The 56,736-nt window shown below is 72.6% G+C and carries 49 protein-coding genes, 1 tRNA gene and 1 riboswitch (1 of these 51 cut by a window edge); of the genes, 29 read left to right on the top strand and 21 right to left on the bottom strand.

Translation table 11 applies throughout. From position 1 onward, the window contains the following. Positions 1-16 precede the first annotated feature (16 nt). Complete coding sequence (gene mfd, locus ABT354_RS15855; RefSeq protein WP_351493883.1) at positions 17-3,562, top strand: transcription-repair coupling factor; 3,546 nt, start codon at positions 17-19, stop codon at positions 3,560-3,562. Between the two features lie 157 nt (positions 3,563-3,719). Here the strand turns inward: mfd and ABT354_RS15850 are convergent, their stop codons facing one another. Beyond that, positions 3,720-4,601: a DUF4352 domain-containing protein gene (locus ABT354_RS15850; RefSeq protein ID WP_351493881.1), complete on the bottom strand. Its 882-nt coding sequence runs from the start codon at positions 4,599-4,601 to the stop codon at positions 3,720-3,722. Between the two features lie 231 nt (positions 4,602-4,832). On the opposite strand from ABT354_RS15850, the gene ABT354_RS15845 reads away from it, so the two are divergent. From ABT354_RS15845 to ABT354_RS15835, 3 genes are all read left to right on the top strand, one after another. Further along, the gene (locus tag ABT354_RS15845) at positions 4,833-6,914 is read left to right on the top strand and encodes an N-6 DNA methylase (protein ID WP_351494101.1); all 2,082 of its coding nucleotides are present in this window, start codon (positions 4,833-4,835) and stop codon (positions 6,912-6,914) included. Between the two features lie 395 nt (positions 6,915-7,309). Next, positions 7,310-7,900 (top strand): hypothetical protein, encoded by a 591-nt coding sequence (locus ABT354_RS15840; protein ID WP_351493879.1) that lies wholly within the window; start codon positions 7,310-7,312, stop codon positions 7,898-7,900. Beyond that, positions 7,897-9,474 (top strand): serine/threonine-protein kinase, encoded by a 1,578-nt coding sequence (locus ABT354_RS15835; protein ID WP_351493877.1) that lies wholly within the window; start codon positions 7,897-7,899, stop codon positions 9,472-9,474. The genes ABT354_RS15840 and ABT354_RS15835 overlap by 4 nt, the downstream gene beginning before the upstream one ends. 51 nt (positions 9,475-9,525) lie before the next feature. Here ABT354_RS15835 and ABT354_RS15830 read toward each other — a convergent pair whose 3' ends face one another. Beyond that, entirely contained in the window at positions 9,526-11,022 is a 1,497-nt protein-coding gene (locus tag ABT354_RS15830; protein ID WP_351493875.1) for an FG-GAP-like repeat-containing protein, read from the bottom strand. Between the two features lie 305 nt (positions 11,023-11,327). On the opposite strand from ABT354_RS15830, the gene ABT354_RS15825 reads away from it, so the two are divergent. The 10 genes from ABT354_RS15825 (at position 11,328) to ABT354_RS15780 (ending at position 21,358) form a co-directional block, all read left to right on the top strand. Beyond that, complete coding sequence (locus ABT354_RS15825; protein WP_351493873.1) at positions 11,328-11,801, top strand: GtrA family protein; 474 nt, start codon at positions 11,328-11,330, stop codon at positions 11,799-11,801. A gap of 183 nt (positions 11,802-11,984) precedes the next feature. After that, on the top strand, positions 11,985-12,638 hold the full coding sequence (locus ABT354_RS15820) for a SurA N-terminal domain-containing protein (protein ID WP_351493871.1): 654 nt from the start codon (positions 11,985-11,987) through the stop codon (positions 12,636-12,638). A gap of 20 nt (positions 12,639-12,658) precedes the next feature. Then, the gene (locus ABT354_RS15815; protein ID WP_351493869.1) at positions 12,659-13,693 is read left to right on the top strand and encodes a nucleoside triphosphate pyrophosphohydrolase; all 1,035 of its coding nucleotides are present in this window, start codon (positions 12,659-12,661) and stop codon (positions 13,691-13,693) included. Between the two features lie 96 nt (positions 13,694-13,789). Then, positions 13,790-15,091 carry a cytochrome P450 family protein gene (locus ABT354_RS15810; protein ID WP_502983425.1) on the top strand — a complete coding sequence of 434 codons (1,302 nt, stop codon included), beginning with the start codon at positions 13,790-13,792 and terminating at the stop codon, positions 15,089-15,091. Between the two features lie 92 nt (positions 15,092-15,183). Continuing rightward, positions 15,184-16,281, top strand: coding sequence for a transglycosylase family protein (locus ABT354_RS15805; protein WP_502983424.1), 1,098 nt, complete (start codon positions 15,184-15,186; stop codon positions 16,279-16,281). Between the two features lie 259 nt (positions 16,282-16,540). Next, positions 16,541-16,734, top strand: a riboswitch (cyclic di-AMP (ydaO/yuaA leader). A gap of 2 nt (positions 16,735-16,736) precedes the next feature. Further along, positions 16,737-17,486 (top strand): transglycosylase family protein, encoded by a 750-nt coding sequence (locus ABT354_RS15800; protein ID WP_351493863.1) that lies wholly within the window; start codon positions 16,737-16,739, stop codon positions 17,484-17,486. A 344-nt stretch (positions 17,487-17,830) separates the two neighbouring features. Beyond that, positions 17,831-19,117, top strand: coding sequence for a phosphopyruvate hydratase (gene eno, locus ABT354_RS15795; protein WP_351493861.1), 1,287 nt, complete (start codon positions 17,831-17,833; stop codon positions 19,115-19,117). A gap of 170 nt (positions 19,118-19,287) precedes the next feature. Beyond that, the gene (locus tag ABT354_RS15790) at positions 19,288-19,758 is read left to right on the top strand and encodes an FtsB family cell division protein (protein ID WP_351493859.1); all 471 of its coding nucleotides are present in this window, start codon (positions 19,288-19,290) and stop codon (positions 19,756-19,758) included. Between the two features lie 81 nt (positions 19,759-19,839). Further along, positions 19,840-20,382, top strand: coding sequence for a DUF501 domain-containing protein (locus ABT354_RS15785; RefSeq protein WP_351493857.1), 543 nt, complete (start codon positions 19,840-19,842; stop codon positions 20,380-20,382). 49 nt (positions 20,383-20,431) lie between these two features. Further along, positions 20,432-21,358, top strand: coding sequence for a Ppx/GppA phosphatase family protein (locus ABT354_RS15780; protein ID WP_351493855.1), 927 nt, complete (start codon positions 20,432-20,434; stop codon positions 21,356-21,358). Between the two features lie 30 nt (positions 21,359-21,388). Here ABT354_RS15780 and ABT354_RS15775 read toward each other — a convergent pair whose 3' ends face one another. Continuing rightward, a complete protein-coding gene (locus tag ABT354_RS15775; RefSeq protein WP_351493853.1) occupies positions 21,389-21,658 on the bottom strand; it encodes a type II toxin-antitoxin system RelE family toxin in 270 nt (89 codons plus the stop codon). Beyond that, positions 21,655-21,927: a type II toxin-antitoxin system Phd/YefM family antitoxin gene (locus tag ABT354_RS15770; RefSeq protein ID WP_351493850.1), complete on the bottom strand. Its 273-nt coding sequence runs from the start codon at positions 21,925-21,927 to the stop codon at positions 21,655-21,657. Before ABT354_RS15770 ends, ABT354_RS15775 begins: the two co-directional genes overlap by 4 nt. A 453-nt stretch (positions 21,928-22,380) precedes the next feature. Here ABT354_RS15770 and ABT354_RS15765 point away from each other — a divergent pair, with 453 nt between their 5' ends. Both ABT354_RS15765 and ABT354_RS15760 read left to right on the top strand, forming a co-directional pair. Continuing rightward, entirely contained in the window at positions 22,381-23,763 is a 1,383-nt protein-coding gene (locus tag ABT354_RS15765; RefSeq protein WP_351493848.1) for an NAD(P)/FAD-dependent oxidoreductase, read from the top strand. Between the two features lie 262 nt (positions 23,764-24,025). Further along, complete coding sequence (locus ABT354_RS15760; protein ID WP_351493846.1) at positions 24,026-25,321, top strand: class I SAM-dependent methyltransferase; 1,296 nt, start codon at positions 24,026-24,028, stop codon at positions 25,319-25,321. A 116-nt stretch (positions 25,322-25,437) separates the two neighbouring features. Here ABT354_RS15760 and ABT354_RS15755 read toward each other — a convergent pair whose 3' ends face one another. Both ABT354_RS15755 and ABT354_RS15750 read right to left on the bottom strand, forming a co-directional pair. After that, entirely contained in the window at positions 25,438-27,990 is a 2,553-nt protein-coding gene (locus ABT354_RS15755) for an ABC transporter permease (protein ID WP_351493845.1), read from the bottom strand. A 73-nt stretch (positions 27,991-28,063) separates the two neighbouring features. Continuing rightward, positions 28,064-28,834 carry an ABC transporter ATP-binding protein gene (locus ABT354_RS15750; RefSeq protein WP_351493843.1) on the bottom strand — a complete coding sequence of 257 codons (771 nt, stop codon included), beginning with the start codon at positions 28,832-28,834 and terminating at the stop codon, positions 28,064-28,066. A 608-nt stretch (positions 28,835-29,442) separates the two neighbouring features. On the opposite strand from ABT354_RS15750, the gene ABT354_RS15745 reads away from it, so the two are divergent. Next, positions 29,443-29,525, top strand: a tRNA-Leu gene (locus tag ABT354_RS15745). A gap of 415 nt (positions 29,526-29,940) precedes the next feature. Beyond that, a complete protein-coding gene (locus ABT354_RS15740) occupies positions 29,941-30,807 on the top strand; it encodes a Bax inhibitor-1/YccA family protein (protein ID WP_351493840.1) in 867 nt (288 codons plus the stop codon). Positions 30,808-30,937: 130 nt separating this feature from the next. On the opposite strand, the gene ABT354_RS15735 is transcribed toward ABT354_RS15740, so the two are convergent. Then, on the bottom strand, positions 30,938-31,168 hold the full coding sequence (locus tag ABT354_RS15735) for a DUF4287 domain-containing protein (protein ID WP_351493838.1): 231 nt from the start codon (positions 31,166-31,168) through the stop codon (positions 30,938-30,940). A 99-nt stretch (positions 31,169-31,267) separates the two neighbouring features. On the opposite strand from ABT354_RS15735, the gene ABT354_RS15730 reads away from it, so the two are divergent. Next, a complete protein-coding gene (locus ABT354_RS15730) occupies positions 31,268-31,615 on the top strand; it encodes a hypothetical protein (RefSeq protein ID WP_351493836.1) in 348 nt (115 codons plus the stop codon). Between the two features lie 119 nt (positions 31,616-31,734). On the opposite strand, the gene ABT354_RS15725 is transcribed toward ABT354_RS15730, so the two are convergent. From ABT354_RS15725 to ABT354_RS15715, 3 genes are all read right to left on the bottom strand, one after another. Continuing rightward, positions 31,735-32,604 carry a hypothetical protein gene (locus ABT354_RS15725; protein ID WP_351493834.1) on the bottom strand — a complete coding sequence of 290 codons (870 nt, stop codon included), beginning with the start codon at positions 32,602-32,604 and terminating at the stop codon, positions 31,735-31,737. Positions 32,605-32,916: 312 nt separating this feature from the next. After that, positions 32,917-34,137: an acetyl-CoA C-acetyltransferase gene (locus tag ABT354_RS15720; protein ID WP_351493832.1), complete on the bottom strand. Its 1,221-nt coding sequence runs from the start codon at positions 34,135-34,137 to the stop codon at positions 32,917-32,919. Positions 34,138-34,197: 60 nt separating this feature from the next. Beyond that, positions 34,198-35,376 carry an SGNH/GDSL hydrolase family protein gene (locus ABT354_RS15715; RefSeq protein WP_502983423.1) on the bottom strand — a complete coding sequence of 393 codons (1,179 nt, stop codon included), beginning with the start codon at positions 35,374-35,376 and terminating at the stop codon, positions 34,198-34,200. Positions 35,377-35,592: 216 nt separating this feature from the next. On the opposite strand from ABT354_RS15715, the gene ABT354_RS15710 reads away from it, so the two are divergent. Next, complete coding sequence (locus ABT354_RS15710) at positions 35,593-36,990, top strand: cystathionine beta-synthase (RefSeq protein WP_351493830.1); 1,398 nt, start codon at positions 35,593-35,595, stop codon at positions 36,988-36,990. Positions 36,991-37,442: 452 nt separating this feature from the next. Here ABT354_RS15710 and ABT354_RS15705 read toward each other — a convergent pair whose 3' ends face one another. Beyond that, positions 37,443-37,877 carry a hypothetical protein gene (locus ABT354_RS15705; protein ID WP_351493828.1) on the bottom strand — a complete coding sequence of 145 codons (435 nt, stop codon included), beginning with the start codon at positions 37,875-37,877 and terminating at the stop codon, positions 37,443-37,445. A gap of 155 nt (positions 37,878-38,032) precedes the next feature. Here ABT354_RS15705 and ABT354_RS15700 point away from each other — a divergent pair, with 155 nt between their 5' ends. Further along, on the top strand, positions 38,033-38,881 hold the full coding sequence (locus ABT354_RS15700) for a MurR/RpiR family transcriptional regulator (RefSeq protein ID WP_351493826.1): 849 nt from the start codon (positions 38,033-38,035) through the stop codon (positions 38,879-38,881). A 548-nt stretch (positions 38,882-39,429) separates the two neighbouring features. Further along, positions 39,430-39,993, top strand: coding sequence for a hypothetical protein (locus tag ABT354_RS15695; protein ID WP_351493823.1), 564 nt, complete (start codon positions 39,430-39,432; stop codon positions 39,991-39,993). A gap of 20 nt (positions 39,994-40,013) precedes the next feature. Here the strand turns inward: ABT354_RS15695 and ABT354_RS15690 are convergent, their stop codons facing one another. Next, entirely contained in the window at positions 40,014-41,522 is a 1,509-nt protein-coding gene (locus ABT354_RS15690; protein WP_351493821.1) for an FG-GAP and VCBS repeat-containing protein, read from the bottom strand. A 327-nt stretch (positions 41,523-41,849) separates the two neighbouring features. On the opposite strand from ABT354_RS15690, the gene ABT354_RS15685 reads away from it, so the two are divergent. Continuing rightward, positions 41,850-42,683, top strand: a complete 834-nt coding sequence (locus tag ABT354_RS15685; protein WP_351493818.1) for a hypothetical protein — start codon at positions 41,850-41,852, stop codon at positions 42,681-42,683. A 126-nt stretch (positions 42,684-42,809) separates the two neighbouring features. Here the strand turns inward: ABT354_RS15685 and ABT354_RS15680 are convergent, their stop codons facing one another. The 4 genes from ABT354_RS15680 to ABT354_RS15665 form a co-directional block, all read right to left on the bottom strand. Further along, the gene (locus ABT354_RS15680) at positions 42,810-43,184 is read right to left on the bottom strand and encodes a hypothetical protein (protein ID WP_351493816.1); all 375 of its coding nucleotides are present in this window, start codon (positions 43,182-43,184) and stop codon (positions 42,810-42,812) included. Between the two features lie 64 nt (positions 43,185-43,248). Beyond that, positions 43,249-44,052, bottom strand: a complete 804-nt coding sequence (locus tag ABT354_RS15675; protein ID WP_351493814.1) for a transcriptional regulator — start codon at positions 44,050-44,052, stop codon at positions 43,249-43,251. Continuing rightward, positions 44,049-44,435, bottom strand: a complete 387-nt coding sequence (locus tag ABT354_RS15670; protein ID WP_351493812.1) for a hypothetical protein — start codon at positions 44,433-44,435, stop codon at positions 44,049-44,051. The genes ABT354_RS15675 and ABT354_RS15670 overlap by 4 nt, the downstream gene beginning before the upstream one ends. A 151-nt stretch (positions 44,436-44,586) precedes the next feature. Then, positions 44,587-45,900, bottom strand: a complete 1,314-nt coding sequence (locus ABT354_RS15665) for a type III PLP-dependent enzyme domain-containing protein (RefSeq protein WP_351493810.1) — start codon at positions 45,898-45,900, stop codon at positions 44,587-44,589. Positions 45,901-46,039: 139 nt separating this feature from the next. Here ABT354_RS15665 and hutU point away from each other — a divergent pair, with 139 nt between their 5' ends. From hutU to hutI, 6 genes are all read left to right on the top strand, one after another. Next, the gene (gene hutU, locus ABT354_RS15660) at positions 46,040-47,722 is read left to right on the top strand and encodes a urocanate hydratase (protein WP_351493808.1); all 1,683 of its coding nucleotides are present in this window, start codon (positions 46,040-46,042) and stop codon (positions 47,720-47,722) included. Between the two features lie 387 nt (positions 47,723-48,109). Beyond that, on the top strand, positions 48,110-49,321 hold the full coding sequence (locus tag ABT354_RS15655; RefSeq protein WP_351493806.1) for an allantoate amidohydrolase: 1,212 nt from the start codon (positions 48,110-48,112) through the stop codon (positions 49,319-49,321). Continuing rightward, on the top strand, positions 49,312-50,688 hold the full coding sequence (locus ABT354_RS15650) for a formimidoylglutamate deiminase (protein ID WP_351493804.1): 1,377 nt from the start codon (positions 49,312-49,314) through the stop codon (positions 50,686-50,688). Before ABT354_RS15655 ends, ABT354_RS15650 begins: the two co-directional genes overlap by 10 nt. Positions 50,689-50,805: 117 nt before the next feature. Further along, on the top strand, positions 50,806-50,973 hold the full coding sequence (locus tag ABT354_RS15645; RefSeq protein ID WP_351493802.1) for a hypothetical protein: 168 nt from the start codon (positions 50,806-50,808) through the stop codon (positions 50,971-50,973). Positions 50,974-51,062: 89 nt separating this feature from the next. Further along, complete coding sequence (locus tag ABT354_RS15640) at positions 51,063-51,512, top strand: NUDIX domain-containing protein (protein ID WP_351494097.1); 450 nt, start codon at positions 51,063-51,065, stop codon at positions 51,510-51,512. After that, positions 51,509-52,681, top strand: coding sequence for an imidazolonepropionase (hutI, locus tag ABT354_RS15635; RefSeq protein WP_351493800.1), 1,173 nt, complete (start codon positions 51,509-51,511; stop codon positions 52,679-52,681). The genes ABT354_RS15640 and hutI overlap by 4 nt, the downstream gene beginning before the upstream one ends. 43 nt (positions 52,682-52,724) lie before the next feature. Here the strand turns inward: hutI and ABT354_RS15630 are convergent, their stop codons facing one another. From ABT354_RS15630 to ABT354_RS15610, 5 genes are all read right to left on the bottom strand, one after another. Further along, on the bottom strand, positions 52,725-53,954 hold the full coding sequence (locus ABT354_RS15630) for a cytochrome P450 family protein (RefSeq protein ID WP_351493798.1): 1,230 nt from the start codon (positions 53,952-53,954) through the stop codon (positions 52,725-52,727). A gap of 207 nt (positions 53,955-54,161) precedes the next feature. Continuing rightward, positions 54,162-55,436: a cytochrome P450 family protein gene (locus ABT354_RS15625; RefSeq protein WP_351493795.1), complete on the bottom strand. Its 1,275-nt coding sequence runs from the start codon at positions 55,434-55,436 to the stop codon at positions 54,162-54,164. Further along, complete coding sequence (locus tag ABT354_RS15620) at positions 55,433-56,176, bottom strand: GTP-binding protein (RefSeq protein ID WP_351493793.1); 744 nt, start codon at positions 56,174-56,176, stop codon at positions 55,433-55,435. The genes ABT354_RS15625 and ABT354_RS15620 overlap by 4 nt, the downstream gene beginning before the upstream one ends. After that, entirely contained in the window at positions 56,154-56,513 is a 360-nt protein-coding gene (locus tag ABT354_RS15615) for a DUF742 domain-containing protein (protein WP_351493791.1), read from the bottom strand. The genes ABT354_RS15620 and ABT354_RS15615 overlap by 23 nt, the downstream gene beginning before the upstream one ends. Then, positions 56,510-56,736 carry the 3' portion of a roadblock/LC7 domain-containing protein gene (locus ABT354_RS15610; protein ID WP_351493789.1) on the bottom strand. The gene runs 220 nt beyond the window's last position, so only the last 227 of its 447 coding nucleotides appear in the window; its start codon lies beyond the right edge, outside the window; the stop codon is at positions 56,510-56,512. The genes ABT354_RS15615 and ABT354_RS15610 overlap by 4 nt, the downstream gene beginning before the upstream one ends.

Here is a 56,736-nt window from a genome sequence, read left to right as displayed (position 1 = left end):
GGACGGAAAGCCTTTCATGAGCCTGCACGGTCTGCTCGATGCCGTCGTACGTGACCCCGCGCTCACCGAGGCGCTGGAGGCCGCCCGGGGCGGCGCCCGGCCCCATGTCGACCTGGTCGGACCGCCCGCCGCCCGCCCCTTCGCGGTCGCCGCGCTGGCCCGGGACAGCGGTCGTATGGTGCTCGCCGTCACCGCCACCGGCCGTGAGGCCGAGGATCTGGCGGCGGCCCTGCGCTCGCTCCTCCCCGAGGAGGGCGTGGTCGAGTACCCCGCCTGGGAGACCCTGCCCCATGAGCGGCTCTCCCCCCGCTCCGACACCGTCGGCCGCCGTCTCGCCGTGCTCCGCCGGCTCGCCCACCCCTCGGCCGACGACCCGGCGGCGGGCCCGGTCTCCGTGGTGGTCGCCCCCATCCGTTCCGTGCTCCAGCCGCAGGTCCAGGGCCTCGGCGACCTGGAGCCGGTGGCCCTGCGCACCGGGCAGCAGGCCGATCTCGGGGAGATCGTGGAGGCGCTGGCCGCCGCCGCGTACTCCCGGGTCGAGCTGGTCGAGAAGCGCGGTGAGTTCGCCGTGCGCGGCGGCATCCTGGATGTCTTCCCGCCCACCGAGGAGCACCCCCTGCGGGTGGAGTTCTGGGGCGACGACGTGGAGGAGATCCGCTACTTCAAGATCGCCGACCAGCGGTCGCTGGAGGTCGCCGAGCACGGTCTGTGGGCACCGCCCTGCCGTGAGCTGCTGCTCACCGACGAGGTCCGCCGCCGTGCCGCCGCGCTGGCCGAGGACCATCCCGAGCTGGGCGAACTCCTGGGCAAGATCGCCGAGGGGATCGCGGTGGAGGGCATGGAGTCCCTGGCCCCGGTGCTGGTGGACGAGATGGAGCTGCTGCTGGATGTGCTCCCGGCGGGCGCCATGACCGTGGTCTGCGACCCGGAGCGGGTCCGGACCCGCTCCGTCGATCTCGTCGCCACCAGCCAGGAGTTCCTCCAGGCCTCCTGGGCGGCCATCGCCATGGCCGCCGACGGCCAGGCCCCCATCGATGTGGGCGCCGCCTCGCTGTGGGGCCTCGCCGATGTCCGGGACCGCGCCCGTGAGCTGGGCATGATGTGGTGGTCGGTCTCCCCCTTCGCCGCCGACGAGGAGCTGGACCTGGCGGGGACGGACACCCTCACCCTCGGTCTGAACGCCCCCGAGTCCTATCGCGGCGACACCGCGCGGGCGCTCGCCGACACCAAGGGCTGGCTCGCCGACGGCTGGCGCACCGTCTTCGTCACCGAGGCCCATGGCCCCGCCGCCCGTACCGTCGAGGTGCTGAGCGGCGAGGGCGTCCCCGCCCGGCTGGACACCGGCACCGGGGAGATCCCCGCCTCGGTGGTCCAGGTGGTCTGCGGCTCCATCGACTACGGGTTCACCGCACCGGGGCTGCGGCTCGCCGTCCTCACCGAGACGGACCTCTCCGGCCAGAAGGCGGCGGGCAAGGACGGCCAGCGGATGCCGACCCGGCGCCGCAAGACCATCGACCCGCTCACCCTGGAGACCGGCGACTACATCGTCCACGAGCAGCACGGGGTGGGCCGCTACATCGAGATGGTGCAGCGCACCGTCCAGGGCGCGACCCGTGAGTATCTGGTGGTGGAGTACGCCCCGGCCAAGCGCGGCCAGCCCGGGGACCGGCTCTACATCCCCACCGACCAGCTGGAGCAGATCACCAAGTACGTCGGCGGTGAGGCGCCCACCCTGCACCGGCTCGGCGGCGCCGACTGGACGAAGACCAAGGCGCGGGCGAAGAAGGCGGTCAAGGAGATCGCCGCCGATCTGATCAAGCTCTACTCGGCCCGGATGGCCGCCCCCGGCCATGCCTTCGGCCCGGACACCCCCTGGCAGCGGGAGCTGGAGGACGCCTTCCCGTACGTGGAGACCCCCGATCAGCTCTCCACCATCGCCGAGGTCAAGGAGGACATGGAGAAGACGGTTCCGATGGACCGGCTGATCTGCGGCGATGTCGGTTACGGCAAGACCGAGATCGCGGTACGGGCCGCCTTCAAGGCGGTGCAGGACGGCAAGCAGGTCGCCGTCCTCGTCCCCACCACGCTGCTGGTGCAGCAGCACTTCGGGACCTTCTCCGAGCGGTACGGGCAGTTCCCGGTGAAGGTCCGGGCGCTCTCCCGCTTCCAGACCGACACCGAGGCCAAGGCGACCCTGGAGGGGCTGAAGGACGGCGCGGTCGACATCGTCATCGGCACCCACCGGCTCTTCTCCTCCGAGACGAAGTTCAAGGACCTGGGCCTGGTCATCGTGGACGAGGAGCAGCGCTTCGGCGTCGAGCACAAGGAGCAGCTGAAGAAGCTGCGGGCCAATGTCGATGTGCTCACCATGTCCGCGACGCCGATCCCCCGGACCCTGGAGATGGCGGTGACCGGCATCCGGGAGATGTCGACCATCACCACCCCGCCGGAGGAGCGCCATCCGGTGCTGACCTTCGTGGGCCCGTACGAGGAGAAGCAGATCGGCGCCGCGATCCGGCGGGAGCTGCTCCGGGAGGGCCAGGTCTTCTATATCCACAACCGTGTGGAGTCCATCGACCGGGCGGCGGCCCGGCTGCGGGAGATCGTGCCCGAGGCGCGGATCGCCACCGCCCACGGCCAGATGTCGGAGACGGCGCTGGAGCAGGTGGTGGTGGACTTCTGGGAGAAGAAGTTCGATGTGCTGGTCTCCACCACGATCGTGGAGTCCGGGATCGACATCTCCAACGCCAATACGCTGATCGTGGAGCGCGGTGACAACTTCGGCCTCTCCCAGCTGCACCAGCTGCGGGGCCGGGTGGGCCGGGGCCGGGAGCGGGGCTATGCCTACTTCCTCTATCCGCCGGAGAAGCCGCTGACGGAGACCGCGCACGAGCGGCTGGCGACCATCGCCCAGCACACCGAGATGGGTGCGGGCATGTATGTGGCGATGAAGGACCTGGAGATCCGGGGCGCGGGCAATCTGCTGGGCGGGGAGCAGTCCGGCCATATCGCGGGGGTCGGCTTCGATCTGTATGTCCGGATGGTGGGGGAGGCGGTCGCCGACTACCGCACCTCGCTGGAGGGCGGTGTGGAGGAGGAGCCGCCGCTGGAGGTCAAGATCGAGCTGCCGGTGGACGCCCATGTGCCGCACGACTACGCCCCCGGTGAGCGGCTGCGGCTCCAGGCGTACCGCTCGATCGCCTCGGCCAATACCGAGGAGGACATCAGGGCGGTACGGGAGGAGCTGACCGACCGTTACGGCAAGCTGCCGGAGCCGGTGGAGAACCTGCTGCTGGTGGCCGGGCTGCGGATGCTGGCACGGGCCTGCGGGGTCGGGGACATCGTGCTCCAGGGGAGCAATGTCCGCTTCGCCCCGGTGGAGCTGAGGGAGTCGCAGGAGCTGCGGCTGAAGCGGCTCTATCCGCGCTCGGTGGTGAAGGCGGCCACGGGTCAGGTGCTGGTGCCCCGGCCCACCTCGGGGAAGATCGGCGGGAAGCCGGTGGTGGGCCGGGAGCTGCTGGCCTGGACCGGGGAGTTCCTGACCACGGTGCTCGGTTCCTGAGACCTTCCAGACCTCCGAGGGCCCTGAGCGTCCCGAGGCTTCCAGGGCCTGTGAATAGGGAGGCCCCGGCCGGGGGATCCGTCGATGACGGTTCCCGAGGCCGGGGCCGGTGTGCCGCCGCCCGTCCACCGTCCCCCCGGTGGGCGGGCGGCGGTGCTCAGAGGGCCAGCTCCCACTGGGTGGGGTCGTGCTCGAAGCCGGGGGTGATCTCCAGGGTCAGCTCCTCGGCGTCGGCGGGGGCGTCGAAGCCGTAGGAGACGGTGGCCTTCTTGCCGGGGGCCAGATTCCCGGACATGCCGTCGCCGACCGTGTCGTCGAAGATCTGCTCGGCGGTGACCCCGTCGGCGCCGGCCCGTGCCTCGGCCATCAGCAGGGCGGACTCATAGGTCTTGTCGCCGGTGTTCTGGACGGTGACGGTGATCCGGTACGCCTTGTTGCCCTTGGTGTGGCCGGCGGCGTACTCGTTCGGGGTGAACGGCTCGGCGGTGCTCGCGGTCACCTTGAGGCCGTCGGGGTAGGCGGCGGTGTCGCCCGCGCCGAGGGTGTCGGACGCGCCGCCTCCCGTGCCGCCGCTCCCCTTCCCCTTCTTCCCCTTGTTCTTGCTCTTCCCCTGGGACCGGGAGCTGTCCTGGCCGGGCTCCTTGGAGGCCGACACCCCGCTGGTGGCCTTGTCGATCTCGTCCACGGCGTCGTCCACCGCCTTGAAGGTGATCACCGCGCCGATGACCCCGGCGACCATCGCGATCAGCCCGAACAGGGCGCCGATGGTGGCCACCTTCTTGTTGCCGGCCTCACCGCGCTTGACCCGGCCCCGGCCGCTGAGGCCCAGGATCAGGGCGATCAGACCGAGGGTGCCGCCCAGCCAGAAGAGCAGCGGGATCAGTCCGGAGATGGTGCCGATCAGTCCCAGCACCAGGGCGGCGGTGCCCAGTCCGTTCCGCATCGGACGCGGCGGCTGGTACGGGGGCTGGTGCCCGTACCCCTGCTGGCCCTGCTGTCCATAGGGGTCGTGCGGCTGCTGGTGGGTGGAGTGGGACATGAGTGGTGCCCTCCCGGACATGCGGCGTGATCGGGCCCCGCTGAGAGCCCCCCGTGGTGTTGGGTCAATGAGAGCATGAGCTGTGAACCGAGTCAACAAGAGTTCACGAGATCGGATTCTCCTGTGCTGTGAAGTCGGTTCTCGATGGCGCCGCGCTATGCTCGACCGCACATGGACGTCCCTGACCAGCGGACACGGCGCAGCATGGACATGGAGCACGGAGGCGGGCGGGTGCCGGAGAACGCAAGTGAGGTGACCGCGGCCGGGATCGCCCGGCTCGCGGGGGTCGGACGCGCGGCGGTCAGCAACTGGCGCCGCCGCCACCCCGACTTCCCCAAGCCCGTCGGGGGCACCGAGACCAGCCCCTCCTTCGCCCTCGCCGAGGTCGAACGCTGGCTCCGGGAGCAGGGCAAGCTCGCCGAGGTCCCGCTCCGGGAACGCCTCTGGCAGCAGATCGCCGACCACCCCGACACCGCCCCGGCCGCCCTGGCGCGCGTCGGCTGCGCGCTTCTGATCGTCCAGGCCCGGCCCGCCCTCTGGGAGGAGCTGACCGAGGGCTCCGACTCCCGGATGGCCGAACTCCTCCCCACCGCCCTGGAGCAGGTCCTCACCGCCCGCTTCGGCGACGACCGCACCGCCCTGCTGCACACCGCGCTGCCCGCCGCGGGCCGGCCCGCCCCCGGGCCCATGCCGCTGCTCCGCGCCGCCGGACGGCTCGCCGGGGAACTCGGCCCCCGTACCGCCTATGAGTTCCTCTACGGCCGCTACCTCGACGCCAACCTCCGCCAGTACACCCTCACCCCGCCCGGACCGGCCGCGCTGATGGCCGCGCTCGCCGACCCCGCCGAGGGCGCCACCGTGCTCGACCCGGCCGCCGGGGCCGGAGCGCTGCTCGCGGCGGCGGGCAGCCCCGGCACCCTGCTCGCCCAGGACACCGACCCCGATCTGACCCCGCTCGCCGCGCTCCGGCTCGCCCTCGGCACCGACGCCGCCGTCCGCGCCCGGGTCGGCGACGCGCTGCGCGCCGACGCCTTCCCCGGCGCCGAGGCCGACACCGTGCTGCTCCACCCCCCGTTCAACGAGCGCAACTGGGGGCACGACGAACTCGCCTACGACCCCCGCTGGGAGTACGGGCTCCCCGCCCGGACCGAGTCCGAACTCGCCTGGGTCCAGCACGCGCTGGCCCGGCTGCGGCCCGGTGGCACCGCCGTGGTGCTGATGCCCCCGGCCGCCGCCTCCCGCCGCTCCGGCCGCCGGGTCCGTGCCGGGCTGCTGCGGCGGGGCGCGCTGCGGGCCGTCGTCGCCCTGCCCGCCGGAGCCGCGCCGCCCTATGGCATCCCCCTTCAGCTGTGGGTGCTCGGCCGGCCCGCGCCTGGTGCCACTCCCGCCGCCGAGGTGCTCTTCGTGGACACCACCGAGGTCCTGGGGGCGGCGGGCGGGCGCGACCGGCTGGACTGGACCGCCGTCCAGGGCGCCGTCCTCGACGCGTGGCGGCCCTTCGCGGCGGGGGAGCCGGTGCCCGAGGGGGTGGCGGGGCGACCCGTCCCCGTCATCGAACTCCTCGACGACGATGTGGACCTCGCCCCCGCCCGGCATGTCCCGCCGCCGGTGGGGGCCGCCGGGGCGGGCGAGCTGCCGAGGATCCGCGAGCACCTCGCCGACACGCTCCGGCTCACCACCGAACTCACCCCGGTGCCCGGTCCGGTGGAGCCCGTGGCGGCCTGGCCCGTCACCACCGTCGGCGAACTCGCCCGTGCGGGGGCGCTGACGCTGGCGGCGGGTACGGTCCACCCCGGCCCGGTCTCCGGGGCGTCCGGGGGGTCCGGTGTCCAGGCCGTCCTCACCGAGCAGGACGTCCTCACCGGGGCGGCGCCCTCGGGTGAACTCCCCGACGGGGAAGGGCCCGACGGGCCCACGCTCCGGCTCGCGCCCGGGGATGTCGTCGTCCCCGTCCTCGGCGGCTCCTCCGTCGTCCGGGTCGTCGACGAGGCCACGGCGGGCGCGGCGCTCGGGCGGGGGCTCCATCTCCTCCGGCCCGATCCGGAGGCGCTCGACCCGTGGTTCCTGGCGGGGTTTCTGCGGGGGACGGCGAACACCCGGCAGGCGAGCAGTCATGCGTCGACGGCGACGCGGCTGGATGTGCGGCGGCTTCAGCTGCCGAGGCTCCCGCTGGGGGAGCAGCGGCGGTACGGGGAGCGGTTCCGCACGCTGGCGGCGTTCGAGGACGCGGTGCGCCTTGCAGGCAGGCTCGGGGAACAGCTGGTCCAGGGCCTCTTCGACGGCCTCACGTCGGGCACGATCCCCCCGAGCTGAACCTTCGCCAGGTTCCCCGAGTCGGCTCGGGCAGACGTCGGGGCCAGCCCCGAACCCCGCGCCTCAAACGCCGGCGAGGCTGATTTTTGAGGCCCCCGCGCCTCAAATGCCGGCGAGGCCGGGTTCCCTGGGGCCAGGGCCCGGGCTCGGGTCCGTCCTCAATCTCCCCCCAGACTTCGTCCGGGGGGACCTCCAAGGGGCTGGAAACGGGCATTTCTGCCTGAGCGAGTGCCCGAGGTGGACAAAATAAGCCCCTCCGGCGATTGAGGAGCGGGGGTTCGGGGGCTGGCCCCCGACGTCCGCCCGAGGTGGCGCGGGACTTGGGCGGCACGTGGGCTGAAAGCACAGCGCAATGGATACGCTCATCCCCCCGTCCCCAGGCCAAGGAGCAGAGATTGCACGGCGCCGGCCTCGCCCAGCCACAGCCCGGCCGTCGGCCGGCCACCGCGACGCTCTTCGCGCTGCGCGGACTCTTCGTGCTGCTCTCCCTCATCAGCCTCGGCACCCTCGCCTGGGCCGCCATGCTGCGGGTCGCGGTGCTGCGCAAGCGCCCCCTGGACTGGGTGCTCTTCTGGGCGAGCCTGGTCCTCGCGGTGACGTTCTTCGTCGTCGTGGCCGAGTTCGGCGAGCAGCCCGACCCGCCGAAGGGCGAGCCGAAGGAGCCGGATGTGGCGTCCGGGCTGGACCTGGTGGCGATCTGGACGATGGTGGCGATGGCGATCGGGATCCCCGTCCACTATCTGGTGGCCGACATCCGCCACTTCCAGCGGCCCGCGCCACCGCCCGGGTACGGCCCGCCCACCGTGCCCACCGCTCCCCCCGCCTACGGCTATCCGCAGCCGCCGCCGCCCGTACCCGGCTACGGTGCCCCCTCCCCGTACACCGCACCGGCCCCGCGCCCGGGCGGTGAGACCCCCCGTATCGACCAGGTCCGTGCCGAACTCGACGAGCTGAGCGACTATCTCCGCAGGGAGCAGGGCCGGTGAACGGGCGGGTCATCGCGGACCGGTACGAACTCTCCGGCATCATCGGCCAGGGCGGCATGGGCCAGGTGTGGACGGCGTACGACCGGCGCCTCGACCGCCGGGTCGCCGTGAAACTGCTGCGCCCCGACCGGATGGCCGCCGCCACCGCCGCCGACGAGATGCGCCGCCGGTTCCTCCGGGAGTGCCGGGTGACCGCCCAGGTCTCCCACCCCGGTCTGGTCACCGTCCATGACGCGGGCGGCGACGGCGACGACCTCTATCTGGTGATGCAGTACGTCGAGGGCGCCGACCTCGCCGACCATCTCGCCGAGCACGAGCCCTACCCCTGGCCCTGGGCGGTCTCCGTCGCCGCCCAGCTCTGCGCCGTGCTCGCCGCCGTGCACGCGGTGCCGATCGTCCACCGTGATCTCAAGCCCCGCAATGTGATGGTCAAGCCGGACGGCACGGTCACCGTGCTGGACCTCGGGGTCGCTTCGGTCATCGACAGCGACACCACCCGGCTCACGCATACCGGTTCCCCCATCGGCAGCCCCGCGTACATGGCTCCCGAACAGGCCCTGGGCGGCGCGGTCGGCCCGTACACCGATCTGTACGCCCTCGGGGTGCTGCTCCATGAACTCCTCAGCGGAGAGGTCCCCTTCGCCGGGTCCACCGCCCTCGGGGTGCTCCACCGGCATCTGTACGAGCCGCCGGTGCCGGTGCGCCGGATGCGGCCCGAGATACCCGAGGCGCTGGAGGCGCTGGTGCTGCGGCTGCTCGCCAAGGACCCGCAGCACCGGCCGTCGGGGGCGCTGGAGGTGTACGGGGCGCTGGAGCCGCTGCTGCCCCCGCGCGGCACGGGCGGTGACCCCCGGGAGCCATCGGCACCGGCGGCCTCCCGCCCGCTCGATCCCGCGCGGCCCTTCCGCCGGCCCTTCGCCCCCTGGCCGGACCGGGCCGCCCCCGCCGCCGTCCGTACGACGACCGGGCAGGTCCCGGTCCCGGCGCCCGCGCCCGCCGTGCCGCGGCCGGCCGCCCGGGTCGATGTGGCCGCCGCCGTGGACGAGGTCAAACGCCTGCTCGGGGAGGGCGGCATCACCCAGGCCGTGGACATCCTCGGCGGGATCCTCCCGGCCGCCGCCGCCGAGCACGGCGAGAACTCCCCCGTCGTACGGATCCTGCGCAAGCAGTACGCCAGCACCCTGCTGGACGACGGGCAGTACCGCCGGGCCCTGCCCGAGCTGCGGCGGCTCGCCGAGGACCGGACCGCCGAGGCGGGCGCGGCCGATCCGCAGGTGCTCCAGTTCCGGTACGACGCCGCCCACTGTCTGGAGCAGCTGGGCCAGCCCGCCGCCGCCCTCGCCGAGTACCGGGCGCTGCTCCCGTACCACCAGGGCGGTGCCGACCCGGCGCGGGCGTTCGACATCCGCCACCGGATCGGCACCCTGCTGCTGGCCCTGGGCGACCAGACGGGCGGCCGGAGCCAGCTCCAGTCACTGCTGTACGACGCCGAGCGCCGCTACGGCCCGTATCACCCGCTCACGGGTGAGCTGCGGCGCGCCCTGGACCACCAGGGGCGGTTCCTGACGCCGTGACGTGCGCGATGCCGTGATGTGCACGATGCCCGGCGGGCGCGCCGCAGGGGATCAACGCCGGTAGGAGCTGGCGTTGCCGAAGCCGTTGCCCAGCTCGCTGCCGGGGAAGGCGTCGGTGCCGACACCGCCGTGGCCGAGGACGAGCGAGCCGGTCGCCGACGGGCCGGCCGTGCCGCCCTGGAGCAGCCAGACCGAGCCGGCCCGGTTGTTCTCGCCGGGGCCGCCGACCGCCAGCTCGGGCCGGTTGTCGCCGTTCAGGTCGGTCAGGGCGGTGGCGAAGCCGAACTCGTCCTTCGCCTCGGCGTCGCCGGGGACACCGGTGGTGTCCTGGTGGAAGACGGTCGCCCCGGCGGCGACCGGGCCCTTGGCGGCGCCGCGCAGGACCATCACGGCCCCGGAGCCCGCGTCGGGTCCGACCTTCTTGCCCGGGATGCCGGCGGAGACATCGGCATAGCCGTCGCCGTTGACATCGGCCACGGAGACCCCGGAGCCGAAGTTGTCACCGAAGTCGGCGGTGCCCGGCACGCCGGGGCTGTCCTGGGTCAGCGCGAACGCCTTCGATCCCACGGGGCCGCTCGCGGAGCCCGGGTAGAAGATGATCCGGCCGCCCTTGCCGCCCTCGATGTCGTACTCGCGGAAGTCGTAGCGGCCGACGACGATATCGGCGAAGCCGTCCTTGTTCACATCGCCGACATCGAGGTTCTCGCCGCCCTGGAGGTTCAGATCGGCGGTCTTCACCAGCTTCGGCGTGGTGTTGAGGCCCTGGGCGGTGCCCGTCCAGACGGCCGTCTCCGGGTACTCGTAGAGAGCGCTGTCGTAGCGGGCGGCGACCAGGTCGCTCCGGCCGTCGCCGTTGACGTCCCCGGCGGCCAGATCGGTGATCCGGTACGGGTCGCCGATCTCGTTGAGCACGGTGGAGGAGGTGGCGGAGCCGTCGCGGCCGAAGGGCCCGGAGAGCACCCGTACCGCACCCTCGTTCACGGAGACGGCCACATCCTGGTCGCCGTCGCCGTCGAAGTCGCCCACGGTGAGCGCGTCGCCGAGCTGGGCGTGGTCACGGCCGCCCTCGGCGAGGGTCGCCCCGCCCGAGAGGCCCTGGGCGCCGCCCCAGAAGACGGTGAGCGAGCCCGCGTTGCGCCGGTCGGCGGCGAGGGTGTCGCGGGCGGCGGAGACCACGAGGTCCGCGTAACCGTCCCGGTCGAGGTCACCGGAGGCGACCACGGAGCCGAAGCGGTCACCGGCGGCGGCGGTCCCGGGGACGCCCGCGGTGTCCTGGTGGACGACCTGGCGCTTGGTGTTCACCGGCTGGGTCTTCGAGCCGTAGAGGACGGAGACGGCCCCGGCCTTCTGGACGGCGCCGGCGGCGCCGCCCGGCACCGCGACGGCGAGATCGCGCACGCCGTCGCCGTTGAAGTCGTGCTGCTGGGCGGCGGTGCTCTTCTTCTTCGGCGCCTCGACGGGGGCGGCGATGGCCAGCGGTGCGGTGAGAGCGGCCACGGCCATGGCCGCGGCGGCGAGTACCGGCCCGCGGGCCAGTCGGTTCGTCATGTTCAGCCTTTCGGATCTGCGGCTGGATGACGTGCGGCCTCCGGTCCACGGAGTCCACACGTTCGGCGGAGTCCACCGATGTGACAGATGTGACTGGTGTGACGGGAGAAGCGTTGTGTTGCTTATCAGCCGGAAAAATGACGCGTACTGGACTGGCGCGGAGGAGTGCCCCCGGGTGTGTCACGCTGGGGACGACCGCACCGACCGCCGGGCATCCGTCCGGAACGCGGGCATCCGCACCGACCGCCGGAGGTCCGCGCAACCGCGCGTACACCCGTACGCGCCCGCACGGGGAGCCGCACCGCATGAGCGCAGTACGGGGGCAGCTGATCCGCTTCGCCCTGGTGGGGGCGGTGAACACCGCCACCTACTACGGCCTCTACCTGCTCTTCCTGCTCCGGCTCCCCTATGTGGCCGCACATGTCGCCGCGTTCGCGCTGAGCATGGTCGGATCCTTCTTCCTCACCTCCTACTTCACCTACCGGACCCGGCCCACCTGGCGGAAGTTCCTGCTCTTCCCGCTCACCAACGCGGCCAACTTCGTCCTCACCACCGCCGGGGTCTACCTGCTGGTGGACGTCCTGGAGTTCGGGGACCGGTACGCGCCGCTGATCGCCGCCGCCGCGGCCATCCCGGTCACCTTCCTGGTCTCCCGCACGATCATGCTGCGCCCGGAGCCCGCCCGTACCGCGGCCGGTGCCGCCCCCCGTACCGCCGGACGCCCCCCGTCCGCCACGGAGCGCGAGGCCGAGTCCGACGCCGGGGCGATATCCGTCTGATCCCCGTCCGATCCCCGTATGGCTCCCCCGGCTTCCGAGGCTGCTGTGGCTTTTGGGGGTCGGGGTCCCCTGATCGGAATCAGTACGGGCGAAGTGGTGGCCCCGACCCGGCCGCACTGCCTACCATCAGCACCGCAGGTCTTTGTGAACCACCGCACAATCATCAGCTGCCGGGAGGGTCCTTTGCACCGCCGCCGTCGCACCGCGATCGTCGCGTCCACCGCGCTGCTTCTCGCCACACCCCTCGTCGCCGCCTGTGGCTCCGAGGCCCGGCCCGGCGCCGCGGCCCTGGTCGGCGGGGAGCGGATCGAGGTCTCCACCGTGCAGGCCGAGGCCAAGCGGGTCCGGGCGGCGCAGCAGCGCTCCCCCGAGACCGCGCAGCTCGTCAAGGACAGCGGACAGCTCAGCCGGGCCAAGCTCTACGACCTGATCGTCGACCGGGTGGTGGAGCGCGCCGCGGCCGACGCCGGGGTGGGTGTCACCCGTAAGGAGATCCAGCAGACCCGGGCCGGTCTCGCCCAGCAGGCGGGCGGCGAGGCCCGGCTCCAGGCCTCCTATCTCCAGGAGCGCGGGGTCGCCCCCGACCGGCTGGACGACGCCCTGCGGCGGGAGCTGCTCATCGGCAAGCTGGCCCAGTCGCTCGGCCCCGCCAACACCCCCGCCGACCAGGAGCGGCTGAACCGCGCCTTCGTCACCGCGGGCAAGGCCCTCGACATCGACGTCAACCCGCGCTTCGGCCGCTGGGACAACCGCCAGCTCCAGCTCGGCGACTACCGGGCCCCGTGGATCAAGCAGCGCACCCAGCAGCCGCAGGCCGCCCCGCCCACCGGCGCATGACGGGGAGGTAGGTTCGGGGGGTGACCACCAGCACCCCCGCCACCGGCCGTATCGTCCTGCTCACCGCCAGCCACCGGGTGGCCCCCGGGCTGCTCTCCTGGCCCGCGTGGCAGACCCTGCGGGAAGCGGGGCGGGTGCTCTGCGCCGACCCGGACCACCCCCAGCTGCCCTATCTCCGGGAGGCCGGGATCGCGGTGGAGACCGCCGCGCCCACCGCCCGGGAGCTGGTGGACGCCTGTGTCACGACGGGGGCGACCGTGGTGGTGCTCGCCGCGGGCGAGGGCGACCGGGCCCTCACCGACGGCCTCGCCCGGCTCGCCGGGTCCGGGCGGGAGCGGATGCCCGATCTGGAGCTGCTGCCCGGCGCCTACGATCTGCCCGGCAGCCGGCTCCTCGACCTGGTCCAGGTGATGGACCGGATCCGCGCCGAGTGCCCCTGGTCGGCCGGGCGCACCCATGAGGAGCTGGCCAAGTACGCCATCGAGGAGGCGTACGAGCTGGTCGAGGCGATCGAGGACGGCGACCGCGACGAGCTGCGGGAGGAGCTGGGGGACGTCCTCCTCCAGGTCGTCTTCCACGCGCGGATCGCGGAGGAGGACCCCGAGACGCCGTTCTCCGTGGACGATGTGGCCGCCACCATCGTGGAGAAGCTGATCCACCGGCATCCGCATGTCTTCGGCGAGGAGCACGCGGAGACGCCGGAGGAGGTGCGCGCCCTCTGGCTGCGGACCAAGGCGGAGGAGAAGGGCCGGGAGTCGGTGACCGACGGGGTGCCGCCGGGACAGCCCGCGCTGGCGCTCGCGGCGAAGCTGGCCGCCCGGGCCCGTACGGCGGGGATCGCGGTGCCGCTGCCGCAGGGCGGGGGCGTGGGCGACACCCTGCTGGCGCTGGCCGCCCGCGCCGCCGAGGAGGGGGTGGACCCGGAGTCCGCCCTGCGGGCCTCGGCGCGCGCCTACCGGGCCGCCATCCGCGCGGCGGAGACGGGCGGGGGCGACGGGGCCCCTGAGGTCCCTGAGGCTGCTGAGGCGGAGGGGACCGGCCCGTCCGGCGGCTGACCCCGCCCCGCCCGCGGGTTGCCGGAGCGGTTAATTCCGTTAAGCGCGGTACGGCCGCTTTCGGTACGGGGCCGGGCACACCAGAAGGGCTCCGGCATGTCCGGATACCGTCGAAGGGTGAGCGAGACCCCTCTTTCCCCCGCGCCCGAACTCTTCACCTGGGAGTTCGCCACCGATCCGTACCCCGCCTACGCCTGGCTCCGCGAGCATGCGCCCGTCCACCGCACCCGCCTCCCCAGCGGGGTCGACGCCTGGCTGGTCACCCGGTACGCCGACGCCCGCCAGGCCCTCGCCGACCAGCGGCTCTCCAAGAACCCGGCGCACCACGACGAGCCCGCGCACGCCCGGGGCCGGACGGGTATCCCGGGGGAGCGCAAGGCCGAGCTGATGACCCATCTGCTCAATATCGACCCGCCGGACCACACCCGGCTGCGGCGGCTGGTCTCCAAGGCGTTCACCCCGCGCCGGGTGGCCGCCTTCGCCCCCCGGGTGGAGGAGCTGACGGACCGGCTGATCGACGGCTTCGCCGGCAAGGGCGAGGCGGACCTCATCCATGAGTTCGCCTTCCCGCTGCCGATCTACGCCATCTGCGATCTGCTCGGTGTCCCGCCGGAGGACCAGGACGACTTCCGGGACTGGGCCGGAATGATGATCCGGCACGGCGGCGGCCCGCGCGGCGGGGTGGCCCGCTCGGTGAAGAAGATGCGCGGCTATCTGCTGGAGCTGATCCACCGCAAGCGCGGTGACCTCGGCGACGATCTGATCTCCGGGCTGATCCGGGCGAGCGACCACGGCGAGCACCTGACCGAGAACGAGGCCGCCGCGATGGCCTTCATCCTGCTCTTCGCCGGTTTCGAGACCACCGTGAACCTCATCGGCAACGGCACCTACGCCCTGCTGCGCAACCCCGTTCAGCGCGAGCGCCTCCAGCGGGCCCTCGCCGAGGGGGACACGGCGCTGCTGGAGACCGGGGTGGAGGAGCTGCTCCGCTATGACGGCCCGGTGGAGATGGCGACCTGGCGGTTCGCCACCGAGCCGCTGGTGATCGGGGGTCAGCGGATCGGCGCGGGCGATCCCGTCCTGGTGGTGCTGGCCGCCGCCGATCGCGATCCGGAACGCTTCGACGGGCCCGATGTGCTGGATCTGGCACGCAGTGACAATCAACACCTCGGCTATGGCCATGGCATCCACTACTGCCTGGGCGCGCCGCTCGCCCGGCTGGAGGCCAGAACCGCGCTGACGGCTCTCTTCACCCGCCTTCCCGACCTGCGGCTCGCGGTTGATCCGTCCGAAATGCGCTGGCGCGGTGGCTTGATCATGAGGGGGCTTCGAACCCTGCCCGTGGAGTTCGCTTTCGCCCCCGGAGGCAACGGAAATGACGCTGCGTCAGGAACGTGATGTTCGCGTGATCTCCGCTGCACCGACTTGTGACTGATGTTGGAGTGCGGCTACGTTCACCCCGTCTCAGCAGTCTCGCGAAAGGCAACCGCATGCTCTCCGGGAATGGTCGACATCGCCGACCCCGTCAGGCTCCGGCCCTCGTCGTCGCGGCAGGGGTGGCCGGCTCGGCCATCGCGCTCCCGCTCCTCGGCGCGGGTTCGGCGACCGCCGCCGAGACCACCGCGTGGGACAGGGTGGCCGAGTGCGAGAGCGGTGGCGCCTGGAGCGCCGACACCGGCAACGGCTACTACGGCGGCCTCCAGATCTCGCAGAACAGCTGGGAGGCGTACGGCGGTCTGGAGTACGCGTCCCGCCCGGATCTCGCCAGCCGCGCCCATCAGATAGCCGTGGCCGAGAAGGTCCTGGCGGCCGAGGGCGCCAAGGCGTGGGCCTCCTGCGCGGAGATGGCCGGTCTGACGACCGCCGGCACCGGCGGCGCCGAGGACCAGGGCGCCAAGGGGACGGCCGCGAAGGAGCCGGGCACCAAGGACACGGAGGACTCCGCTACGAAGGGGTCCGCCGCGAAGGAGTCCACCGGCGACCCGGCGCCCAGGACCGGGAAGGCCGGGGGCACCGCCACCGAGGCGCCCGAGGGGTCCGCACCGGGGACGGCGGAGAAGACGGAGAAGGCGACGGGGACGGGCGGCTCCGGTGGCACCGGCGCCGAGGCCGACCGGGAGGCGGCCGCCCCCGCGCGTACCGAGGACGGCGCGGACACCACCGCCGAGGGCAAGGACGCCGCCGGGAAGGCCACCGGCAAGCACCGGGGGCCCGCCGCCGACGAGAGCGCGGACACCGCCGGCCGTGCGGAGCTGCCCGCCACCGGTGGGAGCGCGGAGACGAAGGAGGCGCCCGGCGCCACCGGGGCGGCCGAGGACCGTGCGACCGACACCGCCCATCCCTCGCGGTCCGGCGCCGACCGTACCGAGGTCCCGGCGGCCGGGGACACCACCGCGACCGGGACCGCCGACACCTCGCCGTCCTCGTACACGGTCCGCCCCGGCGACAACCTCTCGGTCATCGTCGAGGAGCGGAAGCTCGACGGCGGCTGGAGCTCCCTCTATGAGCGGAACAAGGACACGGTCGGCGAGGACCCCGACCTGATCCACCCTGGTCAGAGCCTGGATCTGAGCGCGACACCGAAGTAGTTGGATGGGGTTTGTCCGAGTTTGCTGAAATGAGACAAGGGTCTCTTTGCGAAATCGGGCGAACCCCGCTCACCGGAATCGCCCATCCCATGCCCCACCTGCGGATATATAAGGATCCGGAGTTGCGAGATGGGCGATTTTTCCCCGATGTTCTTCTTTGAACAACAGACCGGGCTGTGTCTACGGTCTGAACCGCTCGCCACCGCGGGCACCACTGACCGAAACGCCGAATCCTGCCGTCGGTCGGGGGGAAAAGTCGTCGCGCGAAGCGCCGAAGGCAGGAGCGGGGGACCCAAGGTAAGTGCCGGCCCAGGCCGCTGACGACCGGTTCGTGAACCGGTCGCCGAAGCGGCCCACCGGCTAGGGGTGAAGTCGTGCGCCACACCGCGCGACCGGGCAACTCATGCGGCCCGAACCCGACAGCTCACCTCGCAGGCGTCGGTGAGGAGATCTCCATGCTGCTTTCGGGCAAGGGCAAGCACCGCCGTCCCTCGGCGTTCAACCGCGCCACCCGCGTCGTCACCTTCGCCGGTGTCACCGGTGCCGCCGTCGCCGCCCCGCTGATGGGCGCGAGCACCGCCACGGCCGCCACCGCCTCCGAGTGGGACAAGGTCGCCCAGTGCGAGTCCGGCGGCAACTGGTCCATCAACACCGGCAACGGCTACTACGGCGGCCTCCAGTTCTCGGCCTCCACCTGGGCCGCCTTCGGTGGCACCGCCTACGCCCAGACCGCCGACAAGGCGACCAAGGCGCAGCAGATCGCCATCGCCGAGAAGGTCCTCAAGGGCCAGGGCAAGGGTGCCTGGCCGAGCTGTGGTGTCGGCCTGTCCAACACCCCGTACGGCGGTGGCTCGGCCCCGGCCGCCCCGGCCAAGCCGGCGGCCCCCCAGACCCAGGCCCCGCAGCAGCAGGCGCCGCAGCAGTCCGCCCCGGCCCAGCAGCGCGCCGAGGCCCCGGTGACCCGCTCGGTCGAGCGCTCCGCCCCGGCCGCCCAGCCGCAGCAGTCCGCCCCGCAGTCCCAGGCCCCGGCCAAGGGCTTCCTGAAGGGCGACGGCGAGTACAAGGTGAAGGCGGGCGACACGCTCAGCTCCATCGCCGACGACCACAAGGTCAAGGGTGGCTGGCAGAAGCTCTTCCAGCTGAACGAGGACATCGTCGACAACGCCGATGTGATCTACGTCGGTCAGCAGCTGCACCTGCGCTGACCGGAGCCCCCCGGTTCGCCCGGGTGACGGACCGCCCCGGTCCGGTGCGTTTCCCCCCGTTCGCACCGGACCGGGGCTCCCGGCTGTCCGGGTCCGGGACTCCTGAGTCGTCGGGATCGGGCCTCCCGGCTCTCCGGGTCCGGGGCCTCCGTACGGCGCGCCGTCGCGGGCCGCGCCGCTACCCGGCAGTAGATTTCGAGCGCCCTGCACCGCTCTGATGTACTTCTTACCCTTTTTCGTCCCAGCGGGCGGGCATCCGCCCGGACCGCACCCGCTCGCCGGTTAGGCTCTTGTCGCAAGGCCGAACGCGGCCCTGCACTCCATGCGTCACATCCCAGAAGGAGATGCTCGTGCCGTCCATCGACGTCGTCGTAGCCCGGGAAATCCTGGACTCCCGAGGCAACCCCACGGTCGAGGTCGAGGTCGGCCTCGACGACGGCAGCACTGGCCGTGCCGCCGTGCCCTCCGGTGCCTCCACCGGTGCCTTCGAGGCCCTTGAGCTCCGTGACGGCGACCAGAACCGTTACCAGGGCAAGGGCGTCGAGAAGGCCGTCCTCGCCGTCATCGAGCAGATCGGCCCCGAGCTGGTCGGCTATGACGCCACCGAGCAGCGCCTGATCGACCAGGCCATGTTCGACCTGGACGCCACCCCGGACAAGTCCTCCCTCGGCGCCAACGCCATCCTCGGCGTCTCGCTCGCCGTGGCCCACGCCGCCTCCGAGGCCAGCGACCTGCCGCTCTTCCGCTACCTGGGCGGCCCGAACGCGCACCTGCTGCCCGTTCCGATGATGAACATCCTGAACGGCGGATCCCACGCGGACTCCAATGTCGACATCCAGGAGTTCATGATCGCCCCGATCGGCGCGGAGTCCTTCTCCGAGGCGCTGCGCTGGGGCGCCGAGGTCTACCACACCCTCAAGAAGGTGCTGAAGACCAAGGGCCTCTCCACCGGCCTCGGCGACGAGGGCGGCTTCGCCCCCAACCTGGACTCCAACCGCGCCGCCCTGGACCTGATCCTTGAGGCGATCAAGGAGGCCGGTTACGTCCCGGGCAAGGACATCGCGCTGGCGCTCGACGTCGCCGCCTCCGAGTTCTACAAGGACGGCGTCTACGAGTTCGAGGGCAAGTCCCGCTCGGCCGCCGAGATGACCGAGTACTACGAGGAGCTGGTCTCCGCGTACCCGATGGTCTCCATCGAGGACCCGCTGTACGAGGACGACTGGGCGGGCTGGAAGGTCCTCACCGACAAGCTGGGCTCCAAGGTCCAGATCGTCGGCGACGACCTCTTCGTCACCAACCCGGAGCGCCTCGCCCGGGGCATCGAGGAGGGCTCGGCCAACGCGCTCCTCGTCAAGGTCAACCAGATCGGCTCGCTTACCGAGACGCTGGACGCCGTCGAGCTGGCCCAGCGCAACGGCTTCAAGTGCATGATGAGCCACCGTTCCGGCGAGACCGAGGACGTCACCATCGCCGACCTCGCGGTCGCGGTGAACTGCGGCCAGATCAAGACCGGCGCCCCGGCCCGCTCGGACCGTGTCGCCAAGTACAACCAGCTGCTCCGTATCGAGGAGATCCTCGACGACGCCGCCGTCTACGCCGGCCGCAGCGCGTTCCCCCGCTTCAAGGGCTGACGCATCCCGGCCCGGGGCACGGGCCGCCGCACCCCGGCGGCCCGTGCCCTGGCCCGTCGTACCGGCGTCCCCGGCCGCGGTCCCGTACCGTGTCCGGGGACGCGGGTGTGTCCCCGGACGGCCGGGACCGCGTCCGGCAGCAGCGGTGAGCAGGGGAGGCGGGAGACGACATGGCCGGGAGGAACCGCGACCGGTTCTCCACCGCGACCAGGTTGCGGCTGCTCGGCGAGCAGACCGCGGCCCGTGTCTACCGTTCCCAGAACCGCCGGCAGGCCCGCCGCTCCCGGCTCACCGGCCGTGCCGCCTTTCTCGCCCTGGTCGTCTGCTCCCTGGTGGTGGCGCTCGCCTACCCCATGCGCCAGTACGTCGCCCAGCGCGGCGACATGGCCGAGCAGCGGGAGCGGATGGCCGACGCGGAAGCGGCGGTCGAGGGCCTGCGGGACGAGAAGGCCCGCCTCCAGGACGAGATGTACATCCGCCGGCTGGCCCGTGAGCATCTGCACTATGTGCTGCCGGGCGAGGCCGGTTACACGATGATCGACCCCGAGGCGTCCCCCAGATCGCGTACCGGAAACGGCTCGGAGGGCCGTGCCTGGTACTCCAATGTCTGGGACGGAGTCGACACCGCTGACCGCCGCTGACCGGCACCCCGGCCCGGCGCGCGGACCCCGCCGGGCCCGTCCCCCGGCAGAACCACCGAGACCATCAGAGCCAAGGCAGGCATGGAAACCCCTCCTCCCCACACCGAACCGACCGAGCCGACCGACGCGGACATCGCCGCCTTCAAGGAGCAGCTGGGCCGTCCGCCGCGCGGGCTGCGGGCCATCGCCCACCGCTGCCCCTGTGGCCTGCCCGATGTCGTGGAGACCGCGCCCCGGCTGCCCGACGGCACCCCCTTCCCGACCCTGTACTACCTGACCTGCCCCCGGGCCGCCTCGGCCATCGGCACGCTGGAGGCCAACGGGGTGATGAAGGAGATGCAGGCGCGGCTGGCCACCGACCCGGAGCTGGCGGACGCCTACCGGGCCGCGCACGAGGACTACATCGCGCGCCGGGACGCCATCGAGGTGCTGGCGAACTTCCCCAGCGCGGGTGGCATGCCCGACCGGGTGAAGTGCCTCCATGTGCTGGTGGGCCACTCGCTGGCGGCGGGGCCCGGGGTCAATCCGCTGGGCGACGAGGCCATCGCGATGCTGCCGGAGTGGTGGCGCAAGGGTGCCTGTGTCACTCCGTGCCAGGAGCCCGCGGGCGCCGCGGCCGGCTGACCCGTCCCCCTTTCCCGCCTTCCCCTCCGTACCTTCCGAGGAGTCACGCATGACCCGGGTCGCCGCTGTCGACTGCGGTACCAACTCCATCCGTCTGCTGGTCGCCGATGTGGACCCGTACGCGGGCACCCTGACCGAGCTGGACCGCCGGATGACCATCGTCCGGCTCGGCCAGGACGTCGACCGCACCGGCCGTTTCGCCCCGGAGGCGCTGGAGCGCACCTTCGCCGCCTGCCGGGAGTACGCGGCGGTCGTCGCGGAGCTGGGCGCGGAGCGGGTGCGGTTCGTGGCGACCTCCGCCTCCCGGGATGTCTCCAACCGGGACGCGTTCGTCTCCGGGGTGCGGGAGATCCTCGGGGTGGAGCCCGAGGTGATCAGCGGTGAGCTGGAGGCCGCGTTCTCCTTCACCGGGGCCACCACCGAGCTGCGCGGCGACGAGGAGCGGCTGGTGGTCGACATCGGCGGCGGCTCCACGGAGTTCGTCGTCGGCCGTACGGGGGTGGAGGCGGCGCGTTCGGTGAACATCGGCTGTGTCCGGCTGACCGAGCGCCATGTGCGCTCCGACCCGCCGGCCGAGGCGGAGCTGGCGGCCGTCCGCGCGGACATCGAGGCGGCGCTCGACCTGGTCGAGGAGACCGTGCTGCTCCGGGGTGTGCGGACCCTGGTGGGGCTGGCCGGCTCGGTCACCACGGTCGCCGCCGTCGCGCTGGGCCTCGACGCCTATGACTCGGACGCCATCCATCACGCCCGTATCCCCTACGACCGGGTCGCGGAGATCACCCGGCGACTGACGAAGTCCACCCATGCCGAGCGCGCGGCCATTCCCGTGATGCACCCGGGCCGGGTCGATGTCATCGTCGCGGGCGCGCTGATCCTCCTCGCGATCATGGACCGGATCGGCGCCTCCGAGGTGATCGTCAGCGAGCACGACATCCTCGACGGCATCGCCTTCAGCGCGGCGGAGGACCCTGCTTAGAGGACCCGGCCCAGCGGCTGTCGCCGCTGCTCAGATGCCCCGGTAGATGTCGCGCCGGTCGCCGACCCTGACGACCAGGATGAGGAGCTCCCCGTCCTGGACCTGGTAGGCGACCCGGTAGCTGCCGACCCGGAGCCGGTAGAGCCCTGACGGGCCGGTGAGCTTCTTGATGTCCGCGTCCTCGCGGTACGGATCGTCCCCGAGCGCGGTCAACGCGGCCAGGATGCGCATCGCGGCGGGCCGGTCGATGGCACGGAGTTGCCGCTGGGCCGCCGCGGTGAACCGGAACGCGTACTTCATGCCGCGTGGTCGGTGTGCTCGGTGAACAGGTCCGCCAGCAATTCGGCCATGGTGACGGTGGGCCCGTCCTCGGCCAGGACCGCTTCCGCCTCCCGGGCCAGCAGCACATCGGCCGCCTCTTCCAGCGCTTCGAAGTCCGCGATCGGAACCACGGCGGCGACCGGGACTCCATTGCGGGTGATCACTGTGGGGGTGCCCTGTTCGGCGCGGTTGATATGGTCCGCCAGATGCGCGCGGGCCTCCCGGACGGTCACGCTCGTCTCAGTCATGGCAAAAGTGTACGCGGCGAGGTGTACACGCGTGGGTTCTTCGCCGGGCCGCTCGGGTGTCGCCCGCATCGCCATCGGGGCGGCGCGGGCCCCTGCTCAGGGGCCCTGGGGGCCGCCCGTAAAACAGGTTCGTGAAGTTCTTCACAAGGAAAAGACCCCTGCTGGGCGCCGTGTGGGGCCAAAAGACCCTCTCTCGTGGGCCATTTGGCCCCCGGGGGGCGGGGCGGGGTGGTTCCGGGCGTATTGCCGTTGTGTGAACACCGCCTGTGGTCCACTTGTAAAGAAGGGTTAAGTGCCAGCTCACAGGGGGTTCAGGGGCTTGTGGTGCCCCAGTGGTCCGCTTTTCGGGGCCCGATCCGGCCCTGGCGGGCCGCGCAGTGTAGCACGGGTCACCCAACATCTTGTGAAGGGGCTCACGAGCACCCCCCGACAGGGGGGTGGATACTCGATGGCATGAGCACCACGGAGCGTCCCAGGATCCTCGTAGTAGGCGGTGGGTACGTTGGCCTGTACGCGGCGCGCCGCATCCAGAAGAAGATGCGGTACGGCGAGGCGACCGTCACGGTCGTCGACCCTCGCTCGTACATGACGTACCAGCCCTTCCTCCCCGAAGCCGCCGCCGGCAGCATCTCGCCCCGGCATGTCGTCGTCCCGCTGCGACGCGTGCTGCCCAAGGCGGAGGTGCTCACCGGTCGGGTCACCACCATCGACCAGGACCGCAAGGTCGCCACCGTCGCGCCGCTCGTCGGCGAGGCGTACGAGCTGCCCTTCGACTACCTGGTGGTCGCGCTCGGCGCGGTCTCCCGTACCTTCCCGATCCCCGGCCTCGCCGAGCAGGGCATCGGTATGAAGGGCATCGAGGAGGCCATCGGGCTCCGCAACCATGTGCTGGAGCAGCTCGACAAGGCCGACTCCACCACGGACGAGGAGGTCCGCCGCAAGGCGCTGACCTTCGTCTTCGTGGGCGGTGGCTTCGCGGGCGCCGAGACCATCGGTGAGGTCGAGGACCTGGCGCGCGACGCCGCCAAGTACTACCGGAACGTGAAGCGCGAGGACATGCGCTTCATCCTGGTCGACGCCGCCGACAAGATCCTTCCCGAGGTGGGCCCCAAGCTCGGCCAGTACGGCAAGGAGCACCTGGAGGGTCGCGGGATCGAGATCTACCTCCAGACCTCCATGGACTCCTGCGTCGACGGGCACGTGGTGCTCAAGAACGGCCTCGAGGTCGACGCCAACACCGTGGTCTGGACCGCCGGTGTGAAGCCGAACCCGGCGCTCTCCCGGTTCGGTCTGCCGCTCGGCCCCCGCGGTCATGTGGACACCCAGACCACCCTCCAGGTCCAGGGCAGCGACTACATCTGGGCCGCGGGCGACAACGCCCAGATCCCCGATGTCGCCGCCCGCAAGGCCGGTGTCGAGAACGCCTGGTGCCCGCCGAACGCCCAGCACGCGCTCCGCCAGGCCAAGGTCCTCGGCGACAACGTGATCTCCGGTATGCGGGGCTTCCCGCAGAAGGAGTACAGCCACGCGAACAAGGGCGCCGTCGCCGGCCTCGGCCTGCACAAGGGCGTCGCGATGATCGTCATGGGCAAGATGAAGATCAAGCTCCGTGGCCGTCTCGCCTGGTACATGCACCGTGGCTACCACGGCATGGCCATGCCGACCTGGAACCGCAAGATCCGGATCTTCGCCGACTGGACGCTCGGCATGTTCCTCAAGCGCGAGGTCGTCTCGCTCGGCGCGATCCAGTCGCCGCGCGAGGAGTTCTACGAGGCCGCCAAGCCCACCCCGGCCGCCGCCGCCCCGGCGCCCGAGAAGGCCAAGGCCGCCGGCTGAGCCCGGACCCCGGTCACTGAACGAAGGGCCGTCCGCCATCCGTGGTGCGGACGGCCCTTCGCCATGTCCGGAACCCGGCGCGTCGCCCCCCGTCGCACCGCCGTGCGAGGGGGACCGTGGCGCAAACCGTGGGGGTACGGGCGTACGGGGGAAGCACCCTGAGTGCACGGCGTGTTCTGGGGAGCAGCCACGTCGTCGAGGGTGGCGGCGGCCCTGAGGACGTCACGCCACCCGTACCGACCCCACCACGGAGGTGTGCGCCATGGCCGACGCCGCAGCGCGGTTGACGAGCCTCGCCGGAGAACTGTTCGCCGCCCCCTTCCCGCTCCGGCTGCGGGCCTGGGACGGTTCGGAGTCGGGCCCGCCGGACGGGCCCGTCCTGGTCGTCCGCCATCGCAGGGCCCTGCGGCGGCTGCTGTGGCGGCCGGGCGAGCTGGCCCTCGCCCGCGGCTGGGTCGCGGGCGACCTCGATGTCGAGGGCGACCTCTACACCGCGCTGGACCGCCTCATCGACCTCGGCGCCACCGGGCCCCCGATCCTCGGCCACCGCGTCCGCGCGGCACGCGACCCCCGGCTGCGCCGGGCCGCCCGTGAGCTGATCCGGCTGGGCGGGGCGCTGCCCCCGCCGGCCGCCCCCGCCGAGGAGGTCCGCCCGCGCGGCGGGGTCGCCCACACCCGCCGCCGGGACCGGGCCGCCATCAGCCACCACTACGACGTGGGCAACGCCTTCTACGAGCTGGTCCTCGGCCCCACCATGGTCTACTCCTGCGCCTACTGGGCGGACCGGGCGGAGTTCACCCTGGAGGACGCCCAGCGTGCCAAGCTGGACCTGGTCTGCCGCAAGCTCGGCCTCGGCGCGGGCATGCGGCTGCTGGACGTGGGGTGCGGCTGGGGCTCCCTCGCCGTGCACGCCGCCCGCGAGTACGGCGTCCGGGTCACCGGGGTCACCCTCTCCCGGGAACAGGCCGGCCATGCCCGCAAGAGCGCCGCCGCGGCCGGGCTCACCGACCTGATCGAGATCCGCGTCCAGGACTACCGGGACGTCACCGACGGCCCGTACGACGCCATCGCCTCCATCGGGATGGCCGAACATGTCGGCCAGGACCGCTACCGGGAGTACGCCCGCCGCCTCCACGGTCTGCTCCTCCCCGGCGGACGGCTGCTCAACCATCAGATCGCCCGCCGCCCCGAGGGCGAGGGCACGGTCCACCGGGCGGACGAGTTCATCGACCGCTATGTCTTCCCGGACGGGGAGCTGTCCCCGCTCGGGACCACCGTGGGCGCGCTGGAGGAGGCGGGCTTCGAGGTGCGGGACGTGGAGTCGATCCGGGAGCACTACGGCCTCACCCTGCGCCGCTGGGTGGCGGCCCTGGAGGACGAGTGGGAGCGGGCGACAGCGCTCACCTCGCCGGGGCGGGCCCGGGTCTGGCGGCTCTATATGGCGGCGTCGGCGCTGGCCTTCGAACGGAACCGGATCGGCGTCAACCAGATCCTGGCGGTACGGACCCCGCCCGACGGCGGCTCCGGGCTGCCGCTGCGTACCCGTACCTGGAACTGACCCTCCCGGCGCGTACCCCCGTACACCACAAGACGTACAGAACACCGAACACAAACGGGCCCCGCGGTTCCGGCATGAAGCCGGGACCGCGGGGCCCTTCCCCGGGGGACGGGTGTCTACTCGGTTTTGATCGCCGTCAGCATGTTCAGCCGGGCGGCGCTGCGGGCGGGCCACAGCGAGGCCAGGACGCCGACCACACCGGCGAGCAGCAGGAAGAGTCCGATCCGCTCCCAGGGCAGCACCAGTTCGTACCCGGGGATGCTGTCCTTGAAGGTCTCGCCGACCGCCCAGGCCAGGAAGGTGCCGAGGATGATGCCGATCACCGCGCCGAAGAGCGAGATGATCACGGCCTCCAGGCGGATCATGCGCTTGACCCGGCCCCGGTCCAGACCGATCGCCCGCAGCATGCCGATCTCGCGCTGACGCTCGAAGACCGACATCGCCAGGGTGTTGATGACCCCGAGGACCGCGATGATCAGGGCCATCGCCAGCAGGCCGTACATGATGTTCAGCATCGTGTTGATGATGGTGCCGAACGTCTCGCGGATCTCCTGCTTGTCCATGATGTCGATGGCGGGGTTCTTGCCCAGGGCGTTCACCAGCGCCTGCTCATTGGCGTCGCTCTCGCCGCCCTCCATGGCGACCCAGAGCTGCTCGATGTACGGCGTCGGGTCGTAGGCCCCGGCCAGCTCCGTGGAGACCAGCACCTGGCGGACCATGTCGTTGTCGGTGAAGATCGCGCCGACGGTCAGCTGCTCCTTGACCTTCTCGCGGTAGTCGCCGCCCTTGTAGAAGGAGGCCGGCAGCACGTCCCCGACCTTCCAGCCCCGGCTCTCGGCGAGCTTGTCGGCGATGGCGACCTGGCCCTTGGCGAGGGTGTCCAGGTTCCCGGAGAGGGTCTTGAGGGTGGCGACCTTCTCGATGTCACCGGGGACGACCGCGGCGGCCGGCTCCTCGATGCCCTTGATCTCGAAGTTGAACCGCTGGATCGGGGAGACCGCGGTGACGCCCTCGGTCTCCCGGAGCGCGGTCAGCGTGGAGCGGTCCAGCGCGTCGTAGTTCGCCATCTGGATCATGTAGTCGGCGCGGACGTTGTCCGTGGTCGCCTTGTCGATGGCCTGGCCGAGGGTGACACCGATGACGGTGAGACCGGTGACCAGGGTGAGGCCGATGGCCAGCGCGGAGGCGGTGGCACCGGTACGGCGCGGGTTGCGCAGCGCGTTCTGCCGGGCGAGCTTGCCCGCCACGCCGAAGCCCTTGTCCAGCAGCGGCCGGGCCAGGGCGATCACCGGGCGGGAGAGCAGCGGGATCAGCACGATGATCCCGATCAGCGAGAGGAAGGCGCCCAGGCCGATCAGCCAGCGGCCACCGCTGCCGCCGGAGGCGGCACCGGCCAGGATCGAGCCGAGACCGGCGAAGGTGAGCACACCGCCGATGATGTTCCGCACCAGCAGGGACTTGGCGCTCTCCGGCAGATGGGCGCTGCTCATGGCGGCGATCGGGGCGATCCGCGCGGCCCGGCGGGCGGGCAGATAGGCGGCGAGGACGGTGATCAGCACACCGACGGTGAGCGCGGAGACGACCGCCTGGGTGGAGATGATCAGCGGGCCGTTCGGGATCTTCGCCCCGAAGGCGTCCATGCCGCTGCGGAGCGCGGTGGCGAGGCCGAGGCCGAGGACGAAGCCGATGATGGAGGCGGTCAGGCCGACCACCGCGGCCTCCATGATCACCGAGCGCCGGACCTGGCCGCGAGCGGCGCCGATGGCGCGCAGCAGGGCGAGTTCCTTGGTGCGCTGGGCGACCAGCATGCTGAAGGTGTTGGCGATCAGGAAGATGCCGACGAAGAGCGCGATACCGGCGAAGGCCAGCAGCATCTGGTTGAGGCCGCTCAGCTCCCGCTGGATGGACTTGGCCTCGTCGTCCGCGAGCTTCTGCCCGGTCTGGGCGTCGGCGTCCTTGGGGAGCACCTTCTTGACGTCGGCGAGGATGCGGTCGTCGGAGGCGCCCGCCGTCGACAGCACGGTGATCTGGCTGAAGTGGCCGGGCTTGAGGAAGAGCTTCTGGGCGGTGGTGGTGTCGAAGAGGACCAGGCTGCCGCCCGCGTTCACCGCGCCGTCCTCGGTGGTGAAGACGCCGGAGAGGGTGTACTCGGCGACCGGGCCGTTGGTGGCGACCCGTACGGTGTCGCCGACCTGGTAGTCGCCCTTGTTCGCGGTCTCCTTGTCGAGGGCGATCTGGCCGCTCTTCACCGGGCCGGTGCCCTGGGTGAAGTCGAAGGCGGCGTCCTTGCCGTCCGCACCGGGGAAGAAGTTCTCGCCCCGGTTGGACCAGCCGCTGCCGATCAGCTTGCCCTTCTGGTCGCCGACGCCGGCGAAGCCGCTCACCCGTCCGACGGCCTGGTCGACGCCGTCGACCTCGCCGATCTTCTTCAGGGTCGCGGTGGAGAGGCCGCTGTAGGTGGTGTCGTGGCCGCTCTCGATCACCGGGCTGTCGATGACCACGGCGGTCTTGTCGAAGCTCTTGGCGGTCTGGTTGCGGAAGGCGTTGCCGAGGGTGTCGGTGAAGACCAGGGTGCCGGAGACAAAGGCCACGCCGAGCATGACGGCGAGGACGGTCATCAGCAGCCTGGCCTTGTGCGCGAGCACATTGCGCAGGGCGGTACGGAACATGTTCAAGTCCTGGGTCGAGGGCACGCCGCACGGGCGCGCCCTGAGGGTCCGGAGGGCGGCTGGGTGGTACGGCTCAGCTGGTCCGGCCCTTGGCGTCGAACGCCTTCATCCGGTCGAGCACCTGATCGGAGTTGGGGTTTTCCAGCTCGTCCACGATCCGGCCGTCGGCCAGGAAGATGACCCGGTCCGCGTAGGAGGCGGCCACCGGGTCGTGGGTCACCATCACCACGGTCTGGCCCAGTTCGCGCACGGAGTTGCGGAGGAAGCCCAGGACCTCGGCGCCGGAGCGGGAGTCGAGGTTTCCGGTGGGCTCGTCACCGAAGATGATCTCCGGCTGGGAGGCGAGGGCGCGGGCGACCGCGACGCGCTGCTGCTGGCCGCCGGAGAGCTGGGTGGGGCGGTGGCTCAGCCGGGCGGAGAGACCCACCATGTCGATGACGCTGTCCAGCCACTGCTTGTCGGGCTTGCGGCCGGCTATGTCCATGGGCAGCGTGATGTTCTCCAGCGCGGTCAGCGTGGGGAGCAGGTTGAACGCCTGGAAGATGAAGCCGATCTTGTCCCGGCGGAGCTGGGTGAGCTGCTTGTCCTTGAGCGAGCCCAGCTCCGTGTCCCCGATCCGCACCGAGCCCGAGCTGAAGCTGTCGAGCCCCGCGACGCAGTGCATCAGGGTCGACTTGCCGGAACCGGAGGGCCCCATGATCGCGGTGAACTCGGCCTGCCGGAAGTCGACGGTCACCCGGTCGAGAGCGACCACCTGGGTCTCGCCCTCCCCGTACACCTTGGACAGGTCCGTGGCGCGGGCGGCCACGGCGGTGGCGCGGTAAGCGGTGGGCGTGGTGGTCACTGAGGGCGCTCCATTTCGGGAGGTCGAGATTCGAGGCGGTCCGGGGGACGGTCACTGCGGGGGACCGCCTCATGGGGACGGCTCCATCCTTTCGCGGCGCCTGCCCCGGCGCGTCAGCCCCCATGCCCGTTCGCGGGGCCCCCTCTGGTCGGACCGGGGAGGGCGGCCGTCCTCCTTTGGTATGACGGGCGTCCCTGAGCGGGGGGAGGCGGCGGGGGCGCCCGGGGCGGGGCGGGCCCGGCGGGCCGGAGGGGGCACGGCTGCGGAGCGTGATCGCCCTTCGGCTCTGTGTACGACGGAGGGCACGCCCCGCTCGCTCCTGTGAGCGTCGCGTGACTGTTCGGTGGAGGCGGGGTGCGGGGGTCGTGCGTACGGGGTGCGAGGGAGGCGGATGGCATCCGGCCCTCGTCGGTTGCAGCGAGTTTCGGTCAATCGCTCATCGGCGGGTGTCCGTCCGGGCGTCGCCGACGGGCTCCACCCGATCCTCTTCCACCTGGGCTGACACACCCTCAAGCGGCAATAAAATAAGACAACATCGGGCCAGGGAGCCGCCGTTGGGAGGGATCTACCCGGATAGGCTCAAGTGCTTACGCGGAGCCACGCTCCTGGCCCGGATGGTGGAATGCAGACACGGCGAGCTTAAACCTCGCTGGCCTTCATGGCCGTGCCGGTTCGAGTCCGGCTCCGGGCACTCTCCGTGACTGAAATTGCACCCGGAGTAGTTGAATCCTTGACTGTCTGCGACGCTCATCGTCGCACTCCGGAGCGCCTTCGCACCACCCCCGGCGCACCCCTGATTCGCCCCGGGCGCGCCCCCGATCCCTCTCCGGGCCCTTGGTGATCCACCGGTCCGTCCGTGAGTGCCCCGATCGGCCCCGTCCAGTGTGATCCGCACCTCCTTGTCACACCTTCAGGTCATCCGCCGTGTTCCGCCTGTTTCCGGGAGCGGTCCGGCACCTCCCCGCGACACCGCCCGCGACACCGCCCCGGGAGGGCGGTCGCGCAGGTCACAATCGGGAAAGATCCTCCCTCAGCACTAGGTCTCTTGCTTTGCGCGCCCATTACTCTTGACGCAAGGCCGCGCTCGGCGGCCATGGAGGAGTGAGATGAGGAGCAGTAACCCGGTCTTCTCGCGACGGGGGTTCAGCCGCGACAACGGCTATGCGGGCTTCAACGCGCAGCCGCAGGCCGGGGGACCCGTCGCCGGAAACCCGTACGCAGAGGGTGCCACCAACCCGTACGCGACCAACCCTTACGCCACCGCGGAGACGCAGGCTCCCGCCCCCGGCACCGTGATGACCATCGACGATGTCGTCTCGCGTACCGCGATGACGCTCGGCACGGTCGTCGTCACCGCCGTGCTGTCGTGGTTCCTGCTGCCCGTCGACTCCGACAGCATCGGCAAGTCGTACGGCATCGCCATCGGCGCCGCGCTCGTCGCGATGGTGCTGGCGCTCGTCCAGGCCTTCAAGAGCAAGCCGGTCCCGGCGCTGATCCTGGGCTACGCGGCCTTCGAGGGCGTCTTCCTCGGCGTGATCTCCAGCGCCGTCTCCACCTACATCGCCGACGGTGTGGTGGCACAGGCGGTCCTGGGCACCATGGCGGTCTTCGCCGGTGTGCTCATCGCCTACAAGAAGCGCTGGATCCGGGTGAACCGCCGCTTCGCCGGCTTCGTCGGTGCCGCCGCGATGGGCTTCGTCCTGCTCATGGCCGTCAACCTCCTCTTCGCCGTCTTCGGCGGCGGCGACGGCCTCGGCTTCCGCAGCGGTGCCCTGGGCATCGTCTTCGGTCTGATCGGCGTCATCCTCGGCGCCTGCTTCCTCGCCCTGGACTTCAAGCAGGTCGAGGACGGTCTCACCTACGGCGCTCCGCGCGAGGAGTCCTGGCTGGCGGCCTTCGGCCTCACCCTGACCCTCGTCTGGATCTACCTGGAGATGCTGCGACTGCTGTCCATCCTCCAGGGTGACGACTGACCCGTCCGGCCGATACCGCCCGGCAGCCCCGGGCGGTCACGGAGACAGGGCGCGCGACAGAAGGAGGGCCCGCAGGCACACCGCCTGCGGGCCCTCCGCCGTCTCCGGAACCCGGTCGGGTCCCGCCCGGCTACAAGAGCTTGCGGGCGGCTCGCCGCAGGTCGTACTCATGGACGATGGCCTTGGCGTACCCGTGCGACAGATCGTGCTCGCCCCGGAGCCAGCTGACCTTCTCCTCGAAACGGGCGAGGGACGGGCCGTTCTCCACGGTGCGCAGCCAGTCGGAGATCTCACGACCGGTGCATTGGGGGATGCGGGCGAGGAGGTTGCGGTGGGTCTCTTCGGAGAAGACTTGGGACATCGGCGCCTCCGGACGCGTTGCGCGTGTGCTCCTTCCCGCCACCGTGCCTGAGGCCGGACGTATTGGCAACACTCCAGGCCCTGCGCATAGGGTCGTGGCGTGCTGGATACGACCGATCTGACCACCGCCGTCGAACGCCTCGCCGACCGGCTGCGGGCCGCCCCGCAGAGCCGCCTCCAGCGGGGGGCGGCGGCGGAGGGACTGGAGCTGGCCAGGGAGTTGGCACGCCGTGCCCAGCTGGTCGAGAAACCGGACACGGCGCCGCTGATCATGCCCGACGCCGGGATGTTCGCGGTGGCCGATCAAGTGACTGTGGCCGGAATGGATTTGGCGGAGGCGTTGCGGACCGCCGCGCCGGAGGGTGGTACTCCGGCGGCGGAGCGTACGGCGGAGCTGGCCGAGGCGGTGGCGCTGGTCCGCGCGGCGGCGGCGCGCGCCGGGTTCTAGCGCGCGCCGGTGCCTGCCGGTGCCTGCCTCCGGGTGCCCCTGGGCGCCCCCGGGTTCCAGCGCGCGCCGGTCCGGCGCGGGCTCGGCCGATGGGCCCGGCAGGGGTCCGGCGGGGCGCGTCAGAGGGAGACGATCACCCGGTCGGCCAGCAGATAGACCGTCTCGGTGCCGCAGACGAAGGTCAGGGCGTACGCGCCCGAGATCGACGAGCCGCCCAGCAGCACCGGCGGCTCGCCCGCACGCAGGGCGCCCGCCAGCTGCTCGGCGGTCTCCCGGTGGCCCGGGGTCAGACAGAGCGTGGTCCCGTCGGCGAAGACATAGACATCGAGCGTCCCCAGCGGGCCCGGCCGCACATCGGCCAGCTCGGTCCTGGCCGCGGCCAGCCGCTCCAGCCGGGCCGTGGTCCGCTCGTGGTCGCTGACGACCGAGCGGTCCGGGACGAAGTCCGGGTGCGAGGGGTGCCGGCGGCGGGCGGCGGCCAGCTCGGGGGAGTCCTCGGGGAAATCCGGCCCGGCGCCCTCGCCCCGCCCGGCCGGTTCGTCCAGGTAGGTGTCGGCGGCGTCCAGGTCCAGGGAGTCCAGCCCGACGAAGTCGCTCTGGCGCGGTACATAGAACGGCGGCTCGTCGATGAGGTCGGCGGTGGTGGTGCCGCCGGGCGCGGCGGGGGGCTCCGCGCCGAGCAGCGCGGTCGCCTCGGCGGCGTCCCGGCTCTCCTGCGCGGCCCAGAAGGCCCGTGCCTCGGCCAGCTCCCGCTCCCGCTCCTCGGCCAGCGCCTCGGCGACGGCCGCGCGTATCTCCGCGACGGGGGTGGGACGGGCGTGCGGTACGAGGGGCATGAGCCCGTCCTGGGCCGACGCGGTGGCCCGCGCCAGCTCACGGCGGACCGCGGCGAGCTGCTCGCGCATCCCGCGCAGGACGATGAGGGCGGCGGCGCCGACAACCGTCGTGGCGGCGGTGGTCAGCAGCAGGGCCAGGGACAGAGCGCTCACTGACGTACTCCCGGTTCGATCGACACCCCGACTTCCTACCTCAGCTTGGGGCGCGTGGGGACCCCGCGGTCAGTGCATTACGTCACCAAGTGGACAGGACTTTTGGCCCGCGCTTTACCCGTTTATGGGTTTGACCTGGGGAAATGACTCTCACCCAGGGGTGAGATCACATCCTGGGGGAGTTTTGGTCACGCGGTGATGGACGGCCCGATCGACGGCCGGACACGCTGTTCAGGCGCGGGGGCGGTGCTGTTCGGACACGGAGGCGGTGCCGTTCGGGCCCGGTGCGCTGCTGCTCGGGCCCGGGGCGGTTCAGCTCAGCCGCTCGATGACCATGGCCATGCCCTGTCCGCCGCCCACGCACATGGTCTCCAGCCCGAACTGCCGGTCATGGAACTGGAGGCTGTTGATCAGGGTGCCGGTGATCCGGGCGCCGGTCATGCCGTACGGGTGGCCCACGGCGATGGCGCCGCCGTTGACATTGACGCGGTCGAGGTCGATGCCGAGGTCCCGGTAGGAGGGGATCACCTGCGCGGCGAAGGCCTCGTTGATCTCCACCAGGTCGATGTCGCCGACGGCCAGCCCCGCACGGGCCAGCGCCCGGCGGCTCGCCTCGACCGGGCCGTACCCCATGATCTCGGGGGAGAGGGCGGAGACCCCGGTGGACACGATGCGGGCGAGCGGGGTCAGCCCCAGCTCCCGCGCCTTGGTGTCGCTCATGACGACCAGCGCGGCGGCGCCGTCGTTCAGCGGGCAGCAGTTGCCCGCGGTGATCAGGCCATCCGGCCGGAAGACCGGCTTCAGCCCCGCCACGCCCTCCAGGGTGACCCCCGCCCGGGGGCCGTCGTCCTTGCTCACCACGGTGCCGTCGGGCGTGGTGACCGGGGTGATCTCGCGCTCCCAGAAGCCGTTGGCGAGGGCCCGCTCGGCGAGGTTCTGCGAGCGTACGCCGAACTCGTCCATCTCCCGGCGGGTGATCCCCTTGAGCCGGGCCAGATTCTCCGCGGTCTGCCCCATCGCGATGTACGGGTCGGGGAGCAGCCCGTCCTCCCGGGGGTCGTGCCAGGAGTCGACGCCGCCCTCCGCGACCTTGGCCGTACGCGCCTGGGCCTCCGCGAAGAGGGGGTTCTGGGTGTCCGCCAGGCTGTCCGACGACCCCTTGGCGAAGCGGGAGACCATCTCCACGCCGGCCGAGAGGAAGACATCGCCCTCGCCCGCCTTGATCGCGTGGAAGGCCATCCGGGTGGTCTGGAGGGAGGAGGAGCAGTACCGGGTGACCGTACAGCCGGGCAGCTGGTCGAGGCCCATCCGGACCGCCACGATCCGGGCCAGGTTGTAGCCCTGCTCACCGCCGGGCAGACCGCAGCCCAGCATCAGGTCGTCGATGTCCGCGGGGTCGAGCCCGGGGACCTTGTCGAGCGCCGCCCGGATGACGGTCGCGGTCAGATCGTCCGCCCTCAGATCCTTCAGTGAGCCCTTGAAGGCCCGTCCGATGGGGGAGCGGGCGGCGGAAACGATGACGGCTTCGGGCATCACGGCTCCTGAGGGGAGGGGGTGGACCGGGTGTGAAGTTACCTCTTGGTAGCGCCCGGGTCACGGGCTGTCGGGTGTGATGCGGGACTCAATTCTAAGCGGGCGCTCAGGTGTGGTGGGGTCGCCGGGTGCGGGGTTTGTTCCGGAATCGTGTGCCGCGTCGGACCCGGCGGCCGCGTCGGACCCGGCGGCCGGGTCGGACCCGGGTGCGGTGCCGGGCCCGGGGGACGTGCCGGACTCGGGTACGGGGGCCGTGTCGGGCCCCGGCGATCCGTCGGGTCCGGGCAGCCGCCGCCGGCGGCGCCGCTTGAGCAGGGCCCAGGGCGCCCGTACGCCCGTGACCTCCGTCCCCGCCTCCTGGGCCGCCTCCGCCGCCGCCTGGGCCACCGGCAGCACCCCCTCGTCCCGGGCCGCCTCCGGCCGGTCCGACTCCGGCCAGACCCCGAGCGCCGCGCAGACCGTCGGCAGCATCGCCATCGCGGCGGTCGCGTACCCCTCCGCCGACGGGTGGTAGTTGTCCGCCCCGAACATCTCCCTCGGGTTGGCCGCGAACTCCGGCCCCAGCAGATCGCCCAGCGACACCGTCCGCCCGCCCTGCTCCACCGCCACGATGGTCTGCGCGGCGGCCAGCTGCCGTGACACCCGCCGGGCCAGCCAGCGCAGCGGCTGGTAGACCGGCTCGATCGTCCCCAGGTCCGGACAGGTCCCGACGACCACCTCCGCCCCCGCCGCGCGCAGCCTCCGTACCGCCGTCGCCAGATGGCGCACCGACTCGGTCGGCGGCATCCGGTGGGTGACATCGTTCGCGCCGATCATCACGACACAGATCTCCGGCCGCCGGGAGCTGTCCGCGAGCAGCAGGGTCACCTGGCGTTCCAGATCGTCCGAGCGGGCCCCCGGCAGGGCCACATTGCAGACCTCCACCGGCCGCTCCACCACCGCCGCGAGCCCCGAGGCCAGCAGCGCGCCCGGGGTCTGCCCGGCCCGCCGCACCCCCTGGCCCGCCGCCGTGGAGTCCCCGAGCATCCCCAGCAGCAGGGGATCGCTCCGCCCGAAGGACAGCCCGTAGAGACCGTCCCCCCGGGGCGGCAGGGGCGCGGTGCCCCCGCCCACCGAACGCTTCGCCAGCTGCACCTCCGCGAGGACCACCCCCACGGTCGCCACCCCGAGCAGACCGATGCCACCGCCGCCGTAGGCCGCGCCCGCCGCGATCCGTCGTGCCACTCTCGCTCTCGACACCGCCGCTCCTCTCCGGTGACCGGCCGTCCGGTCATCCGCTGGGTCGTCCGTCCGGTCGTCCCGTGAGTCGTCCGTCATCCCGTGAGCCGTCCGTCCGGTCCTCCGGTCGGCTGTTCCTCCGGTCAACAGCCGACTGCCCCGAAGGCGCCATGGCCCAATCCCGTCCCGCTCCGCATAATCTGACCGCATTCACTACGGAGACCCCGGAGAATCATTGTGCGCATTCACGACTCGTTGATCGGTCTTGTCGGCAACACCCCGCTCGTGAGGCTGAACCGTGTCACGGAGGGCATCCAGGCGACGGTGCTGGCGAAGGTCGAGTACTTCAACCCCGGAGGCTCGGTCAAGGACCGCATCGCGCTCCGCATGATCGAGGCGGCCGAGGCGAGCGGAGCACTGCTCCCCGGCGGCACCATCGTCGAGCCCACCAGCGGAAACACCGGTGTCGGACTGGCGATCGTGGCCCAGCAGAAGGGCTACAAGTGCGTCTTCGTCTGCCCCGACAAGGTGTCGACGGACAAGATCAACGTACTGCGCGCCTACGGTGCCGAGGTCGTGGTGTGCCCCACCGCCGTGGACCCGGAGCACCCGGACTCGTACTACAACGTCTCCGACCGGCTGGTCCGGGAGATCCCCGGCTCCTGGAAGCCGGACCAGTACTCCAACCCGAACAACCCCCGTTCGCACTACGAGACGACCGGTCCCGAGCTGTGGGACCAGACCGAGGGGAAAATCACCCACTTCGTCGCGGGCGTCGGCACCGGCGGCACCATCAGCGGCACCGGGCGCTACCTCAAGGACGTCAGCGACGGCGCGGTCCAGGTCATCGGCGCGGACCCGGAGGGCTCTGTATACAGCGGCGGCTCCGGCCGTCCGTATCTGGTCGAGGGCGTCGGTGAGGACTTCTGGCCGACGGCGTACGACGGAACCGTGGCGGACGAGATCGTCGCCGTCTCCGACAAGGACTCCTTCCAGATGACCCGGCGCCTGGCCCGGGAGGAGGGGCTGCTCGTCGGCGGCTCCTGCGGCATGGCCGTGGTCGCGGCCCTGCGGGTGGCCGAGCGGCTCGGCCCGGACGATGTCGTCGTCGTCCTGCTCCCGGACAGCGGGCGCGGCTATCTCTCCAAGATCTTCAACGATGAGTGGATGGCCGACTACGGCTTCCTGGAGGACGCGGGCCCCTCGGCCCAGGTCGGCGACGTCCTCCGCCACAAGGAGGGCGGGAAGATCCCCAGCCTGGTGCACATGCACCCGGAGGAGACCGTCGGCGAGGCCATCGAGGTGCTGCGGGAGTACGGCGTCTCCCAGATGCCGATCGTGAAGCCGGGCGCGGGCCATCCCGATGTGATGGCCGCCGAGGTCATCGGCTCGGTGGTGGAGCGGGAGCTGCTGGACGCGCTCTTCACCCAGCGCGCGCAGCTCGCCGACCCGCTGGAGAAGCACATGAGCTCCCCGCTGCCGCAGGTCGGCTCGGGCGAGCCGGTCGCCGATCTGATGACCGTCCTCGGGACGTCGACCGGTGCGGACGCGGCGATCGTGCTGGTGGAGGGGAAGCCGACGGGGGTCATCAGCCGCCAGGACCTGCTGGCCTTCCTCGCGGACGGCGGGCGCTGATCCTCGGCGGTCCGGTACGCGGCGGTCCGGTACGCGGTCGTCCCGTACCCGGTCGTCCCGGATCCGGTGGAGGGGCGGCTTCCGGCCGGCGCGGTTCGCACAAACGGTACGTGCGTGTCACGTCCGCGCAGCACCGCCTTAACACGGACGGGGAATAGTGGTGGATGTCGGCAGCCCCCGCCTGTGACATGGGTCCGGGGTCCCGCCGGCACCACGGGCGGTGTCCTGGGAATCCGGAGCGGCTCCCGGACCTGTGGACGCCCCGGACGCGGCGACCGGCCCTGACCCGGGACCGTGTCCCACGCGGGGGCCGTCGTCGTCCCGCTCCCCGGCCGGCGGCCGGGGTCGCGGCGGCCCCCGCGTCAGCCCGTGCCCCGTGCCCCGGGTGCCTTCCCTTCCTCGCGGCCGGTCCCCCCGGTCCTGCCGCGTTCCCCCGGTCCTTCCGCGTCCCCTCAGTCCTCCCAGTCGGACTTCCGCGTCTTCCGCTCCCGGCTCCGGTCCCACCAGTGCGACAGGGTGCCCGACGCGTGCACCGCGTTCACCCCCACGATGCCCACCCAGGCGGTGATCAGACCGGGCAGCCCGGCGTTGACCGCCCCGATCGCGGAGAGCGGGACGGCGAGCATCAGCGAGACGATCCCGAAGCCGAACCGCTCGCCGAAGTTGAGATCCGACGGCTGCTGCGGGCTGCGCGTGTCCCGGGCGACCACCATCTGCTGCTCGGCGAGCTGACGGCGGACCCGCCGCTCCACCGTGTCGTCGATACGCCGCTCCACCTTCTCCAGGAAGGAGTCGACGAGCGACGGCTCGTACTCCTCGCCCAGATCCCGGCGGGCATGCAGGGTGGCGTCGAGTTCTCTCTTGAGTTCCTGGTCGCGGGCTTCCATGTGTCCTTACGCTACGGGCGGTCCACGGTCCCCGTCAGTGGGGTTAGCCCCCCTGTGCGGCAGCCGGGCCCGGTCCGCTGACGGATGATGTGACAGCGGCGGAGACGCTGCCCCGACCGGTCGGCCCCGGCGGTGACGGCAAGGAGAGGGAAGGCATGAGCGACAGCCCTGCCGCACGACTGCAACAGCTCTTCGAGGGGCACCGGCTCACCCCCACCCAGCGCCGGATCGCCCACAGCATGGTGCGCCGGGCCGCCGAGGCGCCCTTTCTCTCCAGTGTGGAGCTGGCCGAGGTGGCGGGGGTCAGCCAGCCGTCGGTCACCCGCTTCGCCGTCGCCCTCGGCTTCGACGGCTACCCCGCGCTCCGCCGCCATCTGCGGGAGATCGCGCCGCCCGGGAGCACGGCCGCGCAGCCGCCCGCCGAGGACATCCCCAACGAGTACCAGCAGGCGGTCCTGGCCGAGATCGAGAATCTGCGCGGACTCGTGGAGGTGCTCGCCGACCCGGCGCCCGTCGAACGCGCGGGCCGGCTGCTCGCCGCCTCCCGGCCGCTGCCGGTCCTCGGGCTGCGCGCGGCGGCGGCGCAGGCCCGGGGCTTCGCCTACTTCGCGGCGAAGGTCCATCCCGACGTCCGGGTGCTGGACGAGGGCGGCACCCTGCTCGCCGACCGTATCGACACCGCCCGGCGCGCGGGCGCCTCCACGCTGCTCTGCTTCGCGCTGCCGCGCCACCCCAAGGAAGTGGTGGAGGCGCTGGAGTACGCCCGGGGGGCCGGGCTCACCGTGGTCACCGTCGCCGACTCCCCGTTCGCCCCGGTCGCCGGGCAGAGCGATCTGCTGCTCCCGGCGGCGGTGGGGACGGGGCTCTCCTTCGACACGGTCTGCGGGCCGATGCTGCTGGGGCGGGTCCTGCTGGAGGCGATGTGCGACGGCCTCCCGGACGCCCAGGCCCGCCTGGAGGAATTCGACGCCCGCGCCTCGGCCAGGGGCCTCTTCGCGGAGTGACCCGGCGGCGGTCCCCGCGGGAGCGGTGTCGGCGGTACGGGCCCGTGCGCGGGCAGCCGGGTCCACTCGGCCCGTGGCCCCCGCCGCCGGGAGCGTTCTCGGCCCGGTGGCCCGGAGAAAGCCGGGGTACGGACGCGACGGTTCCGGGGACGGTTCGGGTGCGCCGGGCGTCCGGGTCCGGGCGCGGTGCCGGGTCCCAGGCCGGTACGGGTGCCCCGGGCGTCGGGGTCCGGGGCACCCGGTGGTCCCCGTCGCCGGGAGCGGTCTCCGGCCCGGTGGCCCGGCTACGGGGCAGGGTCCGGACGCCGTGTCGTGCCGGGTGGCTGCCCGGTGGGCCGGGGAGGAGCGGCGGAGTTCCAGGGCATGGACGGCACGGCGGATCACTGCGGGCGCGTCACCGGGCGGCGGGCTGTGACGGCGGGCCGGGGTGCGCGGTGTGCCGGCTCCCGTACGGGCCCGGGGTGCGGGCGTTCTCACGTGCTGTTCAGGAAATGCGGCTAACGTCACCGTCCGACGGATACCGGTCGAGGACGACAGGAGTGCGGCACGTGGGACGCGGGACACAGTCGCTGGCGAGGGTCGCGGTGGTGGTACGGGCCAACGCGGCGCCGATGTGGTGGCTCGGGCTGGTCGCGGCGGGGGTCGGCGCGCTGGTGCCGGGGATGACCGGGCGCCGGATCGGGCTGCTCACCGGGGCGGTGCTCTTCATCGTCGTCGCCGCCGGTACGGCGACGGCCCGCTGGGGGCGGTACACCCGGCTCGCCGATGACGCGGTCCGCGCCGGGCGGGGCGATGTGCTCCAGGACCGCCGGGTCACCCTCCGGGCCCGCCGCCGGACGCGGCGCCTGGTCCCGCCGCTCGCCTTTCTCGCCGCCGTCGCCTTCTCCTTCGTGCTGCCCGGCGCGGGCGGTCTGCTGCTCGCCGGGGTCGGCGCCGGGCTCTGGGCCAAGGCGGTCCGGATCGGCCAGCGGGAACGGGAGACGGAGACCCTGCTCTGGGTCCGCGCCGATCACGCCGCCGCCTCGGGGCCGGTGGGGAAGAAGGTGACCGCCTTCCTCACCACCGGTGTCGCCGCCGGCGACGCCGCTCCGGGTGGCGCCCGCCGCCGCTGACGGCGGGCGCCGGTGCACCGTCAGTCGGCGATGACGCGGCCCAGCATGGCCTTTCCGCTGCCGGGCGCGACCTCCCCGGCCTTGAAGGAGACGGAGTCATGGGGGAGAGGGCCGGCCGCGCTGCCGCGCAGGGTCCAGACCGCGCCCGCCGAGTCGTCCTCCCCGGGCGCCGAGACCATCAGTTCGGCCCGCCCGTCACCGCTGAGATCGACGACGCGGGTGGTGCTCCCGAACACGTCCTGGGCCTCCACCGTGCCGGGGACCCCGGTGGTGTTCTGGTCGATCACCCGGGCGTCGGGCGCGTTGAAGCCGCGCGGCCCGCCGCGCAGCAGGACCACCGTGCCGGTGTCCTTGTGGGCGCCGATGTCCTTGCCCGGGACACCGACCACGAGGTCCGCGTAGCCGTCCGCGTCGAGCCGGCCGACGGTGACCGAGGCACCGAAGCGATCGGAGGTCGCCCCGAACGAGCCGCTGTCCCCCCGGGTGCCCGGGATCCCGGGGCTGTCCTGGGTGTACGAGGCCGCCTGGTCCACCAGCAGCCCCCGGGCGGAGCCGGGGATCACACTGATCCGGCCGCCCAGTTCGATCACTACCTCGTCCTGTGGGTTTCTCCGGTCCACCGGGTCACCGGTGACCAGTTCGGCGAAACCGTCCCCGTTGATGTCCCCGATGTCCAGGGAGATGCCGCTGATATCCCTGCGCAGGGCCGTAGCGGTGTCGGTGAGGCCCTTCGGCCCGCCGAACCGGACCCAGGTGCTGGGGAAGAGCCAGGGGCTGTCGTACTCCTCCTGGGCGACCGCGACATCGGCGTATCCGTCGCCGTTGAGATCTCCGACCGCGACATCCACCGCGTGGACCTGGTCGAACGCCTGCTCGGGGCCGGGCGACGAGCCGTCCCGGCGGAACGGACCCGGCAGTACCCGCAGGCTGTGCCCGTCGGCGGCGACCAGGTCCTGGTGTCCGTCGCCGTTGATGTCCCCGGCGTTCACCAGGCCGGAACCCCCGAACTGCTGATCCGTGCTCCGCAGCAGGGTGGAGGCGCCCGTGAGTCCGTCCCTGCTGCCCCAGATCACAGTGAGGATGCCCTTCCCCTCCTCGGGGGAGCCGGTCACCGCGCCGTTGACCACCAGGTCGGCGAAGCCGTCCCCGTCGAGGTCACCGGTGGTCAGCGCATGGCCGAAGGTGGCGTGGGCGGTCGCGTCGCCCGCCACCCCGGGGGTGTTCCGGTGGATGACCTGCTTCTCCCGCTCCGAAGGCTTCGCGGTGCCCGAGCCGTACACCACGGTGACCAGGCCGGCTCCCCGCACCCCGTCCACGGTGGCATAGGGCGCGGCGACGGCCGTGTCGCGGACGCCGTCCCCGTTGAAGTCCTCGTGCTGTACGGACCTCTCGGCCGCCTTCCGCGCCGACGGCACCCCGGAGGGGACGGAGACGGCCGCCTGGGCCGCAGGGGCCGCCGCCGTGCCGATGACGGCGGTGGCCAGGGCCACCGCCAGGACCCGGCCCCGGCTGTGGGGGAATGACTGCATGAACGTCCCTTCGGGGGAGTGACTCCGGGCCCCGCACGGCCCTCGCGCCCATCGGCGGTCCTGGGGCCGGGGGATTCCCCGGAGGCCACGGCTGGTGCCGTGGTTGCCCGTTGGACCCCTGGGGCGGGGGAAGGGTTGCGGCGCCGACCGGCCGTCACCTCCTGCTGAAGGGTGATTTCCGGACAGACAAAGAATCCTCGATGTGCCGTACAACCTTTTGCCCGACCCGGTCGTCGTTGTGGTGGGTCCGCTGGGCCCGATCATGAATTCCGGCTTCCGGCGGCGCGCCCACCGCGCCCCGAGCCCCTGGTAACACCTGGGACATATATGCGCATTCGTGCTTCCGTGGCCGTGGTCAGCGGCGCCTTGGCCGCCACCGCCCTCGCGGCGCCGGCCGCCCACGCCGAGGAGACCCCCTTCAAGCTGAGGACCGGCCCGGTCACCGCGACGAAGGGGTACGCCGCCGCGGGCAAGGAGTACGGCCAGGGTGACACCCGCGTCTCCAAGGTCGGTTTCACCAGCAAGCCGCTGGTCGTCGGGGTCTCCGAGGTGAAGAAGGTCCAGGTGACCTTTACCGCCAAGGACAACAGCGGCATCGTCGGCGCCACCGCCATGCTGTGGCGCGGCAGTCACATCGACCACCCCGAGGACTGGTACAACCTCGACGAGGGGGCGACCTGCTCCGGCAGCGGCACCACCGTCACCTGCAAGGGCACCATCACCTTCAACCCCGAGGAGATGTGGGACAACAGCGACGCGGGTGACTGGAAGCTCGCGGTGGGCGCCGGTGCCTACGACGAGGACTTCCACACCCTGGCCGAGGCGAAGTCCTTCCGCCTCCAGCGGGCCGGCAAGCTCTCGGTCAACGCCTCGCCCGAGCCGGTGACCAAGGGTCAGACCCTCACCGTCACCGGACAGCTGACCCGCGCCAACTGGCTCAGCCAGAAGTACTGGGGGTACGCGGGCCAGTCCGTGAAGCTCCAGTACCGCGCCAAGAACGCCACCTCGTACACCACCCTCAAGACGGTGAAGTCCAACAGCGAGGGCAAGCTCAGTACCACGGTCAAGGCCACCGCCGACGGCTACTACCGCTACACCTTCGCGGGCACCACGACCACCCAGGCGGCCACCGCCGCAGGTGACTACGTCGACGTCCGCTGAGGCCCCGGGACGGCGGCCGGGCCCTTCCTCCGGCCGCCGCCCCCGACGTCCCGTACCGCCCGCAGCCGTCCCCGTACCGCCCGCTGAGGGATGCGTACCGCCTGCTGAGGGGTGCGTACCGGCCGCTCACACCTCCAGCTCCGCCTCGATGCGCCGCAGCTGATGACGGGCCATCGCCAGATTCGCCCGCCGGTTGTCGAGCGCCAGATAGAGGAAGAGCCCGTCCCCGCCGCGCCCCTTGAGCAGGCGTATCAGGTGGTACTGGGTGCCGAGGGTGATCAGGATGTCCTCGATGGTGTCCTTGAGCCCCAGCTGCTCCATCGTCCGCAGCTTGGCGCGGACCACATCGGTGTTGCCCGCCGCCGCGACCGCCAGATCGAGATCGTTCCCGCCGCCGATCGTGCCGAGCGCCATTCCGCTGCTGTAGTCGACGAGCGCGGCGCCGATGACGCCGTCGATGGTGCTGGTGGCCTGCTTCAGGGCCTGTTCGGTGGTGGCCATGGTGGGTGTCCCTTCCAGGAGTCCAGGATCGCGGGATCGCGGGAATGTACGGGGGTGAGCGGGGTCAGCGGGGTCCGAGGGCGTCGCGGACCCGCCGCAGCAGTGCGGTGTCCGGGGCGTCCGGCGGCAGTCCGCGCGCGCCCGGATGATCGGCGGCCCGGCGGGGCAGCGGCGGTGATACGGGCAGCTGCGGTACGGTCCCGGCCGCCCCCGGGAGCGCCGCCGGGCCGGGGGTGCCGATGACCCCGTCCGCCGCGAGTCTGCGGATGTCGATCAGGGTGTGGAAGGCGGGTCTGCCCAGCGCGTGGGCGATGGCGAGCGGGGTCCGGGTCCCGTCGGCCAGCTCCAGCAGCCGCCGGTGGCGCGGTCCGAGCCGCCGCCCCGCCGCCCCGGCCCGGCGGAGCACCGGGGCGGTGTCGACGCCGGGGTGCGGCCACACCTGGTCCAGCGCCCGTGAGCGGCGTTCCGCCTCCCGCTCCACCGCGCGCGTCGCCACCGGCCGTACCCGCCCCAGCCAGTGCCGTACCCCGTAACGGAATCTGCCGGTCCCGCTCCCCGGGGCGAGCGCGAACCAGGCGGCGTCGTGCAGGGCGACCAGATGGCAGATCTCCAGCTCACCGCCGCTGAGTTCACCGCTGTCGACCAGATGGCGGGCGACCTCGCCGCGCGGGGCGGCGCTGCTCATCGCCCGCGCCCAGCGGTCGGGCCCCAGCCGTCCGCTCGCGGTGAGCAGGACCTCGATCCCGGGGGCGGCGGGCGCCTCGGCGTGCACCACCTCGCCGTCGGCGAGATAGAGCGCGCCGTGGTCGCGGACGAGCACCCCGGTGGCCCGCTCCCGTGTCAGCCGTACGAGGAGGGGGCAGGTCATCGCAGGACCAGCCGCCCGGTGAGGTCCCGCATCCGTAAGCGGGCGAGGGCGAGATTGCCCTGGTCCCGGTCGAGCCAGAGATGGAGCAGCACACTGCTGTCGAAGCCGGCCTCCACCGGGCGGAGCAGATGGTAGGCGCCGGGGGTGGTGAGGATCAGGTCCTCCAGCCCTCCATCGCCGTCGCCGCCGGTGGTGCCGAGGGCGATGTACTCGGTGGCGACCCGGGCCAGTTCGGCGGTGCGGACGGCGGTGTCCTGGTGGGCGCCGTCCGGTGCGTCCCCGACGGCGCCCAGCGCGAGCCCGCTGACCCAGTCCACGAGGGCCGCCCCGCGCGCCCCGGGCACCAGCATGGCCTCCAGCAGACACTCATCGATTCCGGGCACGCGGGCCCCCTCCGTCGCCCTGGCGTTCCGCGCACGGGTGTGCGGTGACCGCCACGCTAGGGACCGCCGCCGGGGGCCGGAGGAGTTCCGGCATTTTCCAACGGAACATGCGCGGCCCCCGATAGGGTCCGCGCACCCGTCCCGGAAGCGGTCAGAGCAGTGCGTCCGCCCGGTCCCCGCCCGCCTCCGCGACCAGCTCCGATGTGGCCTGTGCGGCCCGTACGGTACGGAAGTCCACCCGCCCGTCGCCCCCGGTGGTGAAGGCGTGCACGGCGGGCCGGGGCAGGGTGTTGTAGCCGTAGTGGTTGGAGAAGTAGTACGCGCCGGTGTCCAGGGCGGCCACCGTGTCGCCGGGCTCCAGCGGCGGCAGCTCCCGGCCCTCGGCCAGCAGATCGCCCGCGAAGCAGGCGGGGCCCGCGATGTCCTGGACCACCGGGTCGCCGCCCTTGGGCCGTCCGCTCCCGTCGTATGCGGCGATCCGCAGCGGCCAGGCGGCGGGGTCGTAGACGGTCCTGGTGGCGACCTGGACACCCGCATGGGTGACGGCGATCGGGCGCCCGCCGGAGACCTTGGTGTACTCGACCCGGGCGAGCATCAGACCGTGCTTGGCGATCAGGGCCCGGCCGTACTCGGTGACCAGGCCGTAGCCGCCGTCGAAGAGGCCGGGGACCTCGCGGGCGAGCAGCCGGGCGTAGGTGTCGAAGGTGGGTTCGGTGGTGTCGGAGGCGAAGTTGACGGGGAGTCCGCCGCCGATGTCGAGGGTGTCGATCTGGCGCCGGCCGACCGCCGTGTTGATCTCCTCGGCGAGGGCGTGCAGCTCCCGTACCCCCTCCACCATCCGGGCGAGCGGTATCCCCTGGGAGCCGGTGTGGGTGTGCAGCCGGGTGAGCCAGGGCCGTTCGCGGTACATCCGGACGACCTCGGCGCGGGCGCCGGGATCGCGGAGCGCCACCCCGAACTTGGAGGTGGCGGTCGCGGTCGAGAGGGCGCCGATGGTCCCGCCGCCCACCTGGGGATTGATCCGCAGGCCCAGCGGCGGCAGCCGGTCGGTGCCGGCGGCGAGGGCGTCGATACGGGTCAGTTCCTGGACGTTGTCGGCGTTGAGGGCGATCCCCAGCCGCAGGGCCTCGCGCAGCTCGGCGGTGGTCTTGGCGGGGGAGTCGAGGACGGTGCGGTGGGCGGGGACGCCCGCCGCGCGGGCCAGGGCCAGCTCGCCGGGGCTGGCGACCTCGGCGCCGATGCCCTCGGCGTGGAGCAGGGCGAGTACGGGGACGAGGGGGGCGGCCTTCACGGCGAAGGCGTGCAGCACGGGGGCGTCGGTGACCCGGGCGAACGCCTCCTTGAGGGCGTTGGCCGACGCCCGGATCCCGGCGGTGTCCAGGAGGGCGACCACGGGGTGTTCCTCGGTGAGGAGCCCCTGTTCGACGGCGGCTCGTACGGCGGGATTCCGGCGTTCTGGAGTCATATGTGCCAGCCAAACACGGTTTCCGTGCCCGGCACAGCTGTTGACTAGAAGTATTCACTCGATCAGGATGTGAATGAATTCCTCACCATGCGGGCGCCGCCGCCCAGCCGGCGGGCCGCCGTCACAAGGAGGCATCGCCATGCCGGGACCCCGCCCCGTACGAGCCCCGCGCGGTAACCAGCTGACCGCCCGGGGATGGCAGCAGGAAGCCGCCCTCCGGATGCTCCAGAACAACCTCGACCCCGAGGTGGCCGAACACCCCGACCGGCTCGTCGTCTACGGCGGCACCGGACGGGCCGCGCGCGACTGGAACTCCTTCGACGCGATGGTCCGCACCCTCACCACGCTGAAGCAGGACGAGACCATGCTGGTCCAGTCCGGCCGGCCGGTCGGGGTGATGCAGACCCATGAATGGGCGCCGCGCGTCCTGATCGCCAACAGCAACCTCGTGGGCGACTGGGCCACCTGGGAGGAGTTCCGGCGCCTCGAAGCGCTCGGACTCACCATGTACGGGCAGATGACCGCCGGGTCCTGGATCTACATCGGCACCCAGGGGATCCTCCAGGGGACGTACGAGACCTTCGCCGCCGTCGCCGCCAAGCGCTTCGGCGGGACCCTCGCCGGGACCGTCACCCTCACCGCCGGACTCGGCGGGATGGGCGGCGCGCAGCCGCTCGCCGTCACCATGAACGACGGCGTGGCGATCTGTATCGACTGCGACCCGCGCGCCATCGAACGCCGGATCGAGCACCGCTATCTCGATGTCCGCGCCGACTCCCTCGACCACGCCCTGCGCCTGGCCGCCGAGGCGCGCGAGGCCCGCCGGCCGCTCTCCATCGGGGTCCTCGGCAACGCGGCCGAGCTGCTGCCCCGGGCGCTGGAGATCGGCGCGCCCGTCGACATCGTCACCGACCAGACCTCCGCCCACGACCCGCTCAGCTATCTTCCCGCCGGGGTGCCGTTCGAGGAGATGGCCGCGTACGCCGCCGCCAAACCGGCCGACTTCACCGAGCGGGCCCGGGAGTCCATGGCCCGCCATGTCGAGGCGATGGTCGGCTTCCAGGACGCGGGCGTGGAGGTCTTCGACTACGGCAACTCCATCCGGGGCGAGGCGAAGCTCGCCGGGTACGAGCGGGCCTTCGACTTCCCCGGCTTCGTCCCCGCCTATATCCGCCCCCTCTTCTGCGAGGGCAAGGGCCCCTTCCGCTGGGCGGCGCTCTCCGGCGACCCCGCCGACATCGCCCGCACCGACCGGGCCGTCCTCGACCTCTTCCCGGAGAACGAGTCCCTCCGCCGCTGGATCGGCCTCGCGGGGGAACGGGTCCGGTTCCAGGGGCTGCCCGCGCGGATCTGCTGGCTCGGTTACGGGGAGCGCGACCGCGCGGGCGAACGCTTCAACGACATGGTCGCCAAGGGGGAGCTGGCGGCGCCGGTCGTCATCGGCCGCGACCACCTCGACTGCGGGTCGGTCGCCTCGCCCTACCGCGAGACGGAGGCGATGCGCGACGGCTCCGACGCGATCGCGGACTGGCCGCTGCTGAACGCGATGGTGAATGTGGCGTCCGGGGCGTCGTGGGTCTCGATCCACCATGGGGGTGGGGTGGGGATGGGGCGCTCGCTGCATGCGGGGCAGGTGACGGTTGCCGATGGCACGAAGCTGGCGGGGGAGAAGATTCGGCGGGTGCTGACGAATGACCCCGGGATGGGGGTGATCCGGCATGTCGACGCCGGCTACGAGGACGCCGCCGAGGTCGCGACCACCCGAGGCGTCCGCATCCCGATGTCCGAGCCGGCCTCTCAAACCAGCCCGTCCGGCCATTGAGGACGGACGGCTGGGCATATTCAGCCCGTCCGGCGTTTGAGGACGGACCTCGGCCCCGAGTCGGCTCGGGTACACGTCGGGGCCAGCCCCGAACCCCGCTCCTCAATCGCCGGAGAGGCTTGATTTTGAGGCCCTCGCTCCTCAATCGCCGGAGAGGCTTGATTTGCCTCCTCGGGCTCCCGACAGACGGGATTCCTGAGGCCACCGGCGGGGCGGGATACGTAATTCTCAGCCCGTCCGGCGATTGAGGACGGACCTTGGCCCCGAGTCGGCTCGGGCAGACGTCGGGGCCAGCCCCGAACCCCGCTCCTCAATCGCCGGAGAGGCTGGTTTTTGAGGCCCCGCTCCTCAAACGCCGGAGGAGCTTGAATTAAGGAGCACGCGCGGATGACGCAGACCTTCACCGAGATGTGGAAGGACCTCGCCCCCCTGGGGCGAAACCCCCGCACCCACGGCTACCGCCGCTACGCGTGGACCCCCGCCGACCGCGACTGCCGTGCCTGGTTCCAGGCGCAGGCCCACACGCGGGGCCTCCGGTACGAGGCCGACCGGAACGGGAATCAGTGGGCGTGGCTCGGCGACCCCGCCGACGGGGACGCCGTGGTGACCGGGTCGCATCTGGACTCCGTGCCCGACGGCGGCGCGTTCGACGGGCCGCTCGGGGTGGTCTCCGCCTTCGCCGCGCTGGACGCGCTCCGCGCCCGGCGCGCGCGCCCCGTCCGGCCGGTGGGGATCGTCAACTTCGGGGACGAGGAGGGCGCCCGCTTCGGGCTCGCGTGTGTCGGGTCGCGGCTCACGACCGGACAGCTCACCCGGGAGCGCGCCCACGCGCTGACCGACGCGGACGGCGTCACCCTGGCCCGGGCGATGGAGCACGCGGGCCAGGACCCCGAGACCCTCGGGCCCGACCCCGAACGCCTCGCCCGGATCGGCGCCTTCGTGGAGCTGCACGTCGAGCAGGGCCGGGCCCTCGACCTCTCCGGCGACCCCGTCGGCATCGCCTCCGCCATCTGGCCCCACGGCCGCTGGCGGTTCGACTTCGCGGGCGAGGCCAACCACGCCGGCACCACCCGCCTCGCCGACCGGCGCGACCCGATGCTCAGCTACGCCGAGACCGTCCTCGCCGCCCGCCGCGCCGCCGACCTCACCGGTGCCCTCGCCACCTTCGGCAAGGTGGCCGTGGAACCGAACGGCGTCAACGCCATCCCCTCCCTGGTCCGTGGCTGGCTCGACTCCCGCGCCGCCGACCAGGAGACCCTCGACACCGTGGTCACCGCGATCGAGGAGGCCGCCCGGGAGCGCGCCGAGCGCGACGGGGTCGACCTCACCGTCGTACGGGAGTCCTTCACCCCGGTCGTGGAGTTCGAGCACGCCCTGCGCGACGAGCTGAACCGCCTGCTCGGCGGTGCCGCCCCCGTCCTCGGCACCGGGGCCGGCCATGACGCGGGCATCCTCTCCGGCGCCGTCCCCACCGCCATGCTCTTCGTCCGCAACCCCACCGGTGTCTCCCACTCCCCGGCCGAGTCCGCCACCGAGGACGACTGTCTCGCCGGGGTCGACGCCCTCACCGATGTCCTGGAGGGACTGGCGTGCCGCTGACCCCCGTACCCCCGGCCACCGCACCCCCCACCACCTACTGGGCCGAACACGCCTGGCTGGACACCCATGTCGAGCCGGGCGTCGCCCTCGATGTCCGTGACGGCCGGATCGCGGCGGTACGGAGCGGGGTGACCACGCCCCCGCCCGGCGCCGAGGTGCTGCGCGGACTGACCGTCCCCGGCCTCGCCAACACCCATTCGCACGCCTTCCACCGCGCCCTGCGCGGCACCGCCCAGGTCGGCACCGGCACCTTCTGGACCTGGCGCGAGACCATGTACCAGGTCGCCACCCGGCTCACCCCCGACACGTACCACGCCCTCGCCCGCGCGGTGTACGCGGAGATGGCGCTCGCCGGGATCACCGCCGTGGGGGAGTTCCACTATCTCCACCACGGCCCCGGCGGCGTCCCCTACGCCGACCCCAACGCCATGGGCGAGGCCCTGATCGCGGCGGCGGCGGATGCCGGGATCAGGATCACCCTCCTCGACACCGTCTATCTCCACGGCGGCCTCACCCGCGACGGCCACCGCCCCCTGGAGGGCCCCCAGCTCCGCTTCGGCGACGCGAGCGCCGACGCCTGGCACGAGCGCTGGTCCAGGCTCCGCCCCGGCGGCCACGCCCTGATCGGCGCCGCCGTCCACTCCGTCCGCGCCTTCTCCGCCGCCGACGACTACGCCCGCTTCGCCGAACGCACCGACGGCTTCCCCGTCCATGTCCACCTCTCCGAGCAGCCCGCCGAGAACGAGGCCAGCCGCGCCGTGTACGGCCGTACCCCCACCCGGCTGCTCGCCGACTCCGGCTTCTGGAAGCCCACCGTCACCGCCGTCCACGCCACCCATCTCACCGACGAGGACATCGACCTGCTGGGCACCGCCGGGACAGGTGTCTGTATGTGCCCCACCACCGAACGGGACCTCGCCGACGGCATCGGCCCCGCCGTCGCCCTCGGCCGCGCGGGCTGCCCCCTCTCCCTCGGCAGCGACAGCCATGCCGTGATCGACCTCCTGGAGGAGGCCCGCGCCCTGGAACTCGACGAACGGCTGCGCACCCGCACCCGGGGCCACTGGACCTCGGCCGCCCTGCTGCACGCCGCCACCGCCGCCGGGCACACCGCCCTCGGCCGGCCCGGCCAGGGCAGCCTCACGGCGGGCGCCGACGCCGACTTCGCCGCCGTCGCGCTGGACTCCGTCCGTACCGCCGGACCCGTGCCCCGGCTCGCCGCCGAGGCCGTCGTCTTCGCCGCCACCGCCGCCGATGTCACCGAGGTCGTGGTCGCCGGCCGCCGGATCGTCCGCGACGGCGTCCACACCGCGATCCCGGACACCGCCGGGGCCCTCGGCGCCGCCATCGCCGCCCTGCGCGCCTGATGCGCCCCGGGAACAGCCCGTACCGCGCCCCGGCCCGCCCCCGGCGCCCGGCGGTGGACCGTACCGGCCCGGGGTGCGACCCTGGACAGGAACGGCTACTCGGCGTAGGGAGAGTGCATGCGGTGCCCCCGGTGCGGCGGAGAGACCCTGTCCGACCCGGAGTTCCCCCGGGAGGTCCGCTGCATGAACTGCTGGCACGCGGCGGGGATCGTGCATCCCCTCGGCTGCCCGGGGCTGGTGTTCCACCGGCCGCCCGTCCCCCGGGACCTCCAGGGCCGTCCCTGACCACACCCCGGCAGACAGGCACCGACGGAGTGAAGAGCATCGCCGCCCGGCTGTGGCGGAGCATCAACGGCCGCGCCCAGTGGCGGATCATGTGGCTGGCGAACGCCAAGTTCATGGTCGGCGTCACCGGCCTCGTCCGCGACGACCGGGGCCGCGTCCTGCTGCTGCGCCACCGGCTCTGGCCCGAGCAGCGCCCCTGGGGGCTGCCCACCGGATACGCCCTCAAGGGCGAGGAGTTCGGCGCCACCGTCGTCCGGGAGGTCAAGGAGGAGACCGGCCTCGATGTCCGCACCGGCCGGCTGCTCCGGCTGACCAGCGGCTACCGGCTGCGCGCCGAGGTCGCCTTCGAGGCCCGTCTCATCGGCGGCGAGCTGCGGATCGACCCGCTGGAGATCCTCGAAGCCCGCTGGTGCACCCCCGACGCCCTGCCCGAGGGACTCCAGGACGCCCACCGGCGGCTCATCCTCGGCGACGGCGGCGACGACACCGGCCCGGCGCCCCTCACCGAGAACGGCCCCACCGGCGGGAGGACACCATGACCACCACCCTGATCACCAACATCGGCACCCTGGTCACCAATGACCCCGCCCACGCCACCGGCACCCCCCTCGAAACCCTCACCGCCGCCGCCGTCCTCCTCGACGGCGACCGCTTCGCCTGGGTCGGCCCCGCCCGCGACGCCCCCGCCGCCGACACCGTCCATGACGCCGCCGGCGCCGCCGCCCTCCCCGGCTTCGTGGACTCCCACTCCCATCTCGTCTTCGCCGGGGACCGCACCGCCGAGTTCAACGCCCGGATGTCCGGCCTCCCCTACCGCGCGGGCGGCATCCGTACCACCGTCGCCGCCACCCGCGCCGCCTCCGACACCGAGCTGACCGCCAACCTCACCCGCTATCTCACCGAGGCGCTGCGCCAGGGCTCCACCACCGTCGAGACCAAGTCCGGATACGGGCTCACCGTCCACGACGAGGCCCGCGCCCTGGAGATCGCCGCCCGCCACACCGACGAGGTCACCTATCTGGGCGCGCATATCGTCGCCCCCGAGTACGCCGACGACCCGGCGGGCTATGTCGACCTGGTCACCGGCCCGATGCTGGACGCCTGCGCCCCGCACGCCCGCTGGGTCGACGTCTTCTGCGAGAAGGGCGCCTTCGACGGGGACCAGGCCCGCGCCGTCCTCACCGCCGGAGCCGCCCGGGGGCTGGTGCCCCGGGTCCACGCCAACCAGCTCGGCCACGGCCCCGGGGTGCGGCTCGCCGTCGAACTGGGCGCCGCCAGCGCCGACCACTGCACCCATCTCGACGACGCCGACATCGACGCCCTCGCCCACTCCACCACCGTCGCGACGCTGCTCCCCGGCGCCGAGTTCTCCACCCGCGCCCCCTGGCCCGACGCCCGCCGGCTGCTGGACGCGGGGGCGGTGGTCGCGCTCTCCACCGACTGCAACCCGGGCTCCTCCTTCACCTCCTCGATGCCGTTCTGCATCGCGCTCGCCGTCCGGGACATGGGGATGACCCCCGAGGAGGCGATCTGGTCGGCGACGGCGGGCGGGGCGGCGGCGCTGCGCCGGGACGACATCGGCCGGGTGGCCCCCGGCGCCCGCGCCGATCTGGTGCTGCTGGATGCGCCCAGCCCCGTCCATCTCGCCTACCGGCCCGGGGTCCCGCTGGTCACCGATGTCTGGCGGCGGGGCCGCAAGGAGATCTGAGCCCCGCGCCCGCGCCCGCGCCCGCCCCCGTGCCCCCGCCGGGTCAGGGCAGCAGCCGCAACGGCAGCTCCAGCACGCTGTTCCCGACAAAGGTGGGGCGCCTCGGCAGCTCCGCCTCCGCCACCGCCGGCTCCAGCTCGGGGAAGCGGTCGAACAGCGCCTCCAGCGCGACGGCCGCCTCCATCCGCGCGAGCGGCGCGCCCAGGCAGAAGTGCGCGCCATGGCCCAGCGAGAGATGGCGGGAGCGGCGGGTCACCACAAAGCGGTCCGCGTCGAGGCCGTAGGCGGCCGGGTCCCGGCCCGCCGCCGAGTACGCCGCGAGCACGGGGGTGCCCCGGGCGATCGGCGTCCCGTCCAGCACCAGATCCTCCACCGGGTAGCGGAACGGGAAGTAGCTCACCGGGGCGTCCCAGCGCAGGGTCTCCTCCACCACGTCCGCCCAGCTCGCGGCCCCGGAACGGACCGCCGCCAGCTGATCGGGGTGGGCGAGCAGGGCCCGTACCGCATTGGTGATCAGATTCAGGGTGGTCTCATGGCCCGCGATGATCAGCAGCATCATGGTGCCGATCAGTTCCGCCTCGCTGAGCCGGTCGCCGTTCTCCTCCCGCGCGGCGATCAGCGCACTGGTGAGATCGTCCCCGGGCCGCTCCCGGCGGGCCGCCGCGATCGTCCCCAGGACACTCAGCATCTCCTGGTGGGCGGCGACGGCCTCCTCGGGGCCGACGGAGGTGGAGAGCAGCGGGCCGGAGAGCCCGTGCAGCCGGTCCGCGTACTCCCGCTCCACCCCCAGCAGCGCGCAGATCACATGCAGCGGCAGGGGCAGCGCGAAGTGGGTCCGCAGATCGGCGACCCCGCCGCCGTCCCGGGCCACCCGCTCCATCGCGTCCAGCAGGACGGTGGTCTCCTCCTCGATCCGGGGGCGCAGCTCCGCCACCCGCCGGGCGGTGAAGGCCTGGCTGACCAGGGACCGCAGCCGCCGGTGGTCGTCGCCGTCGGCGGTCAGCATCCCGGGGGTGACCGCGAAGACGAGCAGCGGCCACCCCTCGGGTATCCGCCCCTCCCGTAACAGGGTGAAGTGCTGGGGCGACTTGCCGATGTCCGGCCGGGAGAGCAGCTCCTTGACGGTGTCATGGCCGAGGACCAGCTTCCCGGGGACATCCCCGGCGAGCAGGATGTCGATCACGTTCCCGGTGGCGCGCAGCCGGGCGTTGGCCGCGTGGGGGCAGCCACCGGCGCTGTTCGGGCGGTAGGGCGAGGGGATGGGTGTGCTCACGTGGCTCTCCTGAGGTCGCGGTGACGAGGGAGGTGCGGTGAGATACGGGCGGTACCCAAGACCACGGGGCCGGGGCCGGTACGGATCAGTGCGGAGTGCCTTCACCCGGCGCCGATACGGGGATGCCGATACGGGGATGCCGGTACGGGGATGCCGGTACGGGGATGCCGGTACGGGGGTGTGCGCGCACGGCGCCGGTACGGGCGGTCAGCCCCCGGCCGTGATGTCCTGGGAGAACTGCGGCTCGGAGAACCGTACGGGCAGCGCCGCCAGACCCGTCGCCCAGGGCGAGGAGACCCAGCTCAGCGCGGATTCCGGAACCGCCAGCTCCAGATCGGGCAGCCGATGGCGGACGGTCTCCACGGCGGTCCGGGTGATCAGCCGGGCCTGGTCCTGCGCCGGACAGGCGTGCGGACCGGCCCCGAAGGCCAGATGGGAGCGGTTCCCGATCACCGGGCCGCCGTCCTGCGGCAGCGCCGCCGGATCCAGATTGGCCCCCGCGAGCCCCAGCAGCAGCATGTCCCCGGCCGCGATGTGCCGACCGCCCAGCTCGACCGCGCGCGTCGCGTACCGCGCCGGGAAGACCTGCGTCGGCGGATGCCGCCACAGCACCAGGTCCAGCGCGTCGTCCACACTGAGATGACCCACCGTCAGCGAGGAGCGGAACGCCGGGTCGCAGAGGAGGATCCACAGCGTGGTGGAGATCCAGTGCACCGCCGTCTGCCGCCCGGTCACAAAGATCACCACCAGGTTGTGCAGCACCTCCTCGTCGGTGAGCCCGGCCGGATGGCGCAGCAGCGCGGAGGTGATGTCCGAGCCGGGCCGCTCCCGCTTGGCGGCGATCAGCGTCCGCAGAATGCCGTCCACCCGCGCCCCGGCCTGCGCCGACTCCTCGTCCGCCGCCGCCAGCCCGCCGATGGCGTGCGCCAGCCGGCCGCCGGTGATCCCGTCCAGGCCCAGCAGCGCGGTGATGACCTGCGTCGGCAGCGTACGGGCGTAGTGCCCCACCAGATCCGCCTCCCGGCGGCCCGCGAAGGAGGCGATCAGCCGTTCGGCGGCGGCCCGTACCCCGCGCCGCAGCTCATGGCCGTTGATCCCGTCCAGCGCGGCGGAGACCGCCGACCGCATCCGCCGGTGCTGCTGACCGTCCGCGTACAGCAGCGACGGCCGCCACCCCACGATCGGCAGGATCGGCGAGTCGGCCGGCACCCGGCCCTCGCGCAGCTGCGCCCAGTGGCGCGGATCGTGGGAGAAGTCCTGTTCCTCGCGGGTCAGCCGGAGCAGCTCACGGTGGCCGATCACCAGCCAGGCCCGGACCCCGGGGGCCACGGTCACCGGGACCACCGGGCCGTGCTCCCGGCGCAGCCGGGCGTAGTGGGCGGGGAGCGCGTCCCCGGCGGGGCCGGGGCCGTGCAGCGCCGCCGCCGGGCAGCCGCCCGTCCCGCCGCCCGTCCTCAGGTCCGGCCCGGGGCCCGTCCTCATGTCCGCTCCGTCAGGGGCAGCCCCCGGGCCCCGGCCGGTGCGGGCGGGGCGCTGTCGATCAGATGGCCGAGGAGCGCGATCAGCGCCCGTACCGAGGAGCGGGTCTCCCGTGCGTCGCACTCCACCAGCGGGGTCCCCGGCAGCAGGTCGAGGGCGGCGCGCAGCTCGCCCTCCGGGTAGCGGGGACTGCCGGGGAAGGTGTTCACCGCGACCGCGAACGGCAGTCCCAGCTCCTCCAGATTGCCCAGCGCGTCGAAGGAGGAGGCCAGGTCCCGGGTGTCGACCAGGGCCAGCGCCCCCAGCGCGCCCCGGGCCAGATCCCGCCAGGCGGGCAGGAACCGCTGCTGCCCCGGGGTGCCGAAGAGATAGAGCACCAGGGCCCCGTCGATGGTGATCCGTCCGAAGTCCAGGGCGACGGTGGTGGTGGTCTTGCCGCTCTCCACCAGGGTGTCGTAGCGGGCCCCCGCCTGGGTCATCATCGCCTCGGTCGACAGCGGCTTGATCTCCGAGACGGTGCCGATCAGGGTGGTCTTGCCCACCCCGAGCGGCCCGACGACCAGGATCTTCGCCGCCCCGGCCACGCTGGGGCTGACGTACTTGCCGGGCTGGGTCCCCGGGCCGGGGCCGCTGCCCCCGCCCGTGACCGCGACCGGTGCGGTGCCCGGGCCGCCGCGCGCTATGTGCGGGCCCGGTGGTCCCGGCGCCCGGCCATGGGCGTCAGAGACGGCGTTCGAGGCCATGAAGGACCTTTCTGAGCATGGTCACATCGGTGTGTTCGGCCTGCGGGATGGGCGGGCGGGTCACCACCAGACCCCACTCGACGAGGTCGGCGAGGAGCACCTGGACCACCGAGGGCGGATGTCCCAGATGCGCCGCCACCTCCGCCACCGACAGCAGGCCCTGGCAGTGGGTCAGGATCTGATGGTGTTCCGGCTGGAGCGACGGGGGGAAGGCGGCGTCGGTGGCCATCACCAGGGTCTCCCAGGCCAGCGGCTCACCGCCGGTCCCGGCGCGCCCCCTGGTGATCACATACGGACGTACCGCCGACGGTGTCCGGTCCTCCGGACACTCCGTCATGAGGACCCGGTGACCGGGTCCCGGGGCTGGGTCGACAGATGGGCGCCGATCTTCGCGACCAGCAACTGCATCTGCTGGGCGACCAGCCCCACATCCGCCTCGGTGTCCGTGGCGACCCCCAGATGCGCGCCCACGCCCGCATGGGTGAAGAGGACGAAGCCGTGTTCGGACTCCAGCATCAGCTGGCGCACCCCCGCGCCCCGGCCGAAGAGCAGCGCGGCGG

It is taken from the genome of Streptomyces sp. NPDC000594 (assembly GCF_040299965.1).
Taxonomy (GTDB): Bacteria; Actinomycetota; Actinomycetes; order Streptomycetales; family Streptomycetaceae; genus Streptomyces.
The sequence above is the reverse complement of the archived record's forward strand: the minus strand, read 5'-3'. Positions and strand labels throughout refer to the sequence as shown.

Bases quoted from the DNA above. Each gene is read 5' to 3' on its own strand.
- ABT354_RS15850 (WP_351493881.1), bottom strand. From the start codon at position 4,601: ATGTCCCACTCCACCCACCAGCAGCCGCACGACCCCTATGGACAGCAG.
- ABT354_RS15685 (WP_351493818.1), top strand. From the start codon at position 41,850: ATGCGCATTCGTGCTTCCGTGGCCGTGGTCAGCGGCGCCTTGGCCGCC.
- ABT354_RS15655 (WP_351493806.1), top strand. From the start codon at position 48,110: ATGACGCAGACCTTCACCGAGATGTGGAAGGACCTCGCCCCCCTGGGG.
- ABT354_RS15645 (WP_351493802.1), top strand. From the start codon at position 50,806: ATGCGGTGCCCCCGGTGCGGCGGAGAGACCCTGTCCGACCCGGAGTTC.
- ABT354_RS15625 (WP_351493795.1), bottom strand. From the start codon at position 55,436: ATGAGGACGGGCCCCGGGCCGGACCTGAGGACGGGCGGCGGGACGGGC.
- ABT354_RS15680 (WP_351493816.1), bottom strand. From the start codon at position 43,184: ATGGCCACCACCGAACAGGCCCTGAAGCAGGCCACCAGCACCATCGAC.
- ABT354_RS15760 (WP_351493846.1), top strand. From the start codon at position 24,026: ATGGCCGACGCCGCAGCGCGGTTGACGAGCCTCGCCGGAGAACTGTTC.
- ABT354_RS15675 (WP_351493814.1), bottom strand. From the start codon at position 44,052: ATGACCTGCCCCCTCCTCGTACGGCTGACACGGGAGCGGGCCACCGGG.
- mfd (WP_351493883.1), top strand. From the start codon at position 17: ATGAGCCTGCACGGTCTGCTCGATGCCGTCGTACGTGACCCCGCGCTC.
- ABT354_RS15735 (WP_351493838.1), bottom strand. From the start codon at position 31,168: ATGTCCCAAGTCTTCTCCGAAGAGACCCACCGCAACCTCCTCGCCCGC.
- ABT354_RS15700 (WP_351493826.1), top strand. From the start codon at position 38,033: ATGAGCGACAGCCCTGCCGCACGACTGCAACAGCTCTTCGAGGGGCAC.
- ABT354_RS15830 (WP_351493875.1), bottom strand. From the start codon at position 11,022: ATGACGAACCGACTGGCCCGCGGGCCGGTACTCGCCGCCGCGGCCATG.
- ABT354_RS15780 (WP_351493855.1), top strand. From the start codon at position 20,432: ATGACCCGGGTCGCCGCTGTCGACTGCGGTACCAACTCCATCCGTCTG.
- ABT354_RS15765 (WP_351493848.1), top strand. From the start codon at position 22,381: ATGAGCACCACGGAGCGTCCCAGGATCCTCGTAGTAGGCGGTGGGTAC.
- ABT354_RS15775 (WP_351493853.1), bottom strand. From the start codon at position 21,658: ATGAAGTACGCGTTCCGGTTCACCGCGGCGGCCCAGCGGCAACTCCGT.
- ABT354_RS15825 (WP_351493873.1), top strand. From the start codon at position 11,328: ATGAGCGCAGTACGGGGGCAGCTGATCCGCTTCGCCCTGGTGGGGGCG.
- ABT354_RS15740 (WP_351493840.1), top strand. From the start codon at position 29,941: ATGAGGAGCAGTAACCCGGTCTTCTCGCGACGGGGGTTCAGCCGCGAC.
- ABT354_RS15790 (WP_351493859.1), top strand. From the start codon at position 19,288: ATGGCCGGGAGGAACCGCGACCGGTTCTCCACCGCGACCAGGTTGCGG.
- ABT354_RS15640 (WP_351494097.1), top strand. From the start codon at position 51,063: ATGTGGCTGGCGAACGCCAAGTTCATGGTCGGCGTCACCGGCCTCGTC.
- hutI (WP_351493800.1), top strand. From the start codon at position 51,509: ATGACCACCACCCTGATCACCAACATCGGCACCCTGGTCACCAATGAC.
- ABT354_RS15755 (WP_351493845.1), bottom strand. From the start codon at position 27,990: ATGTTCCGTACCGCCCTGCGCAATGTGCTCGCGCACAAGGCCAGGCTG.
- ABT354_RS15690 (WP_351493821.1), bottom strand. From the start codon at position 41,522: ATGCAGTCATTCCCCCACAGCCGGGGCCGGGTCCTGGCGGTGGCCCTG.
- ABT354_RS15810 (WP_502983425.1), top strand. From the start codon at position 13,790: ATGTCCGGATACCGTCGAAGGGTGAGCGAGACCCCTCTTTCCCCCGCG.
- ABT354_RS15805 (WP_502983424.1), top strand. From the start codon at position 15,184: ATGCTCTCCGGGAATGGTCGACATCGCCGACCCCGTCAGGCTCCGGCC.
- ABT354_RS15620 (WP_351493793.1), bottom strand. From the start codon at position 56,176: ATGGCCTCGAACGCCGTCTCTGACGCCCATGGCCGGGCGCCGGGACCA.
- eno (WP_351493861.1), top strand. From the start codon at position 17,831: ATGCTCGTGCCGTCCATCGACGTCGTCGTAGCCCGGGAAATCCTGGAC.
- hutU (WP_351493808.1), top strand. From the start codon at position 46,040: ATGCCGGGACCCCGCCCCGTACGAGCCCCGCGCGGTAACCAGCTGACC.
- ABT354_RS15785 (WP_351493857.1), top strand. From the start codon at position 19,840: ATGGAAACCCCTCCTCCCCACACCGAACCGACCGAGCCGACCGACGCG.
- ABT354_RS15770 (WP_351493850.1), bottom strand. From the start codon at position 21,927: ATGACTGAGACGAGCGTGACCGTCCGGGAGGCCCGCGCGCATCTGGCG.
- ABT354_RS15800 (WP_351493863.1), top strand. From the start codon at position 16,737: ATGCTGCTTTCGGGCAAGGGCAAGCACCGCCGTCCCTCGGCGTTCAAC.
- ABT354_RS15705 (WP_351493828.1), bottom strand. From the start codon at position 37,877: ATGGAAGCCCGCGACCAGGAACTCAAGAGAGAACTCGACGCCACCCTG.
- ABT354_RS15720 (WP_351493832.1), bottom strand. From the start codon at position 34,137: ATGCCCGAAGCCGTCATCGTTTCCGCCGCCCGCTCCCCCATCGGACGG.
- ABT354_RS15615 (WP_351493791.1), bottom strand. From the start codon at position 56,513: ATGACGGAGTGTCCGGAGGACCGGACACCGTCGGCGGTACGTCCGTAT.
- ABT354_RS15665 (WP_351493810.1), bottom strand. From the start codon at position 45,900: ATGACTCCAGAACGCCGGAATCCCGCCGTACGAGCCGCCGTCGAACAG.